36 protein-coding genes are annotated in these 43,531 nt (G+C 74.0%); 14 read left to right on the top strand and 22 right to left on the bottom strand.

Features of this window, described 5'->3' with window-relative positions; translation table 11 throughout:
• Positions 1-126 precede the first annotated feature (126 nt).
• Genes ACFW6A_RS35330 through ACFW6A_RS35340 form a run of 3 tightly spaced genes read right to left on the bottom strand, consistent with a single transcriptional unit; the run spans position 127 to position 3,363 of the window.
• Positions 127-1,041 carry an ADP-ribosylglycohydrolase family protein gene (locus ACFW6A_RS35330; protein WP_351849271.1) on the bottom strand — a complete coding sequence of 305 codons (915 nt, stop codon included), beginning with the start codon at positions 1,039-1,041 and terminating at the stop codon, positions 127-129.
• Positions 1,042-1,053: 12 nt separating this feature from the next.
• On the bottom strand, positions 1,054-1,713 hold the full coding sequence (locus ACFW6A_RS35335) for a histidine phosphatase family protein (RefSeq protein ID WP_351849268.1): 660 nt from the start codon (positions 1,711-1,713) through the stop codon (positions 1,054-1,056).
• A gap of 33 nt (positions 1,714-1,746) precedes the next feature.
• Entirely contained in the window at positions 1,747-3,363 is a 1,617-nt protein-coding gene (locus ACFW6A_RS35340) for an ABC-F family ATP-binding cassette domain-containing protein (RefSeq protein ID WP_386645693.1), read from the bottom strand.
• A 53-nt stretch (positions 3,364-3,416) separates the two neighbouring features.
• Here ACFW6A_RS35340 and ACFW6A_RS35345 point away from each other — a divergent pair, with 53 nt between their 5' ends.
• Complete coding sequence (locus tag ACFW6A_RS35345) at positions 3,417-4,151, top strand: TetR/AcrR family transcriptional regulator C-terminal ligand-binding domain-containing protein (RefSeq protein ID WP_386645696.1); 735 nt, start codon at positions 3,417-3,419, stop codon at positions 4,149-4,151.
• Positions 4,152-4,155: 4 nt separating this feature from the next.
• Here the strand turns inward: ACFW6A_RS35345 and ACFW6A_RS35350 are convergent, their stop codons facing one another.
• Positions 4,156-4,761 (bottom strand): YdbC family protein, encoded by a 606-nt coding sequence (locus ACFW6A_RS35350; RefSeq protein ID WP_351849260.1) that lies wholly within the window; start codon positions 4,759-4,761, stop codon positions 4,156-4,158.
• 241 nt (positions 4,762-5,002) lie between these two features.
• Between ACFW6A_RS35350 and ACFW6A_RS35355 the strand changes: the two genes are divergently transcribed.
• A complete protein-coding gene (locus ACFW6A_RS35355; protein ID WP_351849257.1) occupies positions 5,003-5,533 on the top strand; it encodes a TerD family protein in 531 nt (176 codons plus the stop codon).
• 111 nt (positions 5,534-5,644) lie between these two features.
• Here the strand turns inward: ACFW6A_RS35355 and ACFW6A_RS35360 are convergent, their stop codons facing one another.
• A complete protein-coding gene (locus tag ACFW6A_RS35360) occupies positions 5,645-8,542 on the bottom strand; it encodes a vitamin B12-dependent ribonucleotide reductase (RefSeq protein WP_386645698.1) in 2,898 nt (965 codons plus the stop codon).
• A gap of 173 nt (positions 8,543-8,715) precedes the next feature.
• Positions 8,716-9,222 carry a transcriptional regulator NrdR gene (gene nrdR / locus ACFW6A_RS35365; RefSeq protein WP_351848740.1) on the bottom strand — a complete coding sequence of 169 codons (507 nt, stop codon included), beginning with the start codon at positions 9,220-9,222 and terminating at the stop codon, positions 8,716-8,718.
• Between the two features lie 447 nt (positions 9,223-9,669).
• Between nrdR and lexA the strand changes: the two genes are divergently transcribed.
• Positions 9,670-10,458 carry a transcriptional repressor LexA gene (gene lexA, locus ACFW6A_RS35370; RefSeq protein ID WP_351848738.1) on the top strand — a complete coding sequence of 263 codons (789 nt, stop codon included), beginning with the start codon at positions 9,670-9,672 and terminating at the stop codon, positions 10,456-10,458.
• Between the two features lie 133 nt (positions 10,459-10,591).
• Here the strand turns inward: lexA and ACFW6A_RS35375 are convergent, their stop codons facing one another.
• The 5 genes from ACFW6A_RS35375 to ACFW6A_RS35395 all read right to left on the bottom strand — a co-directional run bounded on the left by ACFW6A_RS35375 (position 10,592) and on the right by ACFW6A_RS35395 (position 18,906).
• On the bottom strand, positions 10,592-12,565 hold the full coding sequence (locus ACFW6A_RS35375) for an ATP-dependent DNA helicase (protein ID WP_351848735.1): 1,974 nt from the start codon (positions 12,563-12,565) through the stop codon (positions 10,592-10,594).
• Between the two features lie 50 nt (positions 12,566-12,615).
• Positions 12,616-14,433, bottom strand: a complete 1,818-nt coding sequence (locus ACFW6A_RS35380) for an IucA/IucC family siderophore biosynthesis protein (protein WP_351848734.1) — start codon at positions 14,431-14,433, stop codon at positions 12,616-12,618.
• A gap of 60 nt (positions 14,434-14,493) precedes the next feature.
• The gene (locus ACFW6A_RS35385; protein ID WP_386645704.1) at positions 14,494-15,330 is read right to left on the bottom strand and encodes a GNAT family N-acetyltransferase; all 837 of its coding nucleotides are present in this window, start codon (positions 15,328-15,330) and stop codon (positions 14,494-14,496) included.
• Between the two features lie 157 nt (positions 15,331-15,487).
• Positions 15,488-17,365, bottom strand: coding sequence for an IucA/IucC family protein (locus ACFW6A_RS35390; RefSeq protein ID WP_386483332.1), 1,878 nt, complete (start codon positions 17,363-17,365; stop codon positions 15,488-15,490).
• Positions 17,366-17,403: 38 nt separating this feature from the next.
• The gene (locus tag ACFW6A_RS35395) at positions 17,404-18,906 is read right to left on the bottom strand and encodes a diaminobutyrate--2-oxoglutarate transaminase family protein (protein ID WP_386645707.1); all 1,503 of its coding nucleotides are present in this window, start codon (positions 18,904-18,906) and stop codon (positions 17,404-17,406) included.
• 328 nt (positions 18,907-19,234) lie between these two features.
• Between ACFW6A_RS35395 and ACFW6A_RS35400 the strand changes: the two genes are divergently transcribed.
• Positions 19,235-20,410, top strand: a complete 1,176-nt coding sequence (locus ACFW6A_RS35400; RefSeq protein WP_386645710.1) for a trypsin-like serine peptidase — start codon at positions 19,235-19,237, stop codon at positions 20,408-20,410.
• 214 nt (positions 20,411-20,624) lie between these two features.
• On the opposite strand, the gene hflX is transcribed toward ACFW6A_RS35400, so the two are convergent.
• From hflX to miaA, 6 genes are all read right to left on the bottom strand, one after another.
• Positions 20,625-22,118 carry a GTPase HflX gene (hflX, locus tag ACFW6A_RS35405; RefSeq protein WP_351848722.1) on the bottom strand — a complete coding sequence of 498 codons (1,494 nt, stop codon included), beginning with the start codon at positions 22,116-22,118 and terminating at the stop codon, positions 20,625-20,627.
• Positions 22,119-22,260: 142 nt separating this feature from the next.
• On the bottom strand, positions 22,261-23,826 hold the full coding sequence (locus ACFW6A_RS35410) for a M1 family metallopeptidase (protein WP_351848719.1): 1,566 nt from the start codon (positions 23,824-23,826) through the stop codon (positions 22,261-22,263).
• A 122-nt stretch (positions 23,827-23,948) separates the two neighbouring features.
• A complete protein-coding gene (locus ACFW6A_RS35415; RefSeq protein ID WP_351848717.1) occupies positions 23,949-26,093 on the bottom strand; it encodes an HD domain-containing protein in 2,145 nt (714 codons plus the stop codon).
• 222 nt (positions 26,094-26,315) lie between these two features.
• Positions 26,316-27,191, bottom strand: coding sequence for a diaminopimelate epimerase (gene dapF, locus ACFW6A_RS35420; RefSeq protein ID WP_351848714.1), 876 nt, complete (start codon positions 27,189-27,191; stop codon positions 26,316-26,318).
• A gap of 100 nt (positions 27,192-27,291) precedes the next feature.
• Entirely contained in the window at positions 27,292-27,741 is a 450-nt protein-coding gene (locus ACFW6A_RS35425; RefSeq protein WP_386645734.1) for a hypothetical protein, read from the bottom strand.
• 108 nt (positions 27,742-27,849) lie between these two features.
• Entirely contained in the window at positions 27,850-28,788 is a 939-nt protein-coding gene (miaA, locus tag ACFW6A_RS35430; protein ID WP_351848709.1) for a tRNA (adenosine(37)-N6)-dimethylallyltransferase MiaA, read from the bottom strand.
• A gap of 249 nt (positions 28,789-29,037) precedes the next feature.
• On the opposite strand from miaA, the gene ACFW6A_RS35435 reads away from it, so the two are divergent.
• Both ACFW6A_RS35435 and ACFW6A_RS35440 read left to right on the top strand, forming a co-directional pair.
• Positions 29,038-29,310 carry a hypothetical protein gene (locus ACFW6A_RS35435; protein WP_351848707.1) on the top strand — a complete coding sequence of 91 codons (273 nt, stop codon included), beginning with the start codon at positions 29,038-29,040 and terminating at the stop codon, positions 29,308-29,310.
• Positions 29,311-29,338: 28 nt separating this feature from the next.
• Positions 29,339-29,644 (top strand): antitoxin, encoded by a 306-nt coding sequence (locus ACFW6A_RS35440; RefSeq protein WP_351848704.1) that lies wholly within the window; start codon positions 29,339-29,341, stop codon positions 29,642-29,644.
• A gap of 120 nt (positions 29,645-29,764) precedes the next feature.
• Here the strand turns inward: ACFW6A_RS35440 and ACFW6A_RS35445 are convergent, their stop codons facing one another.
• On the bottom strand, positions 29,765-30,472 hold the full coding sequence (locus ACFW6A_RS35445) for a class III extradiol dioxygenase subunit B-like domain-containing protein (protein ID WP_351848700.1): 708 nt from the start codon (positions 30,470-30,472) through the stop codon (positions 29,765-29,767).
• Between the two features lie 90 nt (positions 30,473-30,562).
• Complete coding sequence (gene miaB, locus ACFW6A_RS35450; protein ID WP_386645717.1) at positions 30,563-32,092, bottom strand: tRNA (N6-isopentenyl adenosine(37)-C2)-methylthiotransferase MiaB; 1,530 nt, start codon at positions 32,090-32,092, stop codon at positions 30,563-30,565.
• 121 nt (positions 32,093-32,213) lie between these two features.
• Here miaB and ACFW6A_RS35455 point away from each other — a divergent pair, with 121 nt between their 5' ends.
• The 5 genes from ACFW6A_RS35455 to ACFW6A_RS35475 all read left to right on the top strand — a co-directional run bounded on the left by ACFW6A_RS35455 (position 32,214) and on the right by ACFW6A_RS35475 (position 36,575).
• The gene (locus ACFW6A_RS35455; RefSeq protein ID WP_386485055.1) at positions 32,214-33,242 is read left to right on the top strand and encodes a GlxA family transcriptional regulator; all 1,029 of its coding nucleotides are present in this window, start codon (positions 32,214-32,216) and stop codon (positions 33,240-33,242) included.
• A 94-nt stretch (positions 33,243-33,336) separates the two neighbouring features.
• Positions 33,337-33,957, top strand: a complete 621-nt coding sequence (locus ACFW6A_RS35460) for a cysteine hydrolase family protein (RefSeq protein ID WP_351848691.1) — start codon at positions 33,337-33,339, stop codon at positions 33,955-33,957.
• A gap of 134 nt (positions 33,958-34,091) precedes the next feature.
• Positions 34,092-34,766: a DedA family protein gene (locus ACFW6A_RS35465; protein ID WP_351848688.1), complete on the top strand. Its 675-nt coding sequence runs from the start codon at positions 34,092-34,094 to the stop codon at positions 34,764-34,766.
• A gap of 1 nt (position 34,767) precedes the next feature.
• A complete protein-coding gene (locus ACFW6A_RS35470; protein WP_386645722.1) occupies positions 34,768-35,940 on the top strand; it encodes a sensor histidine kinase in 1,173 nt (390 codons plus the stop codon).
• Positions 35,931-36,575, top strand: a complete 645-nt coding sequence (locus ACFW6A_RS35475; protein WP_386645725.1) for a response regulator — start codon at positions 35,931-35,933, stop codon at positions 36,573-36,575. The genes ACFW6A_RS35470 and ACFW6A_RS35475 overlap by 10 nt, the downstream gene beginning before the upstream one ends.
• Positions 36,576-36,580: 5 nt before the next feature.
• Here the strand turns inward: ACFW6A_RS35475 and ACFW6A_RS35480 are convergent, their stop codons facing one another.
• On the bottom strand, positions 36,581-37,750 hold the full coding sequence (locus ACFW6A_RS35480) for a four-carbon acid sugar kinase family protein (RefSeq protein WP_386645728.1): 1,170 nt from the start codon (positions 37,748-37,750) through the stop codon (positions 36,581-36,583).
• A gap of 574 nt (positions 37,751-38,324) precedes the next feature.
• Here ACFW6A_RS35480 and ACFW6A_RS35485 point away from each other — a divergent pair.
• Positions 38,325-39,323 carry a TAXI family TRAP transporter solute-binding subunit gene (locus ACFW6A_RS35485; protein ID WP_351848676.1) on the top strand — a complete coding sequence of 333 codons (999 nt, stop codon included), beginning with the start codon at positions 38,325-38,327 and terminating at the stop codon, positions 39,321-39,323.
• A gap of 18 nt (positions 39,324-39,341) precedes the next feature.
• On the opposite strand, the gene ACFW6A_RS35490 is transcribed toward ACFW6A_RS35485, so the two are convergent.
• On the bottom strand, positions 39,342-40,739 hold the full coding sequence (locus ACFW6A_RS35490; protein ID WP_351848673.1) for a HAMP domain-containing sensor histidine kinase: 1,398 nt from the start codon (positions 40,737-40,739) through the stop codon (positions 39,342-39,344).
• A gap of 18 nt (positions 40,740-40,757) precedes the next feature.
• Positions 40,758-41,480 (bottom strand): response regulator transcription factor, encoded by a 723-nt coding sequence (locus ACFW6A_RS35495; RefSeq protein WP_386645731.1) that lies wholly within the window; start codon positions 41,478-41,480, stop codon positions 40,758-40,760.
• 260 nt (positions 41,481-41,740) lie between these two features.
• Between ACFW6A_RS35495 and ACFW6A_RS35500 the strand changes: the two genes are divergently transcribed.
• Both ACFW6A_RS35500 and ACFW6A_RS35505 read left to right on the top strand, forming a co-directional pair.
• Positions 41,741-42,526 (top strand): amino acid ABC transporter ATP-binding protein, encoded by a 786-nt coding sequence (locus tag ACFW6A_RS35500; RefSeq protein WP_351848667.1) that lies wholly within the window; start codon positions 41,741-41,743, stop codon positions 42,524-42,526.
• Positions 42,527-42,580: 54 nt separating this feature from the next.
• A complete protein-coding gene (locus tag ACFW6A_RS35505; protein ID WP_351848665.1) occupies positions 42,581-43,402 on the top strand; it encodes a glutamate ABC transporter substrate-binding protein in 822 nt (273 codons plus the stop codon).
• Positions 43,403-43,531: the final 129 nt, after the last annotated feature.

Genomic DNA, 43,531 nt, shown 5'->3' on the forward strand with positions numbered 1-43,531 from the left:
CCCTGGTGAGCGGGGCCCGCGGGCCCCCCCGGGCGCCCCCCCGCGGCGGGGCGGGGGCCGGGGCCCCGGGGGCCCGCCGCCCGCCGGGGCGCCCGGGCCCCCGGGGGGGCGGGCAACCCACGGCGTTCAGCTCCGGGCGGGGGTCTGCGGCACCCAGCCGGGGAGCGCCTCGGTGCGGTCCAGCCATGCGGCGGGGGGCGCGCCCTCGGCCGCGGAGGCCACCACGCCGCCGGCGATGGCGCAGGTCGTGTCGACGTCCCCGCCCACCTGCGCCGTCGTCCAGAACGTCGACTCGAAGTCGCCGAGGCCGCGGGCGGCCGACCAGAGGGCGAAGGGCACCGTGTCGTGTGCGGTGGTGCGCCGGCCGCTGCCGAGCACGGCCGCGACGGTCCCGGCGTCGCCGTAGTCCAGCATGTCGCGGGCCCGGCGCAGCCCCGCGCCGACCGCGCTGCGCGGGACCAGGGCGATGACGCCGTCGAGCAGCGCCTCGGGCGTGGGCGGACCGGCGGGGTCGGCCGCGAGGGCGGCCGCGGCGGCGACGGCCATCGAACCGACCACGGCCTCCCGGTGCTGGTGGGTGGGGTAGGCGGAGATCTCGGCCTGGTGGGTGGCCTGCTCGGGGTCGTCGGCGTACCAGGCGCCGAGCGGGGCGATGCGCATCGCGGCGCCGTTGCCCCAGGATCCCTGTCCGTTGAAGAGGGCGGCGGACAGCTCGCGCCAGTCGCCGCCCTCCCGGATCAGCCGGAGCATCCGGTTGACGGCGGGGCCGTAGCCCCGGTCGAAGTCGTGGTGGTCGGCGAAGGAGGCGGCCAGGGCGTCCTGGTCGATGCGCTCGTGTCGGGCGAGGACGGCCAGGACGGAGCAGGCCATCTCCGTGTCGTCGGTCCACTGCCAGGGGCCGGGCGGCAGCTCGCGCCGCTTCAGCAGGGGGTAGTGCGCGGGGACGAAGAACTGGGAGCCCAGTGCGTCCCCCACGGCCAGTCCGCGCAGACTGGCGAGGGCGCGGTCGAAGCGCCGGTCGAATGAGGAGTCAGCGGTCATCGGTGCGCCACTCTATCCGGTGGGGCCGTACGGTTCCGGGGTACACCAGCGTTCGAAGGGGCGGTCCAGCCGGTAGCGCCCGTCCTCCCCGAGCAGCAGGACGCGGGTTTCCGCGTTGCCCGGATTCGACAGCGATTCGAATTCGGCCACGCTCCAGTGGAACCACCGCATGCAGAAGAGCCGCATGGTCAGCCCGTGGGTGACGATCAGGACGTTCGGCGGGTGGTCGGGGGCCTCGAAGCTGCGGTAGAGGCTCTCCAGGAACGCTCCCACGCGGTCGTAGACGTCGGCCCCCGACTCCCCTTGCGCGAAGCGGTAGAAGAAGTGCCCGTACGCGTCCCGGTAGACCTTCTGGAGGCGTACGTCCTCCCGGTCCTGCCAGTTGCCCCAGTCCTGCTCCCGCAGCCGCGGCTCCTCACGGATCCGGAGCCGCCCGGGTGGCAGCCCGAAGGCGTGGAGGGTCTCGTGGGTCCGCCGGTAGGGCGAGACGTACACGCTGACCGCCTCGTCGCCGAAGAGCTCCCTCAGCCGCTCCCCCGTCTCCTCCGCCTGCCGCCGTCCGGTCGCGGTGAGCCGGAGGGCGTGGTCGGGCTCCCGTTCGTAGACGGTGTCGTCGACATTGCCTTCGGACTCTCCGTGCCGTACGAGAACGATGCGCCGCGGTCGTGCCATGCTCCGACCCTAGAGGGAGACGCCCCGTTCGGCTCAGTCGAGGAGGCGGCCGGAGTCCATCCGGCGTATCCGTCCGGTGAACGCGCGGCGCAGTCCGCGGTCGTGCGAGACCACCACGAGGGCGCCCGGCCACTCCTCCAGGGCCCGCTCCAGCTCCTCGACCAGGCCGAGGGCGAGGTGGTTGGCGGGCTCGTCGAGGAGCAGCAGGTCGGCGGGGCGGGCGAGCAGCCGTGCGAGCGCGAGCCGGCGCAGCTGTCCCGCGGAGAGGCTTCCCACCGGGACGGTGAGGTCGCCCGTACGGAACAGCCCGTACGACAGGAGCCGTTCGGCCAGGCCGTCCTCGTCGAGCCCGAGCCCCAGTCCGCGTCCGAAGGCGGTGAGCAGGGGCTCGGCGGGCCGCCGGACGGTCACCTCCTGGGACAGGAGGCCTGTCGCGCCCCGGCGCCGGACCTCTCCGCGGTCGGGCGTGAGCCGGCCCGCCATCACGCGCAGCAGGGTGGACTTGCCGGCCCCGTTCCCCCCGTGGACGAGGAGCCGCTCGCCGGCCCCGAGGGTGAGCGCGTCGACGGAGAGCCGCTCGCCGACCCGGACCCCGCGCAGGGCGAGCAGTTCGCCCTGGGCCGCTCCTGCCCGGGGGCGGGCGGCGAAGGCGAGGGGCGGTGCCGGTTCGGAGACCGGTTCCGCCTCGAGCCTGCGCAGCCGCTCCCGGGCGTTGCGCACGCGGCCGGAGACGGAGGCCTGGACACGGCCGCCGGCCCGGTCGTAGGCCATCTTGTTGTTGTCCTTCATGACGCGGCCGGCGGCGACGGCGTGGGCCGCGCCCTCCGCGTACGCCGCCAGGCGCTCGGTCTCGGCGCGCCATTCCTCGTACTCCTGCTGTCGCCGGCGGCGGGCGGCCTCCTGCGCGGCGCGGAATCCCGCGTACCCCTCGCCGTGCCGGACGAGGGCCTTCCGGTCGGTGTCCACCTCGACGAGGGCGGTGGCGACCCCCTCCAGGAAGACGCGGTCGTGGGAGACCGCGACGACGGTCCCCCGGTGACCGCGGAGGGAGTCCTCCAGCCAGTCGAGCGCCGCGGCGTCGAGGTGGTTGGTGGGCTCGTCGAGCAGGAGGACCTCGGGTGCGGCGGCGACGGCGCAGGCGATGCCGAGCCGGGCCTGCTCCCCTCCGGAGAGGCTGCCGAGCCGGCGGTCCCGGGCGATGTGGGCGATCCCGAGGGCGTGCAGCGCCTTGTCGACGCGGGCGTCGGCCTCGTACCCACCGCGGAGTTCGTAGGCGGTGAGCAGATCCCCGTACGCGGCGAGGTCGTCGGCGGACCCGCGGTCCAGGCGGGCCTCCAGGGCGCGCAGTCGCGTCTCCATGGCGCGGAAGTCGGCGAGCGCCGAGTCGACGGCGTCGGCCACCGTGCTCTCCGGCGGCAGCTCGGGGGTCTGGCGGACGAGCCGCAGCCCCCCGTCGGCCAGGACGGTGACCCGCCCCTCGTCCGGCGTGGCCGTGCCGGCGAGCAGGTGGAGGAGCGTGGACTTGCCCGCGCCGTTCTCCCCCACGATCCCGACCCGCTCGCCGGGGCGGACCGAGAGCGAGACGTGGTCGAGGAGCGTCCGCTCCCCGCGGGAGACGGTCACGTCATGGAGCGAGAGCTGTGCGGGCACGGCACCTCCGGGAGCGAACGGCAAACACAACCCTTGTTGCGTTAAGAGCGAGTATGGCACACTCGGAAGCACTAACGCAACAGGAGTCGCAATTGAACGAGACGAGTGAGGCCTCCAGCGCCTCCGGCGCCCCCGCGCCCGGCAGCCGGCGCCCCGGCGGACGCACCGCCCGCACCCGGGCCGCCGTCCGCGACGCCGTCCTGACCGGGCTGGCCGAGCACGGCTACCCCGCCCTGACAGTGGAGTACGTGGCGGAGCACTCAGGCGTGCACAAGACGACGCTCTACCGCCGCTGGGGCGGGGTGGAGGGCATGGTGGCCGACGCCCTCGACCTCGCCGGGGAGGACGACTGGACCCCGCCCGACACCGGCAGCCTCGCCGGCGACCTGCGCGCCCTCGCCCGGGAGGTCGTCGAGGGCTTCCGGGAGCCGGCGGGCGCCGCGGCCCCCACCGCCTTCGTCGGCGCCGCCTTCCAGTCGCCGCGCGCCGCCGAGGCCCTGCGCTCCTTCTACGCCGAGCGCTTCCGGCGCTGCGAGGAGGTGGTGACCAGGGCGGTGGGCCGGGGCGAGGCGCCCGCCGCCACGGACGCCGGGGCCGTGGTCCGGGCCGTCTCCGCCCCCCTCTTCCTCCGCCTCTTCGTCACCCGCGAACCCGTCGACGAGGAGCTGGCGGACCAGGCCGCGGACGCGGCGCTGACCGCCACGACGGCGGGCGTCTTCGCCGGACGGGCCGGGGCCCTGGCCCCGGCCCCGGCCGCGCCTCCCGCCGCGCCCGGGGCCGGAGGCTGAACCGTCAGACGGTCCAGGCCGGTTCGAGCCGCACCACGTCGCCGGTGAGCGCGGCCACGTCGGCCTCGGTCTGCGCCCGCAGACCGAGGCGCTCCACCCGCTCCTCGCGGTACTTGCCGTGCTCGGCGGCGGAGTTCCAGAGCGAGAGCACCAGGAACTCGTGGCCCGGCGACTCGCCGAAGAGCCCCCGCAGCATGCCCGGGGAGCCGGCCATCGCCGGGTTCCACACCTTCTCCTGCATGAGGGCGAAGTGCTCCACCCGCTCCTCGTGGACACGGCAGTGCGCCACCCGCGCCACGTCCGCGTCGGCGAACTTCGGCTCGAAGCCGGTCTTCACGTCGAAGCGGTGGTCAAAGAGCTTGATCTGCGCGTCCTTGTACGTGCCGGACTGCGCGGCGGCCAGCCGGTCGTGCGAGCGGGCCATGAAGGAGTCGTAGAAGGCCCGGCTCTCCCAGAAGGAGAAGATGTGCGCGATCTCGGGGCGGGCCCGGCTCCACCCGCCGCCCTGCCCCCGGAAGCCCGGCTCCCCGAGCAGCCCCGCCCACTTCCGCTGCCCCCGCTCGAACCCTCGACGGTCCACGACGGCGCAGCGAATCCACTTGACCAGCACCGCGCCATCGTACGGGGCGGAGGAGCACCCCGGCAGACCGTCACCACAGATGGGCGCCGCCGTGTGAGGCGACGTCAGCACCCCTCCGTTTCAGGCCAGTCGGGCGTCGACTTCCGGCACGACCCGTCGGAGAACGGCACTCGGACGCCTCGGCCGACCCAACTGTCGTACGCGCGTGCCACCATGAAGAAGGGCCCTGAGTGACGGGCCCCCGCAAGGGAACGGGGAAAGGGGAAGCATCGTGAGCGGACTCAACAAGGGCGTCGGCAAGGTCGAGGTGGCGCTCAAGTGGGACCCGGCGCCGGCGGGCGCGCCCGCACACGACCTCGACCTCGTCGCCGCCGTCTTCACCGCCGACGACCCCCACGGGACGCCCGCCCAGCTGGTCCACTTCGGCAGCCGCTCCCCCGACGGGACGATCACCCTCCACCGCGACAGCCGTACGGGACAGGGCTTCGGCTACGACGAGGCGATGACCCTGGAGCTCGACCGGCTCGCGCCGCGTTACGTCCGCGTCGTGGTGGGCGTCGCGATACAGCAGACCGGGGGCCGGATCGCCTTCGGCTCCATACCCGGGACCGCCGTGCGGGTCAGCGAGGGCTACACCGAGCTGCTCGACGACGACTTCTCGGCGGCCGCCGGCGCGACCGCGGCGACCGTCGTCGAGTTCACCCGGGACGGCACGGCGGGCTGGACCTTCCGGCGCCTGGCCGAGGGGTTCGACACCGACCCGCAGACCTTCGGCTCGCTCATGGGCTCCGCGCGCGCCTGACCCCTTCGCCCCGCCCCCGGAGCGGCCCGGACACGACGAAGGGCGGTGGAACCGGCATCCGGTTCCACCGCCCGCCCGCCGGGATCACTCCCGGCGGGTCATCGCCTCGGATCAGCTGCAGCCGCTGGTGGAGCCGCAGCCCTCGCAGATGTAGCAGGAGCCGGCGCGCTGCATCTTGGTGCCGCAGGAGAAGCAGAGCGGGGCGTCGGCGCTGATGCCGAGCTGCATCTCGACGAGCTCCGCCGAGGTGTGCGCCTGCTTCGGGGCCGGGACCGCGGCCTTGGCCACCGGGGCCGGGGCGGCGACGGCCTTCAGCTCCGTGGCGACCGGCGCGGACTGCGCCAGGCCCTCGACGTCGATGTCCTCCTCGGACTGCTCGTAGGAGCCGGTCTCCAGGTGGCGCTGACGCTCCTCGGCGGAGTGGATGCCGAGCGCGGAGCGGGTCTCGAAGGGCAGGAAGTCCAGCGCCAGGCGGCGGAAGATGTAGTCGACGATCGACTGCGCCATCCGCACGTCCGGGTCGTCGGTCATGCCGGCCGGCTCGAAGCGCATGTTGGTGAACTTCGAGACGTAGGTCTCCAGCGGGACGCCGTACTGCAGACCCACGGAGACGGCGATGGAGAAGGCGTCCATCATGCCCGCGAGGGTCGAACCCTGCTTCGACATCTTCAGGAAGACCTCGCCGAGACCGTCGTCCGGGTAGGAGTTGGCGGTCATGTAGCCCTCGGCGCCACCGACGGTGAAGGAGGTGGTGATCCCCGGGCGGCCCTTCGGGAGGCGCTTGCGGACCGGACGGTACTCGACGACCTTCTCGACGGCCTCGCGGATCGTCGCCTCGGACTTCGCGGTGACCTCGGCCTTCTCGTCCTCCTTCTTCTTGGCGGAGAGCGGCTGGCCGACCTTGCAGTTGTCGCGGTAGATCGCGAGCGCCTTGACGCCCATCTTCCACGCCTCGAAGTAGACCTCCTCGACGTCCTCGACCGTGGCCGTCTCCGGCAGGTTCACGGTCTTGGAGAGGGCGCCGGAGATCCAGGGCTGGATGGCGGCCATCATGCGGACGTGGCCCATCGCGGAGATGGAGCGCTCGCCCATGGCGCAGTCGAAGACCTCGTAGTGCTCGGTCTTGAGGCCCGGGGCGTCGATCACGTTGCCGTGCTCGGCGATGTGGGCGACGATCGCCTCGATCTGCTCCTCCTGGTAGCCCAGGCGGCGCAGGGCCTGCGGGACGGTGCCGTTGACGATCTGCATCGAGCCGCCGCCGACGAGCTTCTTGAACTTCACCAGGGCGAGGTCGGGCTCCAGGCCGGTGGTGTCGCAGGACATCGCAAGACCGATGGTGCCGGTCGGGGCGATGACGGACGCCTGGGCGTTGCGGAAGCCGTTCTTGGCGCCGAGGCGGAGCACGTCCTGCCAGGCCTCCGTGGCGGCGGCCCAGATCGGCGAGTCCAGGTCGTCCATGCGGACGGCCTCGTCGTTGGCGTCGGCGTGCTGCTTCATGACGCGCTGGTGCGGCTCGGCGTTGCGGGCGTAGCCGTCGTAGGCGCCGACGACCGCGGCGAGTTCGGCGGAGCGCTTGTACGACGTGCCGGTCATCAGGGAGGAGATGGCACCGGCGAGGGCGCGGCCGCCGTCGGAGTCGTACGCGTGGCCGGTCGCCATCAGCAGGGCGCCGAGGTTGGCGTAGCCGATGCCGAGCTGGCGGTAGGCGCGGGTGTTCTCGCCGATCTTCTGGGTCGGGAAGTCGGCGAAGCAGATGGAGATGTCCATCGCGGTGATGACGAGCTCGACGACCTTGGCGAAGCGCTCGACCTCGAAGGACTGGTTGCCCTTGCCGTCGTCCTTGAGGAACTTCATGAGGTTCAGCGAGGCGAGGTTGCAGGACGTGTTGTCCAGGTGCATGTACTCGCTGCACGGGTTCGAGCCGTTGATGCGGCCGGACTCGGGGCAGGTGTGCCAGTGGTTGATCGTGTCGTCGTACTGGATGCCCGGGTCGGCACAGGCCCACGCGGCCTCGGCCATCTTGCGGAAGAGCGCCTTGGCGTCGACCTTCTCGATGACCTCGCCGGTCATGCGGGCGCGCAGACCGAAGGTGCCGCCGGACTCCACGGCCTTCATGAACTCGTCGTTCACGCGCACGGAGTTGTTGGCGTTCTGGTACTGGACGGACGTGATGTCGTCGCCGCCCAGGTCCATGTCGAAGCCCGCGTCGCGCAGCGCGCGGATCTTCTCCTCCTCCTTCACCTTGGTCTCGATGAAGTTCTCGATGTCGGGGTGGTCGACGTCGAGGATGACCATCTTGGCGGCGCGGCGGGTGGCGCCACCGGACTTGATCGTTCCGGCGGAGGCGTCGGCGCCGCGCATGAAGGAGACCGGGCCGGAGGCGTTGCCGCCGGAGGAGAGCAGCTCCTTGGAGGAGCGGATGCGGGAGAGGTTCAGGCCGGCGCCGGAGCCGCCCTTGAAGATCATGCCCTCTTCCTTGTACCAGTCGAGGATCGACTCCATGGAGTCGTCGACGGACAGGATGAAGCAGGCGGAGACCTGCTGGGGCTGGGGCGTGCCGACGTTGAACCAGACCGGGGAGTTGAAGCTGAAGATCTGGTGGAGGAGGGCGTAGGTGAGCTCGTGCTCGAAGATCTCGGCGTCGGCGGGCGAGGCGAAGTAGCCGTAGTCCTCGCCGGCCTTCGTGTAGGTCTTCACGATGCGGTCGATGAGCTGCTTGAGACCGGTCTCGCGCTGCGGGGTGCCGACGGCCCCGCGGAAGTACTTGCTGGTGACGATGTTGACCGCGTTCACCGACCAGAAGTCGGGGAACTCGACGCCACGCTGCTCGAAGTTGATCGAGCCGTCGCGCCAGTTGGTCATGACGACGTCACGGCGCTCCCAGTTCACCTCGTCGTACGGATGCACGCCGGGGGTGGTGTGGATGCGCTCGATCCGCAGGCCCTTGCTCGCCGCCTTGGCTCCCTTGGTGCGGGAACCACGTGCCGGGCCGCTCGCCGTCTCTGTCATGCCGCCTCCCATATATGGGCAAAACACCCTTTGGCGCCCAGATAATCCCAGAGCACCGTCTTCTGTACTACGTTCTGTACTGCTTGACCCGCGGGCGCCACGCAGGCCGCCCGGGGCAGGTCTTCACGGCCGGGTCACGGCCGGTCGCCGGGCCGCGGGGGCCCGGCCCGCCGTCAGTCGGCGGCGCCGGCGGGAACGGGCACCTCGGAGGTGCCGGTCCCGCCCTGCTCGGTGGAAGGCCGCGCGCGGAGTTCCGCGATGGCGGCCTCGAAGTCTTCGAGGCCTTCGAAAGCCCGGTACACGGACGCGAAGCGCAGGTACGCGACGAGGTCGAGCTCCTGCAGCGGTCCGAGGATGGCCATGCCCACGTCGTGCGTGGTCAGCTCGGCGCTGCCGGTGGCGCGCACCGCCTCCTCGACCCGCTGGCCGAGCTTGGCGAGGGCGTCCTCGGTGACCGGCCGCCCCTGACACGCCTTGCGGACGCCGGAGATGACCTTGGTGCGGCTGAAGGGTTCGGTGACGCCGGAGCGCTTGACCACCATGAGCGAACAGGTCTCCACCGTGGTGAAGCGGCGGGCGCAGTCGGTGCACTGGCGGCGGCGTCGGATCGACGTGCCGTCATCGGTGGTCCGACTGTCGACGACCCGGCTGTCGGGGTGCCTGCAGAAGGGGCAGTGCATCGGTTACGACCCTCTTCCTCACGGCACGACTGAACAGCCTCGCCGGGCTTGGCGAGCCCCTCGAAGCGACCACCAGCATAGGCGATGGAGGCTGCCCCGGCGGACCGGGGACCACTATCCCTGGGTGGCCGGTGACATCCAACCACTAGATCTAGGGTTGGGGGCGGTGCGACACCCCCCGCGTGTCGCGGGGCCCCCAAAGCCGCGCGCAGGTGCCGCGAGTGGGAGACTGGGAGGGCGCGCCGGAGCCGGAGAACCCAGCCGCGAAGGCTACCGTAAGGACGGGACCGCCCCCCGAGGACCCCCGAGGCCGCACTCCCATACACCCCCACTCGTACACGCGTAAGGCAATCTGCGGATTTTCACTCGAACGTGTGTTTGGCGCAACCTTTCGAAAGCTACTACCGTTGTGCCAGCCAGGGAGACCAACCGAGAGGGGCCGACGACGTGACCACCACCGCAGACAGCGCCACCATCACCGCCCAGGACCGCTCCCAGGGCCGACTCGAGGCGGTGCACGCCATGAGCGACACAGCCATGAACGGCGAGGAGCCCGGGCGCCCCGCCCGAGCCCTCCCCGGAAGGCCTCCAGGCATCAGGGCCGACAGCTCCGGCCTCACCGACCGCCAGCGCCGGGTCATCGAAGTCATCCGCGACTCGGTCCAGCGACGGGGCTACCCGCCGTCGATGCGCGAGATCGGTCAGGCGGTGGGGCTCTCCAGCACGTCGTCGGTGGCCCACCAGCTGATGGCCCTGGAGCGCAAGGGCTTCCTCCGCCGCGACCCGCACCGCCCCCGGGCGTACGAGGTGCGCGGCTCGGACCAGCCCAGCACCCAGCCCACCGACACCACCGGCAAGCCCGCCGCGTCGTACGTGCCCCTGGTCGGCCGGATCGCGGCCGGCGGCCCCATCCTGGCCGAGGAGTCCGTCGAGGACGTGTTCCCGCTCCCCCGGCAGCTGGTCGGTGACGGAGAGCTGTTCGTCCTCAAGGTCGTCGGCGACTCCATGATCGAGGCCGCCATCTGCGACGGCGACTGGGTCACGGTCCGCCGCCAGCCCGTCGCGGAGAACGGCGACATCGTCGCCGCCATGCTGGACGGCGAGGCCACCGTGAAGCGCTTCAAGCGCGAGGACGGCCACGTCTGGCTGCTGCCGCACAACGCCGCGTACCAGCCCATCCCCGGCGACGAGGCCACGATCCTCGGCAAGGTGGTCGCCGTACTGCGACGGGTCTGACCACACCCGCCGGCTCGGACCGGGCCCCGGGACCCACTGCGCCGGGCCCGGGGCCCGCTGTACGTCCCGCTCTCCTGGCTCGCGTCCGGCCCCGGCTTCCCGCCGGGGCCGGACGCGTGTCCGGACTTCCCGCTCAGACGCCGTCCGCCTTCGCCTTCGCGTCGATCGCCGCCAGCGACCTGCGGACCTGGTTGCGGTCGGTCGTGTACCAGAAGTCGGGCATCGAAGCCTTCAGATAGCTGCCGTACCGCGCGGTGGCGAGCCGCTGGTCCAGGACGGCCACCACGCCCCGATCGCCGGTCGCCCGGACCAGGCGGCCCGCGCCCTGGGCCATCAGCAGGGCCGCGTGCGTCGCCGCCACGGCCATGAAGCCGTTCCCGCCGGCCTCCTCGACCGCCTTCTGGCGCGCGCTCATCAGCGGGTCGTCGGGACGGGGGAACGGGATCTTGTCCATGACGACCAGCTGGCAACTGGCCCCCGGCACGTCCACGCCCTGCCACAGCGACAGCGTGCCGAACAGGCAGGTCTGCGGGTCCGCGGAGAAGTTCTTGATCAGCTCGCCCAGGGTGTCCTCGCCCTGGAGCAGGATCGGGAACTCCGGGATGCGGCTCCGCAGCTCCTCCGCCGCCAGCTGCGCCGCCCGCATCGAGGAGAACAGCCCCAGGGTCCGTCCGCCGGCCGCCTGGATCAGCTCGGTGAGCTCGTCCAGCATGTCGCCCCGGTCGCTGTCCCGCTTCGGGGGCGCCAGGTGCTTGGCGACGTACATGATGCCCTGCTTGGGATAGTCGAACGGGGAGCCGACGTCGAGGCCCTTCCACACGGGCAGGTCGTCCCCGGCGGTGCCCTCGGGGGCCAGGCCCAGGGAGGCTCCCACCCCGTTGAAGTCGCCGCCCAGCTTGAGCGTGGCCGAGGCGAGGACGACGGAACGCTCGGTGAAGAGCTTCTCCCGCAGCAGCCCGGAGACCGAGAGCGGCGCGACCCGCAGCGAGGCGCCGAAGCGGTCGTGGCGCTCGTACCAGACGACGTCGTACTCGGAGCCCTGGGTGATCCGCTCGGCGACGCCGTGCACGGTCTCGACCGAGGCCATCGCCTGCTTGCGGACCGCGTCCTCGTCCTGCACCGAGCGGTCGCGGGTGTTCCCCAGCGCGGTGATCACCGCGCGGGCCGCGTCGCGCAGCGCCATCAGCGCGTACGCCAGGTCCTCCGGGATCTCCTCCAGGCGGCCCGGCAGGGCCAGCTCCATGACCCGCTCGAAGCCCTCGGCGGCGGTCTGGAGCTGGTCGGCGACCTTCTCGTCCACGAGCTTGGCGGACCGGCGGACCGCCCGGTTCACCTGGCCCGGGGTGAGCTCGCCGGTGGCCACGCCGGTGACCCGGGAGACCAGCTCGTGGGCCTCGTCGACGATCAGGACCTCGTGCTGCGGCAGCACGGGGGCGCCCTCGATCGCGTCGATGGCGAGCAGGGCGTGGTTGGTGACGACGACGTCGGCGAGCTTGGCGCGCTCGCGGGCCGCCTCCGCGAAGCACTCCGCGCCGTAGGCGCACTTGCTCGCGCCGAGGCACTCCCGGGAGGAGACCGAGACCTGGGCCCAGGCCCGGTCCGAGACGCCGGGCGTCAGGTCGTCCCGGTCGCCCGTCTCCGTCTCGTCCGACCAGTCGCGCAGCCGGAGCAGGTCCTGGCCGAGCTTGCTGGTGGGGGCTGCCGCCTCGAAGGGGTCGAACAGGCCGTCCTCCTCGTCCTGCGGGACCCCCTCGTGGAGCCGGTGCAGGCACAGGTAGTTCGACCGGCCCTTGAGCATGGCGAACTGGGGGCGGCGGCGCAGCTGCGGATGGAGCGCCTCGACCGTCCGCGGCAGGTCGCGCTCGACGAGCTGGCGCTGGAGCGCCAGGGTCGCCGTGGCCACCACCACCCGCTCCCCGTGCGCGAGCGCCGGCACGAGGTAGCCGAGCGACTTTCCGGTGCCGGTGCCCGCCTGGACGAGCAGGTGGGAGTTGTCGTCGATGGCCTCGGCCACGGCCTCGGCCATGGTGACCTGGCCGGGCCGCTCCGTGCCGCCGACGGCGGCGACGGCGGCGTGGAGGAGCTCGGGGAGGGATGGCTTCGTCATAGCGTTCCCAGCCTAAGGGGCCGCACCGACAGCGGAGGCACGCCTCCGGATCACGCGAGGGGGTTGGGGACGGTGCCGTGGACGGCGGCGTGCGGGCGGTCGGAGCGGTCCCGGTAGCCGTCCATGTGCAGCCGGTTGCGGTTGAGGCAGAGCCGTTCGATCCGGGGGGTGAGCAGGTCGAAGAGCTCGAACCGGTCCTTGAGCTCGGGGAAGCGTTCCTGGTGGCGGAGGATCTCGGCCCGGACGAGGGACCAGAAGTCCGCCTCGGGGACGTCGAGTTGCTCCTCGCACAGCGGGGCGAGGTAGCGGAAGACGCCGACGAAGAGCCCTGAATGGATGAACTGGGTGAGGAAGCCGGGTTCCTCGGTGAGGAGGACGGCCCGGACGTCGTCGGGCATGGTGGCGTGCTCGGGGAGCGGGTGGGCGCTGATGTTGACGTCGTCCACGAAGTCCTTGATCGCCAGGCGGACGGGTACGTCCTGTTCGTCGTAGACCACGATCGCGTTCTCGCCGTGCGGGGAGAAGACGGTGCCGTAGCGGTAGAGGAAGTGGAGCAGGGGCGGCAGCAGGGCGGCGAAGAGGCGCCGCAGCCAGACGGCGGGGGCCAGCCCGGAGCGCTCGACGAGTTCGGCGACGAAGGCGCGGCCCCCGGGGTCGGTGTGGAGCAGGGAGGCGAGGGTGCGGGCGCGTTCGCCGGGCGGGAGGCGGAGCGGTTCGCGCCAGATCGCGCCGAGCAGTTCCTTGTACTGGTACGGCACTTCGGGCAGCCGGTCGTACAGGGGGTGCTCGACGGTGACCGAGGCGACCTCGCCGAGGAGGATCACGCCGCACTCGTCGCGGAGGAAGGGGTCGGCGTCGCGCAGGCCGTGGACCCAGGCGGTGACGGCGGGGGCGGCGAGGGTGCGCTCGGTGGGGAGGCCGCGCCAGACGAGGGTGTTGAGCACCGAGAGCGGCAGTTTGACGGTGTGCCGGTCGGGCCGTGCGGTGTTGAGGAAGGTGCGGATGGACTGCTGCGGCAGGCGGAGGTCGCCGTCGGCGGGGAGCGGTACGACGGCGCCGGAGGCGATGGCGGGGGCGTAGAGCGGGAGCAGGACCTCGTCCCACTGCCAGGGGTGGACGGGCAGCAGGAGGTAGGTGTCGGGGTCGAGGCCGCGGGCGGTGAGCTCGGCGCGGAACGCGGCGAGGACGGACGGGTCGAGTTCGCGCGCGTAGAGCCTGTCGGGGGTGTCGAGTCCTTCGACGCCGCGGTAGGCGGCGATGCGGTCGCTGACCGCGATCCACGGGAGGCGGGTGGCGCGGCGGGCCTCGGGGGCCCAGCGGGCGGCGTCGCCGGCGGAGAAGCCGATGCGGCCCTTGTTGAGGACCAGCCAGGGGTGTCCGGTCTGGTGGCCTTCGAGTTCGGCGTAGGACAGGTCGGCGAGACGGTCGGCGGTGAGGGCGGTGTGGTCGAGGCGGGCCTCGGCGGCGAGGGTGGTGGAGAGCTCGCGGATGAGGTGGCCGAGGGTGGCGCCGTCGAGGCCGAGGAGACGGCGGGCGCGGACGAGCAGATCGAGGGGGTCGGTCAGCGGGCGGTCGTCGCAGGTGATCGTGGCGGGGTCGACGCGCCAGCCGCCGTAGGCGCCGCGGCGGGCGGTGAAGGCGAGGGTGGCGCCGTCGTCGAGGGCGAGGGAGTAGCGGCCGGGGGCGCCGGCGGGGAGGGGTTCGAGGATCTCCTCGTAGGCGAACTCGCCGAGGGCCTTGGCGAGGGTGCGGGCGGAGGCGCGGGCCCAGGCGGTGGGGTTGAGCTCGGGGGGCGCGAGCAGTTCGGGGGCGGGGGCGGCGGCCGCCGCGGGTCGTGCGGAGTCGTGGGGTGCTGGGGACGTCGTCACATGGACTCCTCGAAGGGGGAACCGCTGTGGGTCGAGCGGTGGCTCAAGGGCAGGGGGTGTTCACAGGACGTGGCGGAGGGCCCGGTCGCGGATCATGAGCGCGGCCCGTTTGTCGGGGAGGTCGATTTCCGCCGCGTAGCGGAAGCCGGCGCTGAGGAAGGCCGAGACGGAGGGGGTGTTGCGGATGTCCGGTTCGGCGACGACGCGGGTGCAGCGGGGCCGGTGGTCGAGGACGAGGTCGGCCACGGCGCGCAGGAGTGCGGTGCCGACGCCCCGGCCGCGGTCCGCGACGCCTCCGAGGAGGAGGTGGACGCCCGTGTCGTGCGGGCGGGCCGGGTAGGCGCGGGAGAGCGGGTCGAGGTCGGCGCGGTAGAGCTCGAAGTAGCTCATCGGGGTGGAGTCGAGCACGCCGAGGCAGGGGACGCTGCGGCCGTCGCCTTCGAGCTGGGCGCGGACGTGGTCGGCGGTGACGGCGTCGGGCCCGGCGAGTTCCCAGAAGGCGGCGACGGCGGGGTCGTTCATCCACCGGGCGAGCAGGAGCAGGTCGCGTGCCAGGCGGACGGGGACGAGGCGGAAGGCGCCGAAGCGGGTGTCCGCCGGCGCCCAGGAGGCGACGGAGTCGAGCAGGTCGCCGTCGAGTCGGCCGTCGGCGGAGTCGGTCGGGAGGCCGCTGGGGAGGTCGCTCGGGAAGCCGGTCGGGAAACCGCTCGGGAGGCCGCTCGCCGGGTCGTGCGCGGCCGGTGGTGTCGGCCGCTCGCCGGCGAGGAGGGCGACGAGGTCGTCGACCCGGAGGTCGAGGGTGTCGTCGCCCGTCGGGTCGGCCTGCGGCCGGTCGGCTGCGGCTGCGGCTGCGGTGCCTGCGTCGGCGTCGGATCTGTGGTCCGGATGTATGGACATGCGGCGGGTCTTCCGTGGGTCGTGGGTCGTGAGTCGTGGGGCTTGGGCGCGGGACGGGGGACGGGGGCGTCCCCGCGACGGGTGGGCGGGAACGCGCCGGTGGACGCGGGCCGATGGACGCGGGCCGGGGGCGGCGGTGGGCGGGCCGCCCGGCGGCTCAGGCGCGGAGCGGGTTGGTGATGGTGACGTAGACGGACTGGGTGTCGACGGGGCCGACGAGTTCGTCGAGGCCGTGGAGGCGGGTGAGGAGGTTGGCCTTGCTGCGGAGGGTGGCGGCTTCGAGGAGGCGGTGCGGGAGGGGCGAGCCGAGGCCGGTGGCCGAGGTGAGGAAGGAGCGGAAGGCGGCGAGCAGGATCCGCTCGTCGGCGAGGTGCTGGGCGCCGAAGGCGCCGATCAGGCCGAGGACGTTGTTGATGCCGAGGTAGTAGGCGAAGCGCTCGTCGGTGACCTGGTCGGAGACGAAGGTGTCGCTGTCGGCGCCGATGCCGGGGAGGCGGCTCTCCAGCTCGGCCCGGTGGGACTCGCGGAAGTAGTAGCCCTGGTTGTCGCGGTAGCGGCCGCCGGCGGGCCAGCCTTCGGCGTCCAGGAGGACCAGGGTGTTCTGCTGGTGGGCTTCCAGGGCGATGCCGGCGTGGCCGTCGAGCCAGAGGACGGGGCGGACGACCTGGTCGAGGTAGCGGAGGAACCACTCGGCGGAGACGGCGGCGACGGGGCGGCCGGTGCGGGCGGAGAGACGGTGGACGAGGTCGGCGAGCCGGGAGCTCATGCCGGGGGCCCCGGGCCGGGGGCGGGGGGAGGTGAGGGCCGCGAGGCAGACGGCGTCGTCGCCGGGGCCGAAGGGGTTGTGCCGGATCATCAGGTCGAGTCCGGGGACGGGGGTGCCGTCGGGGGCGTCGACGGCGAGCCAGGCGGGGTCGCGGACGATGTCGAAGCCCGGGTGGGCGGCCTGCCACTCGTCGACGAGGCCGGTGCGCAGGAGGCGGTGGACCTCGACGCCGCGGTGGAGTTCCTTGCGGAGGTTCTCGCGGCGGGAGTTGGTGATGCGCAGGCCGAGGGAGAGCTTGAGCATGGCGCGGGCGCCGGGGCGGTGGACGGTGCGGACGGAGGAGGTGGGGTGCCAGTGGCTGCCGTGGGGGCCCAGGTCGTGGAGGAGGCCCCGGTCGAGGAGGGCCCGGACGTCGGGGCGGTGGAGGAGTTCGCGGGCCTGCCAGGGGTGCAGGGGCAGGGGGGTGGTGCCGGCGGGGTGCGCGAGTCCTTCGGCGAGGCCGGTCGCGAGCTGTTCGGCGGTGACGGGGCGGCCCTGCTCGGTCCAGGCGGAGTCGGAGACGAGGAGCGAGGGGTCGACGGCGAACCAGTGGAGGGGGAAGGAGCCGTGGAGTTCGGGCGAGTAGAGGCGGGACTCGGCCTCGGAGAGTCCTTCGCGGCTCTTGGGGGTGGGGTGGAGCGGGTGGCCGAGGAGGAGGGACTGCTCGGCGGCGAGGAAGGGGTCGGCGCCGGGGTGGGGCCGGGGGTCGCGGCGGCGGGCGGCGAGGAAGTCGGCGGTGCGGCGGGCCGAGTCGGCGACCCGGCCGACGAGTTCGGTGGCCTCGGTGCGGCCGGTCTCGCGGCTGAGGAGGGCGGCGAGGGTGACGGCGTCGACGGCGGGGGCCGAGGAGGGGAGGCCTTCCAGGACGGGGGTGCCGAAGCGGTGCCAGCCGGTGGGCGACCAGTAGGGCACGGGGACGAGGAGGGCGGTGCCGCTGGCGTCGAGGGGGATGCGGAGGGTGGCGGTGTCGGGGGCGGGGAGGTTCTTCTCCCGGACCCAGCAGCGGAGGAGGTTCTCGACGGCGGCGGTGTCGGCGGCCCGCTGGGGGTCGGGGTCGTCGAGCGGGTCGGTGGCGGGGGTGCCGGGCCGGTGCGGGTCGGTGGCCGGGGCGGATCCGGGGCGGGACGTCCTGGGGAGGCCGGGGCCGGTGTGCTGGCGCGGGACCGTGGGCTCCTCCGCGTCGGGGTGGGGGTCGGTCTCGGGCAGCTGGGAGGTGGGGGTGGCGTTCACGCGGGTTTCCTTGGAGAGGGGGCCGTGGGCGGTCCGGTTCAGTGGGACGGTCCGGGGGCGGGCCGGTGGGGGGCGGGCGGCCGGGGGACGTGGGCCCGTTCGGCGGCGGCGAGGGCGTCGGCGAAGCGGTCCAGGACGGCGGTGGCCTGCTCGTCGGTGAGGGTGAGCGGGGGGAGGAGGCGCACGACGGCGGAGTGACGGCCGCCGAGTTCGACGATGAGGCCGCGGGCGAGGCACTCCTGCCGGACGGCCCGGGCGAGGGCCGGGGCGGCGGGCGGGGCGGCGTCGTCGGGTCCCGCGGCCTCGGGGTCGACGAGTTCGACGCCGATCATGAGGCCGCGGCCCCGGACGTCGCCGACGCAGGGGTGGGCGGCCCGGAGGCCCTGGAGCCGGCCGAGCATCCGGGCGCCGAGGCCGGCGGCCCGGTCGGCGAGCCGGTTCTCGCGGACGTACGCGAGGGTGGCGGCGCCGGCGGCCATGGCGAGCTGGTTGCCGCGGAAGGTGCCGGCGTGGGCGCCGGGTTCCCAGGCGTCGAGCCCGGAGCGGTAGACGACGACGGCGAGCGGGAGGGAGCCTCCGATGGCCTTGGAGAGGACCATCACGTCGGGGACGACGCCGCTGTGCTCGACGGCCCAGAAGGCGCCGGTGCGGCCGACGCCGGTCTGGACCTCGTCGACGACGAGGGGGACGGAGTGCCGGGCGGTGATGCTCCGCATGCGGCGCATCCAGGCGTCGGGGGCGGGCAGGACGCCGCCCTCGCCCTGGACGGCCTCGACGATCATCCCGGCGGGGGTGGTGACGCCGCTCTCGGGGTCGTCGAGCAGGCTCTCGGTCCAGCGGGCGGAGAGTTCGGCCCCGCGCTCGCCGCCGACGCCGTAGGGGCAGCGGTACGACTGGGGGTACGGGAGCCGGGTGACGCGGACGTCCTCGGCGCCGCCGGAGACGGCGAGGGCCCCGGCGGTCATGCCGTGGCAGGCGCCCGTGAAGGCGAACAGGCCGCGCCGGCCGGTGGCGGTGCGGACCAGTTTCAGGGCGGCCTCGACGGCGTCGGTGCCGGCGGGGCCGCAGAACCGGATCCGGGCGTCGGCGGCGAGCTCCGGGGGGAGGGTGGCGAACAGTTCGGAGGTGAAGGCGTCCTTGACGGGGGTGGCGAGGTCGAGGACGTGGAGGGGGGCTCCGGAGTCGAGGACCTTGCGGATGGCTTCGAGGACGACCGGGTGGTTGTGGCCGAGCGCGAGGGTGCCGGCTCCGGAGAGGCAGTCGAGGTAGCGGCGGCCGTCGGCGCCCTCGATGGTCAGGCCGCGGGCCCGGACCGGGACGATCGGCAGCGAGCGGGCGTAGGTGCGGGCGGCGGACTCCCGCTGGGTCTGGCGCCGCAGGATGGCCTCGTACCCGCCGCCGGCCGCCGTCCCGTATCCCCGTCGGGTGGACGCGGCGGGCCCGGCCGCCGGGCCGGCCGGGGGACCTTCACCGGCGGCCGGGGCAGCGCCGGGGGCCGGGGGCCGGGTGGCGGCGGCTGGGGCTGATTCGGTCACGGCCACGACTCGGTGTCCTCCCGCGATAACGGTTGCGTTGCACATCGACGGGCCGCCCGGCCCTGCCCAAGGACCGCTCCGAGCGCCACCGTTGTGTCCCCCGTACGTACCAACGACGGGAGCTGCCGGGGAACACGGGCCGGAGGCAAGATCCTTGGCGTGTCCCGGATCACGGCATGACAACGGCCGTACCGCCTTCGGAACCGGCGGCGGGGCGCGTACCGTCCCCTCCGGCACCGGCATAGTGGGGCCGTCGTTCCCGTGTCCGTCCGGACACGGGTGCGACCGAAGCTCAGACATGCACCAGTTGATGTAGTCCCAGGGGGATCACGAGATGCGATCGATTCGTCCGCTGCTGATGGCGGCGTCCGCCGTCGCGGCGCTGACGCTCACCGCGACGGCCTGTGGCCCGACCGAGGAGAACGCAGGAGACAAGCCCAGTGCGCCGGTGAGCGAGAACCCGGTCGACAAGATCAAGATTCCGGAGGACCTGAAGAAGCGGCTGCAGGACCACGGGATCGATCTCGACAAGTGGCGCGACGGCGAGTGGCGGAACTGGGACAAGGACAAGTGGCTTCGTGAGGCGAAGGACTTCGTCAACCCGATCATCGAGGACCTCTGGGACCCGGACCGGATGCGGGACGCCGAGCGGCCCGAGCGGCCGGTCGAGGAGGAGGACATCTCGGGTGACGAGGGCGTCACCGACCCGACGCCGGACCCGGTGAAGGCGAAGGCGGTGCCGGCGAAGTACCACGCGAACTCGCCCGCCTCCGGCAAGGTCTTCTTCGACGGTCCCGACGGCTCGATGGTCTGCTCGGCCACCGCGGTGAAGGACCCGGCCCACCCCGGCAAGTCCAACCTGGTGTGGACCGCCGGCCACTGCGTCCACAAGGGCAAGGAGGGCGGCTGGTACCGGAACATCGCCTTCGTCCCCTCGTACAACGACGCCGCGCTGCCCACCTCCGAGCTGGAGAAGGCGACGCGCGAGCAGATCGCGCCGTACGGCGTGTGGTGGGCGGACTGGGTGAAGACCTCCGACCAGTGGATCGCGCAGGGCGCGTCCACCGGCGGCGCGGGCGCCCCGTACGACTTCGCGGTCATCCAGGTGACCCCGGAGAAGGGCTCGTCCGGCAAGTCGCTGGAGGAGACGGTCGGCACGGCCCTGCCGGTCGAGTTCAACGCCCCGGCGGTGCCGAAGATCGCGAGCATGACGGCGACGGGCTACCCGGCGGCGCCGCCGTTCGACGGCCAGAAGATGTTCCGGTGCGCGGACAAGCCGGGCCGTCTGTCGCTCAAGGCGGAGCAGCCGACGATGTACCGCATCGGCTGCACGATGACGGCCGGTTCCTCCGGCGGCGGCTGGGTCGCCCAGGGCCGGGACGGTCGGCCGGCGCTGGTGTCGAACACCTCGATCGGCCCGTCGACGGCCGGCTGGCTGGCGGGTCCGCGCTTCGGCCCCGAGGCCAAGGCCATCTTCGACGAGGTCAGCAAGAAGTACGCCGGCCGGTAGCCCGGCGGCGGTGCGCGTCCGGGGGAGGCGGGACCCAACGGTCCCGCCTCCCTCCGCGCCGCTCGGGACGCCTTCCGGGGAGGGAGACCACCCCGGGTGTTCCGTACGGCACGGCTGGTTGGGGGGGGCCGCCCGCCGGCCGCTCCGCGCAGAACGGCTCCGGCCCCCTCCCGGTCGGGAGGGGGCCGGAGCCTTCGTGCGGGCCGGTCCGTGCTCAGTGCGCGGCGGGGACGTACGGCGCGAGCGCCGCCGCCAGTTCCTCGTGCACCCGGGCCTTGACCAGGGTGCCCTCCGGGGTGTGCTCCTCGGAGAGCATCTCGCCCTCGGCGTGGACGCGGGAGACGAGGCCGCCCTGCGTGTACGGCAGCAGGACCTCGATCTCCACCTCCGGGCGCGGCAGCTCGCGGTCGATCAGGGCGAGCAGCTCCTCGATGCCCTCGCCCGAGCGGGCGGAGACGGCCATGGAGTGCTTCTCGACGCGGAGCAGGCGCTGGAGGACCAGCGGGTCGGCCGCGTCGGCCTTGTTGATGATCACGATCTCCGGCACGTTCACCGCGCCGACGTCGCGGAAGACCTCGCGCACGGCGGCCAGCTGCTCCTCCGGGACGGGGTGCGAGCCGTCCACCACGTGCAGGATGAGGTCGGCGTCGGCGACCTCCTCCATGGTGGAGCGGAACGCCTCGACCAGGTGGTGCGGCAGGTGCCGGACGAAGCCGACGGTGTCGGCCAGGGTGTAGACCCGGCCGGACGGGGTCTCGGCCCGGCGGACGGTCGGGTCGAGGGTGGCGAACAGCGCGTTCTCCACCAGGACGCCGGCGCCCGTGAGGCGGTTGAGCAGCGAGGACTTGCCGGCGTTGGTGTACCCGGCGATGGCGACCGAGGGCACCTTGTTGCGGCGCCGTTCCTGCCGCTTGATGTCGCGGCCGGTCTTCATCTCCGCGATCTCCCGGCGCATCTTCGCCATCTTCTCGCGGATGCGGCGCCGGTCGGTCTCGATCTTGGTCTCACCGGGACCGCGGGTGGCCATGCCGCCACCACCGCCGCCGCCCATCTGGCGGGAGAGCGACTGGCCCCAGCCGCGCAGCCGCGGCAGCATGTACTGCATCTGCGCGAGGGCGACCTGGGCCTTGCCCTCACGGGACTTGGCGTGCTGGGCGAAGATGTCGAGGATCAGGGCGGTCCGGTCGACCACCTTGACCTTGACGACGTCTTCGAGGGCGATGAGCTGGCCGGGGCTGAGCTCGCCGTCGCAGACGACGGTGTCGGCGCCGGTCTCGACGACGATGTCCCGCAGCTCCTGGGCCTTGCCGGAACCGATGAAGGTGGCCGGGTCGGGCTTGTCGCGGCGCTGGATCACGCCGTCGAGGACGAGGGCGCCCGCCGTCTCGGCCAGGGCCGCGAGCTCCGCGAGGGAGTTCTCGGCGTCCTGTACGGTCCCCGAGGTCCAGACGCCGACGAGCACGACGCGCTCCAGGCGCAGCTGTCGGTACTCGACCTCGGTGACGTCCTCGAGCTCGGTGGAGAGGCCCGCGACGCGGCGCAGGGCCGCGCGCTCGGAGCGGTCGAACTGCTCGCCGTCCCGCTCTCCGTCGATCTCGTGGCTCCAGGCGACGTCCTCTTCCATCAGGGCATCGGCCCGAAGGCTCTCGGTGCGGCGCGACTGCGCGAAGCTCTGCTCGTCCTGGGAAGGGGAAGAAGAGGAGGTCATTGGATCCTTACGTCGATTGAAACGATGGTGTCGGGTACAACGTGCGGGCGCTCCGGAAGATTCCCCGCGGGGCTCCCGGCCGGCCGCGCCGCCGACCCGAAAATGGTGACACGTCCGCCCCGCGCCCGTCACGCGGGTTTCCTCAGCGGTCCGCGGCCCCGGGCGGGAGGCTGCGCCAGTCCGGGTGGCCGGGCATCGGCGGGGTCTTCTCGCCGTGGAGCCAGCCGGCGAAGAAGGCGCCGAGGTCGCGGCCGGAGACCTGTTCCGCCAGGGCGGTGAAGTCGGCGGTCGAGGCGGTGCCGTCCCGGTGCGCGGCGACCCAGCGGCGTTCCAGCCGGTCGAAGGCGGCGGTGCCGATGGTCTCCCGGAGGGCGTAGAGGACGAGGGCGCTGCCGTCGTAGACGACGGGCCGGAAGAGGCTGATCTTCTGCCCGGGCGCGGGCGGGCGGGGCGCCGCGGGCGGTCCGCCGTCCGCGCGCCAGCCGTCGGAGGAGGCGTACGCGGCCTTCATCCGCCTCTCCAGGGACTTGCCGGCCGTCTCGTCGGCGTACAGCGCCTCGTACCAGCTGGCGTGCCCCTCGTTGAGCCACAGGTCGGACCAGGTGCGGGGGGAGACGCTGTCCCCGAACCACTGGTGGGCCAGCTCGTGGACCATGACCGAGTCGACGTACCACTCGGGGAAGCGGGTGTCGGTGAAGAGCCGCCGCTCGAAGAGGGACAGGGTCTGGGTCTCCAGCTCGAAGCCGGTGGTGGCGTCGGAGATCAGCACGCCGTACGTCTCGAAGGGGTACGGGCCGACCTTGCCCTCCATCCACTCCAGGTGGCCGGGGGTCCTGCGCAGCCAGGGCTCCATCGCCTCCCGGTCCCGGGTGCGGACCACGTCCCGGACGGGGAGGCCGCGCGGGCCGGTGCGGTGCAGGACGGTGGAGCGGCCGATGGAGACCTGGGCGAGTTCGGTGGCCATGGGGTGGCGGGTGCGGTAGGTCCAGGTGGTGGTGGCGCCGTGGTCGGCACGGCCCGCGGGCAGCCCGTTGGCGACGGCGGTCAGGTCGCTCGGGGCGGTGATCCGGAAGGTGAAGGCGGCCTTGTCGGAGGGGTGGTCGTTGGAGGGGAAGACCCGGTGGGCGGCGTCGGCCTGGTTGGCCATGGCGAGGCCGTCGGAGGTGCGGACCCAGCCGCCGTTGGAGGCGGGGCCGCGCGGGTCGCTGGTGTGGCGGACGGTGACGGTGACGGGTTCGCCCGCGTCGATCGGTGCGGCGGGCGTGACGACGAGGTCCTCGCCGCTGGTCTCGTGGGCGGCGGGCACGCCGTCGACGGTGACGCCGGAGACCGTGCCGTGGGTGAAGTCGAGGTGGAGCCGGTCGAGGTCGGCGGTGGCGAGGACGTGGAGGCGGGTGACGGCGGCGAGCGGTTCGGTGTTCACGCCGGAGTAGGTGAGGTCGATGTCGTAGGCGAGGACGTCGTAGCCGGGGTTGCCGAGGTGCGGGAAGAGCGGGTCGCCGATGCCGAGCGGGGCCGGGGCGGGCAGCGCGGCGGCGATCAGTCCCGCGGTGGCGGCGACGAGGGCGGCGGACCGGAGCCGGGTGCCGCGGGCCCGCCGCGCGGGGCCGTCCTCGGGCGGGGCGGCGGAGGCGGGGGCCGGGGGGCGGGGCGGCGGCACCGCGCCGGCGGGGGAGGACGGCGCGGGCGACCGGGAAGTGAGCGGCATGGGCCAGGGCTACCAGGGCCCTGCCCCCGCCCCGCGCCGACGCGCGCGCCCGCCACCCGAAGGGGTCACGCGCGCGGGGCGCCGTCCTCGCGTGGGCTCCGCCCCGGAGCGGGCGGCGGGGGTCAGAGGCGGTGGGTGCGGCCGACGTCGTAGACGCCGGGGACCTCGCGCATGGCGCGCATGAGGTTCGGGAGTTCGGCGGCGTCGGTGAGCTGGAGGGTGTACGTGTGGCGGACCCGTTGCTCGTTCGGCGGCTCGACGGTGGCGGAGACGACCTCGACGCCCGCGGCCGCGATGGCCTCGGTGAGGTCGGCGAGCAGACCTGGCCGGCCGAACGATTCGGCGACCAGGGTGACCCGGCAGTGGGCGGCGTCGCCCCACCGCACGGGGACGACGTCCCGGCCGAGCCGGAGCATGACGTCGACGGCCGGACAGCCGGTGCGGTGGGCCGTGACGGCGCCCCCCCGGACCCGGAAGCCGGTGATGGTGTCGGGGGGCACGGGGGTGCAGCAGCCGGCCGGCCGGACCGGGGCGGGCGGGGCGCCGTCGAGGTCGGCGTGGAGTTCGGCGCCGGAGCTGCGGTCGGCGGCGACGCTGAGCGGCGGGCGGGGGGCGGCGGCCGGCTGGTGGGCGGCCTCGGGGTGCGCCTGGAGCCAGCGGGTGATGGCGATCCGGGCGGCGGGGGTGCGGGCGTGGTCCAGCCATTCCGGGGAGGGCCCCGAGTGGCTGTCCTGGGCGAGGAGCAGCTGCACGGTGTCGCCGTCGGAGAGGACGGTGCTCAGCGGGGCGAGCCGGCCGTTGACGCGCGCGCCGAGGCAGGTGTGGGCGGCCTCGCCGTGCTGGGCGTAGGCGGCATCGACGCAGGTGGATCCGGCGGGCAGCCCGAGGGTGCCCGCGTCGGCGCGGAAGACGGTGATCTCGTGGTCCTCGGCGAGGTCGGCGCGGAGCGAGCTCCAGAAGGTGTCGGGGTCGGGGGCAGACTGCTGCCAGTCGAGGAGGCGGGCGAGCCAGCCGGGCCGGGTCGGGTCGGTGCGCTCGCCGTCCTCGGCGGCCTCGGGGCCGTCGGGGAGGTCGGCCTGGTCGGGGGCGGTGCCGTACGGGCTGCCGAGGGCGACGACGCCCGCCTCGGCGACCTTGTGCATGCGGTGGGTGCGGATGAGGACTTCGGCGACGGCCCCGTCGGGGGCGGCGATCGCGGTGTGCAGCGACTGGTACAGGTTGAACTTGGGGGCGGCGATGAAGTCCTTGAACTCCGAGATCAGCGGGGTGAAGCAGGTGTGCAGCTCGCCGAGGACCGCGTAGCAGTCGGCGTCCTCGGCGACGAGGACGAGGAGCCGTCCGAAGTCGCAGCCGCGCAGCTCGCCGCGCTTGAGGCGGACGCGGTGGACGGAGACGAAGTGGCGGGGGCGGACGAGGACTTCGGCGGCGATGTCCGCCTCGCGCAGCACGGTGCCGACGTGTTCGGCGACGGCGGCGAGCGCGTCCGGGGAGCCGGAGCCGGTGGCCTCCGCGATGAGCGCGCGGGTGGCCTCGTACTCCTCGGGGTGGAGGATGGCGAAGACCAGGTCCTCCAGTTCGGTCTTGAGCGCCTGGACGCCGAGCCGTTCGGCGAGGGGGATGAGGACGTCCCGGGTGACCTTGGCGATGCGGGCCTGCTTCTCGGGCCGCATCACGCCGAGCGTGCGCATGTTGTGGAGCCGGTCGGCGAGTTTGATCGACATGACCCGGACGTCGTCGCCGGTGGCGACGAGCATCTTGCGGAAGGTCTCGGGCTCGGCGGCGGCACCGTAGTCGATCTTCTCCACCTTGGTGACGCCGTCGACGAGGTACGCCACCTCGTCGCCGAACTCCCGGCGCACCTGATCGAGCGTCACCTCGGTGTCCTCGACCGTGTCGTGGAGGAGGGCCGCGGTGAGGGTGACGGTCTCGGCGCCCAGCTCGGCGAGGATGAGCGTGACGGCGAGGGGATGGGTGATGTACGGCTCGCCGCTCTTGCGGAACTGTCCCCGGTGCGAGGACTCGGCCAGGACGTAGGCCCGGCGCAGCACCGACAGGTCGGCCTCGGGATGGTGGGCCCGGTGCGCCTCGGCGACGTGGCTGATGGCGTCGGGCAGCCGGTCGCGCGGGGCGGGGCCCGCGGTGGCGCCGAGCAGGGCGGCGCGGCCGATCCTCCGCAGCTCCAGCCGGGCGCGTCCGCGTCTGCGGACGCCCGTGTCGGTGACCGCGGCCTCGGCCGCGCTCACGGGGTTCGTGGCCTCTGCGCTCATGGGGCACCTCCGGCGACGTCGACCGGCGGTGGACGGGCGGGGGGAGCCCGGGGGGCCGGTGCTTGATGCTACCGACCCCACCACGTGGCGCAGTCCCGCTCTCGCCCAGCGTGAATCGGATCACCCATTCGAGCGATGCGGGAGTCGTTGACTGTTTCGATTACGCCGCCCGGCGCTCAGCCGGTACGCCGCCCGGGGCTCAGCCGGTACGCCGCCCGGGGCTCAGCCGGCGGCGAGCCAGGAGGGCTCCAGGGCGCCTTCCGCGACGATCACGGCCGGGCCGGTCATCTCGATCTCCCCGTCGGGGTGCTCGGTGATGACCAGGGTGCCGCCGAGGACGTCCACCGTGTACGTGACGGGGGCGCCGGTCGCGGCCGGGTCCGTGCCGTCGCGGCGGGCGGTGGCGACGGCCACGGCGCAGGCGCCGGTGCCGCAGGAGCGGGTCTCGGAGGCGCCCCGCTCGTGGACGCGCATGGCGACGTGGCGGGGGCCCCGGTCCACGACGAACTCGATGTTGACCCCGTCCGGGTAGACCGAGGCGGGCTCGTAGGGCGGCTCGTCGTACAGGGTGCCCGCGTGGGCGAGGTCCTCGACGAAGGCGACCGCGTGCGGATTGCCCATGTTCACGTTGCGCGCGGGCCAGCTGCGCCCGTCGACGGCGACCGTGACGCCGTCCTCGGGGAGGACGGCGCGGCCCATGGAGACGGTGACGGAGCCGTCCTTGTCGAGGTGGACGCGCTTGACGCCGCCGCGGGTGGCGACGGCGACCTCGCCGGCGGTGACGTGGCCGGCGTGCTCCAGGTAGCGGGCGAAGACCCGGACCCCGTTCCCGCACATCTCGGCGACCGTGCCGTCGGCGTTGCGGTAGTCCATGAACCATTCGGCCTCGTCGGCCATGGCGCGGGCCTCGGGGTGGGCGGCGCTGCGCACGACGTGCAGCACGCCGTCGCCGCCGAGTCCGGCCCGGCGGTCGCAGAGCCGGGCGACGAGCGCGGGGGGCAGGTCGATCTCGTTCTCCGCGTCGGGGACGATCACGAAGTCGTTCTCGGTGCCGTGGCCCTTGAGGTAACGGAGCGGGGTGGTCTGCGTGCTGGTCACGCGATCAACTGTACGGTGCCGCCCGGACACCCGTTCCGGTCGTCCACGGGGCGGGCCCGCCCGCTGTCCGCGGGCCCGGGTCCGCGAGGGCCCCGCCGGGTCAGCGGAGGCGGGCGACGCGCCAGACCGCGAGGGCGACGAGGGCCGCGATGGTGGTCGCGTAGAGGGCGAGGACCCGCCAGTCCGGCCGCTCGCCGGAGCCGCGCTGCGGCAGCCCCGGCCAGGTGTAGCCGACCTTGCGGGCGGCCATCACGCCCCAGCCGGCGGCGCAGAAGCTGATGAGCAGTCCGAGCATGGCGACGACCGCGCCGCCGTCCCCCGAGCCGAAGGCCAGGGGGAAGGCGAACATCAGGGAGCCGACGGCGGCGAGCCCCACGATCGGGGCGAGCTGCCAGATCCTCAGCAGGCGCCGCGGGCGCAGCTCGACCTCGACCTCGTCGGCGATCTCGACCGCGGTGCCCTCGGCGTCGTCGGGACCGTCGGGGGTCAGCCCCGGGGCGTCCCCGGAAACCGACTCGTGCTGTTCTCTGTCGCGAGGGCCGGCCTCCATCGCCACGCGCCCTCCCCACTCGGACTCCACTTGGTCGATCGATGCTCGATGATGGCACGCTCCCGGCCGCCGAAATGACGGGCAGGGCGTCCCGATGCCATCACGTGATCAGGCTGTAACCGCTCGTTCGACCAACGACAGCGCCTCCCGCGGGAGTTCCCCGCGGTGATCGGCGGCCCCGCTGAGCCAGTGGACGCGCGGGTCGCGGCGGAACCACGAGTCCTGGCGGCGGGCGAAGCGCTTGGTGGCGCGGACGGTCTCGGCGCGGGCCTCGTCCTCGGTGCACTCCCCCGCGAGCGCCGCGAGCACCTGCTGGTAGCCGAGGGCGCGGGAGGCCGTGCGCCCCTCGCGCAGTCCGATCGCCTCCAGGGCGCGGACCTCGTCGACGAGGCCCGCCTCCCACATGCGGTCCACGCGGGTGGCGATCCGCTCGTCCAGCTCGGGGCGGGCGACGTCGACGCCGATCTGGACCGTGTCGTAGACGGACTCGTGGCCGGGGAGGTTGGCGGTGAAGGGCTTGCCGGTGATCTCGATGACCTCCAGGGCGCGGACGATCCGGCGTCCGTTGCCGGGGAGGATCGCCCGGGCCGCCTCGGGGTCGGCGACGGCGAGCCTGGCGTGCAGGACGCCGGAGCCGCGCTCCTCCAGTTCCGCCTCCAGACGGGCCCGGACCTCGGGGTCCGTGCCGGGGAACTCCAGGGCGTCCACGGCGCCGCGCACGTACAGGCCGGAGCCGCCGACGAGGACGGGGGTGCGGCCCTCGGCGAGCAGCCGGTCGATCTCGGCGCGGGCGAGGCGCTGGTACTCGGCGACGCTGGCGGCCTCGGTGACGTCCCAGACGTCGAGGAGGTGGTGCGGGACGCCGCCGCGTTCCTCGGGCGTCAGTTTGGCGGTCCCGATGTCCATCCCCCGGTAGAGCTGCATCGAGTCGGCGTTGACGACCTCGCCGCCGAGCTGCTGGGCCAGGAAGACACCCAGATCGGACTTTCCGGCCGCCGTGGGGCCGACGACGGCGATGACCCGCGGTGCGGGAGCTGCACTTCTCACCGCCCCAGTCTCGCAAACCCGGGAGGGCGTCCCCGAACGAGCGACGTGACAGGGGGGTGGGGGGCTCGTTGCCCGTTGCGTGGTTCCGGCCGTGCCGCGCGGTGTTCCGGCCGCGCCGCCGGCCGTCGTTCTCCGGCGCGGCACCCCCCGACGAGTAGGCTTGGAGTGGATATGGGCTTTTTCGCAATGTTTCGCCGGAAGAGGAGGGGCGAGGCGGAGGGTACGGCGCCCGCGGCCGGGACGACCGGGGTGACCGAAGCGACCGGGGACGGGAGCGGGACCGACGTCACGGAGGGCGGCGGCGCGACCCGGGTGGCGGTCGCGGGACTGACCGCCCCGCCGGCACCGGCCCCGGAAGGACCGGTCCCGGCGGGATCCGCTTCGGAGGCTCCTTCCGGGGAAGGCGTTCCGGAGGCGGAGCCCGAGGAGGCGGTCGCCGAGGTCGTGGAGATCCCGCGGCAGCAGTCGGCCGGCACCGCGGCCGACACGGACAGCGAAACGGGCGAGCCCGCCCGCAGGTAGGCAGGACACGGACACGGAGAGGTGCCCCATGGGTCTCCTGGATTCACTGAAGGCCAAGCTGGGCCCGGCCAAGGACAAGGTCTCGGACCTCGCGCAGCAGCACGGGGACAAGATCGACCAGGGTCTGGACAAGGCCGCGCGGATGGTCGACGAGAAGACCAAGGGAAAGTACAGCGACAAGATCCAGTCCGGCACCGGCAAGGCCAAGGAGGCCATCGACCGGATCGGGCACAAGGACGACGGCACGCCGGGCACGCCGGGCCCCGACGGCACGCCCGGTACCGGTGGCACGCCGGGCCCCGGCGGCACGCCCCCGCCGCCGCCCGCCGCCTAGGGACCGGCCCGCGGGACGAAGGACGGCGGACGGCCGCGGAGTGCGTGCTCCGCGGCCGTCCGCCGTCCTTCGCGCTTTCGTGGTCGCCGCTTCGCGCCGCGGCCCGCGGAGGGCCGTCGCTCAGGACCAGACGGCGACCAGATACTCGACGCCGTACGGCGCGTCCTCGTGGAGGAGGCGGCCGGCCAGGTCCGCGCCCTCGGCGGCGCCCGCGAGGACCTGCCAGGGGGCGCGTCCGGCCGCCTTCAGCTCGCGCGCGAGGCCGGCGTCGAGCGCGAGGACGCCGGCCGTGTCGGCGGAGCCCAGGGCCCGGGCGGCCTCGGCGTCGAAGCCGACGGCGCGCTCGTCGAGGTAGCCGGGGGCCTTCACGGTCCGGCAGGCGCTGCCGTCGCCCAGGACGAGCAGGGCGACCCGCTCGGCCGAGGCGGCGAGCCGGCGTCCGGTCGCGGCGCACTCCTCGGCCGTGGCCCGCTCGTCCACCCCCAGCCCCTCGACGGGGACGCCGGACCGGTCGGTACGGGAGAGCAGCCAGGCGCCCACGGCGAGCGGGGCCGGCAGCGGGCGGCCGCCCCCGGGGCCTTCGCCGAGGCGCACGGAGAGGTCGGCGCCGAAACCGGCGAAGGAGCCGGTGGAACCGGCGGGGAAGACGCCCAGGGCGCCCTCGGGCGCCGGCCCGAGGACGTACAGCCGGTCGGGCCGGGCAGCGGCGAGCACCCCGAGGGCGTCCGCGCAGCGCGCCCGCGCGTCCTCCAGCTCGGGGGCGGCACCGCTCGCGACCTCGGGCACGAGGAGCGGCGGGCAGGGGCACACGGCTGCGGCGACAAGCATGATCCGCAGCCTACTGCCCCGCGGTCCTGGTCAGCGGCCGGTCGGCGGCTTCCGCGACGGCCGTCCGGCGACCGCCGCGGAAGCCGTCGCTCAGTGGCCGGCGCCGCAGGCCGGGGCCTCGGCCGCGGGGAGCGGCTCGGGGACGCCGATCCTGGGCAGGCCGAGCAGGACGCCGGCCGGCTTGGCGGCGGCCGCGGCGGTGCGCTTCTCCCAGGCGTCGCCCGCGCGGGTGCGGCGGACGGCCGTGGTCGGGCCCTCGGCGAGCAGGTGGTGGGGGGCGGCGTAGGTGATCTCGACGGTCACCACGTCACCGGGGCGGACGTCCTGGTCCGGCTTGGTGAAGTGGACCAGCCGGTTGTCGGGGGCGCGGCCGGACAGGCGGTGGGTGGCGCCGTCCTTGCGGCCCTCGCCCTCGGCGACCATGACCTCCAGGGTGCGGCCGACCTGCTTCTTGTTCTCGTCCCAGGAGATCTCCTCCTGGAGGGCGACCAGGCGCTCGTAGCGGGCCTGCACGACCTCCTTGGGGACCTGGCCCTCCATCTCGGCGGCCGGGGTCCCGGGGCGCTTGGAGTACTGGAAGGTGAAGGCGTTGGCGAAGCGGGCCTCGCGGACCACGTGCATGGTCTGCTCGAAGTCCTCCTCGGTCTCGCCGGGGAAGCCGACGATGATGTCGGTGGAGATGGCGGCGTGCGGGATCGCGGCGCGGACCTTCTCGATGATGCCGAGGAAGCGCTCCTGGCGGTAGGAGCGGCGCATGGCCTTGAGGACCGTGTCCGAGCCGGACTGGAGCGGCATGTGCAGCTGGGGCATCACGTTGGGCGTCTCGGCCATGGCGGCGATGACGTCGTCGGTGAAGTCGCGCGGGTGCGGCGAGGTGAAGCGGACGCGCTCCAGGCCCTCGATGGAGCCGCAGGCGCGGAGCAGCTTGCTGAAGGCCTCGCGGTCGCCGAGGTCGGAGCCGTACGCGTTGACGTTCTGGCCGAGCAGGGTGATCTCGGAGACGCCCTCGGCGACGAGCGCCTCGATCTCGGCGAGGATGTCGCCGGGCCGGCGGTCCTCCTCCTTGCCGCGCAGGGCGGGGACGATGCAGAAGGTGCAGGTGTTGTTGCAGCCGACCGAGATCGAGACCCAGGCCGCGTACGCCGACTCGCGGCGGGTCGGCAGGGTGGAGGGGAAGGCCTCCAGGGACTCGGCGATCTCGACCTGCGCCTCCTGCTGGACGCGGGCGCGCTCCAGCAGGACCGGCAGCTTGCCGATGTTGTGGGTGCCGAAGACCACGTCGACCCAGGGGGCCCGCCGGACGATGGTGTCGCGGTCCTTCTGGGCGAGGCAGCCGCCGACGGCGATCTGCATGCCGGGGCGGGCGGTCTTCATCGGGGCGAGGTGGCCGAGGTTGCCGTACAGCTTGTTGTCGGCGTTCTCGCGGACGGCGCAGGTGTTGAAGACGACGACGTCGGCGCCGTCGGCCTCCTTGGGGGCGCGGACGTAGCCCGCCTCTTCCAGCAGACCGGAGAGCCGCTCGGAGTCGTGGATGTTCATCTGGCACCCGTAGGTGCGAATGTCGTAGGTCTTCGGTCCTTCGATGCCCACTGTGAGACTCCGGTCGCTGCTGCTGGTCATGACATCCAAGAGTAGGCGGTCGCCGGAGGGGGCCCGGCCGGGCGCGGGGGCGGGGCCGGTGTCCGGATGTGACAGGAAATCGTCATTGCCGTCACGGGGCGGGGCGGGCGAGGGTGGGGGCATGTCCGAGACGCCCTCCACCCCGGCCCCCGCCGCCCGGCCCGTCCACCGGGTCGTCGTCGCGGTCTTCCCCGACGTGGACCTCCTCGACGTCACCGGGCCGGCCGAGGTCTTCGCGCTGGCCAACCGGGAGACGGGCACCGCCCGCTACCGGGTGCGGCTGGCCGCACCCGGCGGCGCCGGGGAGGTGCGGACCTCGGCGGGGGTGCGGCTGGTCGCGGACCTCGGCTTCGACGAGGTCGGTGCCGACGTGGACACGCTGCTCGTCCCGGGGGCGGTGGACCCGGCCCCGGACGGCGGGGTCGTCGCCCGGCTCGACCCGGAGGTCGTGCGCTGGGTGCGGGAGACCGCGCCGCACGCCCGGCGGGTGGCGTCGGTCTGCGTCGGGGCGCACGTCCTGGCGGCGGCCGGCCTCCTCGACGGGAAGTCCGCGACGACCCACTGGTCGACGGCCGCGCAGCTGGCGGCCGACCACCCGGAGGTCGCCGTCGACCCCGATCCGATCTTCGTACGGACCGACCGGGGCCGGTTGTGGACCGGGGCCGGGATCAGCGCCTGCCTCGACCTCTCCCTCGCCCTGGTGGCGGAGGACCTGGGCGAGGAGACCGCGCTGGCGGTGGCCCGGCAGCTCGTCATGTACCTGAAGCGGCAGGGCGGCCAGAGCCAGTTCTCGGTGCCGCTGAGCCGTCCGGCGGCCGGCCGGCGGGACATCGACGAGCTGCGGCTCTGGATCGCGGACCACCTCGACGAGGACCTGTCCGCGGAGCGGCTGGCCGGCCGGATGTGCCTGAGTGAGCGGCACTTCGCCCGGGTCTTCGCGCAGGAGACGGGTGCGAGCCCCGCCGCCTACGTGGAGGCGGCCCGGATCGAGGTGGCCCGGCGCCATCTGGAGACCTCGGACGCGCCGCTCGCCGAGGTGGCGGCGCGGGCGGGGCTCGGCTCGGTGGAGACCCTGCACCGGGCGTTCCGCCGACGGCTCGCGACCACCCCGGCGGCCTACCGCCGCCGGTTCCGCACCGGGACCGGCTGACCCCGGTACCACTCCCCCGACCCTTCCCTTCCACTCTGGGCGGGCGGCTTCGCCCTGCCCTCACGCAGTCCGTTTTCTTGTGAAAGGTTCCGACATGAGCGTCACTCCCTCCACCCCCCTGCGTTCCCTCTCCGGCCTGTCGGACGAGCCGGCCCGGCTCTCCGAGGCGGTCCTGGTCCTCATCGACATCCAGAACACCTACCGCTCCGGGGTGATGGCGCTGGAGGGCGCCGAGGAGGCCGTCGCCGAGGCCGCGCGGCTCCTCGCCCGGGCACGGGCGGCCGGCACCCCGGTCGTCCACGTCCAGCACGACAGCGGCGAGGGCTCCCCGTACGACCTCACCGCCCGCGTCGGCGCGATCAGCGACGAGGTGGCCCCGGCCGAGGGCGAGCCGGTCGTGGTGAAGAACTTCCCGAACTCCTTCCACGCCACCGACCTGGAGAAGGTCCTGACGGACCTCGGCTTCCCGGCGGGCGGCGGCAAGGACCTGGTCCTCGCCGGGTTCATGACCCACATGTGCGTCAACTACACGGCCCAGGCCGCCTTCAACCTGGGCTACCGGCCGACCGTGGTCGCCGAGGCCACCGCGACCCGGGCGCTCACCGCGCCGGACGGCACGGTCGTGCCCGCCGCCGAGCTCAAGCGGGCCGCGCTGACCGGGCTGACCGACGTGTTCGCGGTCGTGGTGCCGACGGCCGCGGACCTGCCGGCCTGAGCCGGCGGCCCCCGCGGTTTTCCGCAGGGGCGCCGGACGGGAACGCGCATACCGGCTCCGGGCCGCGGTTCCTAGCGTGGGGAGGGTCGCCCGGCGGGTCCGCCGGGGACCTTCCCCACAGCCATGGAGGGCTCATGACGCCGTTCCCGACCGTTCTCGCCCAGGAGCCCGCCGGCGGCGTCGCCGGCTGGGCGGCCGGCCTCGTCGACACGCTCGGCGGGCCGGGCGCCGGGGCCGCCATCGCGCTGGAGAACCTCTTCCCGCCGCTGCCGAGCGAGGTGATCCTGCCGCTGACCGGCTTCGCCGCCGGACAGGGCGTGCTGAGCCTCTCCTCGGCCCTGTTCTGGACGACGCTCGGCTCGGTGGTGGGCGCGCTGGCCCTGTACGGGATCGGCGCGCTCTTCGGCCGGGAGCGGATGTACGCGCTGTGGGCGCGGCTGCCGCTGGTGAAGGTCGCGGACCTGGAGCGGACCGAGGCGTGGTTCGGGCGGCACGGCACCAAGGCGGTCCTGCTGGGCCGGATGGTGCCGATCTTCCGCAGCCTGATCTCGGTGCCCGCCGGCGTGGAGCGGATGCCGGTCCCGCTCTTCCTCCTCCTCACCACCGCGGGCAGCCTCGTCTGGAACAGCGTCCTGGTCCTCGCCGGCTACGCCCTCGGCGACCGCTGGGAGCTGGTCGAGTCGTACGTGGGCGTGGCCTCGAAGGCCGTCGTCGTCCTGGTCCTCGCGGCCGCCGCGACCTGGCTGGTCGTACGGCTCCGGGGGCGCGGGGCGGAGCCGCGTCACCGGCGCGCGAAAGACCCGGCCTAGGGTGGACGGCGTGGAACGGGACGGTGGCGGGGGGCGGTTCGGGGTTCGCCGGGCGGCGGGGGTGGTGGCCGGGTGCCTGACGGCGCCGGCCGGGCTGCTGTACCTCCTGGTGGCCGGCGTCGCGCTCGGCGGCTTCCTGCTGTGGCCGCGGACGCGGGCGTACGCCCTGGAGGTCCTCGGCTCCGGCGCCCGGCGGCTCGTGGAGCTGGAGCGGCGGCGGCGGACCCGCTTCTTCGGCGACCGGTTCCCCGAGGCGTACCAGGGGCCGGGCGGGGGCGGCGCCGTCCGCTACCTGGCCGCCCGGTCCTGGGCCGGGATCGTCTGCGCGGTCGTGCTGGCGCTGCTCGCCTTCGGCCTCGTGCTCGCGGTGCTGCTGGCCGGCGGTGTGGCGCGCGGGGCCTTCGGTGCCGCGGAGCTGCTGGCACAGCTCGTCCTCGGGGGCGTCCTGCTCTTCCTCGGCCTCCAGGGGCTGTTCGCGCTGACCGCGCTCGACGCCCGGCTGGCCCGGGAGCACTTCGGGCCCTCGGAGCGGGAGCTGCTGCGGCGCCGGATCGACGAACTGTCGGTCAGCCGGGCGGCCGTCGTGGGGGCCGTGGACGCGGAGCGGCGACGGATCGAGCGGGACCTGCACGACGGGGTGCAGCAGCGGCTCGTGGCGCTCGCCATGCTGATCGGGCGGGCCCGCCGGGGCGGCGCGCGGGATCCGGAGCGGGCGGCGGAGCTGCTGGGGCAGGCGCACCGGGAGGCCCAGGAGGTGCTGGCCGAACTGCGCGAGGTGGCCTGGCGGGCGTACCCGTCGGCGCTGGACAGCCTCGGTCTGGAGGAGGCGCTCGGCGGGGTGGCGCAGCGGTGCGCGCTGCCGCTGCGGATCGCCTACGAGGTGGCGGGGCCGCTCCCCCGCCCGGTGGAGACGGCCGCGTACTTCGTCGTCTCCGAGGCCGTCACCAACGCGGCCAAGCACGCGGACGCCACGGCCGTCTCGGTACGGGTCGCGGGGGCGCCCGGCGGCCCGCTCACCGTGCGGATCGAGGACGACGGCCGGGGCGGCGCGGATCCGGCGGGCGGCGGCCTGACCGGGCTGCGCGGGCGGGTCGCCGCGCTCGACGGCGTCCTGCGGATCGACAGCCCCCTCGGGGGACCCACCACCATCGTCGCGGAGCTGCCGTGCGTGTGATCCTGGCCGAGGACTCGACCCTGCTGCGGGAGGGGCTCGCCCGTCTGCTCGTGGAGGAGGGGCACGAGGTCGCCGGCGCGTTCGGCGACGCGGAGACGCTGGTCGCCGAGGCGGAGGCGCTCCGCCCCGACGTGGTCGTGGTGGACATCCGGATGCCGCCGACGCACACCGACGAGGGCCTGCGGGCCGCCGTCGAGATCCGCGAGCGGCTGCCCGGGACGGGCGTCCTGGTGCTGTCGCAGCACGTCGAGCGCCGTTACGCGGCCCGGCTCCTCGCGGGCGGCGCCGAGCGGGTCGGCTATCTGCTGAAGGACCGGGTGGCGCAGGTCGAGGAGTTCCTGGACGCGCTGGAGCGGATCCACGCGGGCGGGGCGGCGATCGACCCGGAGGTCGTCCGGCAGCTGGTGGTCCGCAGCGCGCACGCCGATCCGCTGGCCCGGCTGACCCCGCGCGAGCGGGAGGTGCTCCAGGTGCTGGCGGAGGGGTACACGAACGCGGCGATCGCCCGCCGGCTGCACCTGTCGCTGAGCGCGGTGGAGAAGCACCTCAACGCGGTCTTCGACAAGCTGGAGCTGCGCGGGACCGAGGGCCACAGCCCCCGGATCCTCGCGGTCCTGCGGTATCTGGAGGCGTAGCCCCCTCAGGCCCTGGCGCCGGTGAGGAGGGCGTGCAGGCGCAGCAGGGTGCGGTCGTCGCCGAAGCCGCCCGCCTTGATGACGACGGGGACTGGGGAGAGGCCGGCGGGTCCCGCGAGGGTGCCGCGGGCGATGCCGGGCTCGGGTTCGTCGTGGAGGTCGATGCCGTGGGCGCCGAGCGCGCGCAGCACGGCCTCGGCGGTCTCGCCGCCGGTGAGCACCAGCCCGTCGAAGGGGGCGCGGTCGGCGAGGGCGGCCACCGATGCGGCGAGCCGACGGGTCAACTCGGCGGGGTCCGAAAGGCGTTCGTGGGGCGTGTGGAGGATGCGCACGGGGGTGTCGGCGGCCCGCAGCCGGTCGGCGGCGTCGGCGCTGACCGCGCCGGGCGCGGCGGCGAGCAGGTCGAGCTGGCGGCGGGTGGCCGGGTTGGCGCTGCCGACGGCCACCAAGGGGCGTTTCGCGGGCGGGAGTTCACCGGCTTCGGCGGCGGGGCCCGGGCGGGCGTGGTGGCGGGCGAGGGCGGCGGCCAGGCCCGGCGAGCCGACCCACAGGACGGCCCGGTGGTCGGGGGCGGCGGCGACGATCCGGTCCAGGTCGGCGTCGGTGACGGCGGAGCATACGAACACCCCTCCCCCGGAGAGGAGTTCGGGCAGGAGAGCGGTCCGGCCGGGGTCGACGGGGACGGCGTCCGGGAGGATCCGGGCGAGGTCGGCGGTCCGGACGGGGTGGGCGGGGTCGCGGGCGAACTCGCTCTCGTCGACCCGTACGCCGCGCACGTACTGGACGCCCGCGAGCGTGGTGCGGCCCTCGGCGGGGAAGGCCGGGGCGACCACCACCGACGGGCGGCCGGAGCCCTCCCGCGCGGCCTGGATCTCGGCGGCGACGTGCCCGCGCAGGGTCGAGTCGACGGTCTTGAGGAGCAGCCCCGCCCCGGCCAGGGCGCGGGCCGCCTCCCGGGTGCGGTCCCCGGCCGCGCCCTCGTCCAGGAGCCGGCTGCCGAGGTCCACGGCGAGGACCCCGTCCTCCTGCCCGTGGCCGGCGAGCGGGCTGCCGGAGAGCAGGACCCGGGCCCGGTGCCCGGCCCGGCGGAACGGCGCCGCGCCGTCCCCGGCGCTGGTCAGGTCGTCGGCGAGGACGGCGACGCGGGGCGGGGCGACGGGCGGGGCGGAGTGCATCGGCGGCTCCCTCGGGTCGTACGGGTGCGGACGGGACGGGCGGCGCGCGGTCCCGGCCCCCACCCTCACGTGCCCGGGCCCGCCCGGTCCAGCGGGAACGGGCCACGGGCACGGCCGATGCTCCCGTGGGACGCGGGGCGCGGGCCGGCGGCTCGGCAGGGGCCAGGGGCGGGCAGAGGGGACTGCCCTCAAGATCACCGAGCCGTGCCCGACGCTAACCGGGCGGACCCCGGCGCCCCGGCAGGACACACGGCACGACCCCCCTCCCGGCACCCGCTCACCGCTTCGGCGGAGCGCACACGGGCCGCCCGGGCCGGCTGGGGGCAGGTCGGCCGGGGGGATAACTGGGGGCCGGGGGGCGGGGGGGTCGAGGGGCGGCCGGGTCGGCCAGGGGAGAGTCAGCCGGGGGCCGGGTGGCCGGCGCCCGGTCGTGGCTGCCGGTGGTCCCGTCGGTACGGGGAGCCACGGGAAGGTGCGGGAGGGCGCGGGAAGCCGCGGCGCGGCAGGGGACGTCACATGCGGCCCGCCGGTTCTCCCTGGCCAGCGGCGGCGGCCACCTGGCAGGATCGACGGCATGTTCGCCTCGCTCACCCGCGCCGCCCGCCGCCGCGTCCTCGCGCTCGCGGCCGCGCTGCTGGCGGTCTGCGGGGTGCTGCTGTGGTGGCTGGCGCCGTTCGGGGCCTCGACGCCCAGCGGCTCCGTCACGTTCAGCACCGGCGTCCCCAGCGGCGTCTACCAGCACTACGGCGAGCTGCTGAAGCAGGCGATGGCCAAGGACCTCCCCGACGTCTCGATCACCCTCAAGGACAGCGAGGGCTCCCAGCAGAACCTGGCGAGGGTCGCCTCCGGCGAGGCCGACTTCACGGTGGCGACCGCCGACGCCGTGGCGCAGTACATCCGTGACCGCCGGCCCGGCTTCGAGCGGCTGCGCGGCTGCGCACGGCTCTACGACGACTACGTCCAGCTCGTCGTGCGCAAGGGCGCGGCCGTCCAGAACGTCTCCGACCTGCGCGGACTGCGGGTCGGCGTCGGCCAGGACGGCTCGGGCGTCCGGCTGATAGCGGACCGGGTCCTCGCGGCGGCCGGGCTCACCCCGACCCGGGACGTGACCGCGGTGCCGGTCGGCATCGACTCGATGCCGGCGATGCTGGAGAACGGCACCCTGGACGCCTTCTTCTGGTCCGGCGGGCTGCCGACCCTGACCGTGCAGAAGCTGTCGGAGCGGACCTCGGTCCGCCTGGTCCCGATGGACGACGCGCTGGTGGAGGCGCTGCGGGACGTGGGCGAGTCGACCCGGCACTACCGCTCGGCCGTGATCCCGGCCGACGCGTACGCGGCCGCGCAGGACGGGCAGCCGGTGAAGACACTGGCGGTGGCGAACCTGATGGTGACGACCGCCGAGGCCGATCCGGACCTGGTGGAGGGCTTCACCCGGTCGGTGATCGACAGCCGGGACGGCATCGGCAGCCGGGTGCACCCGGCACAGCTGGTGGACCTGCGGACGGCCGTCTACACGGAGCCGCTCACCCTCCACGACGGCGCCCGCCGCTACTACCGCTCGGTCAAGCCCTGAGGCGTACGGGCTCCGCCCTCACCGGTCGGCCGGCTCGTACCGCGGCACGGTGACCGTCACCCGCAGCCCGTGCGGGTCGTTCGGGGCGAAGGCGATCCCGCCGCCGGTGGCGGTCAGCAGGACGCGGGCGATGGAGAGGCCGAGGCCCGAGCCCTTGACGTTCTGGTGGCGTCCGGAGCGCCAGAAGCGGTCGCCGACCCGGGCCAGCTCCTCCTCGGTGAGGCCGGGACCGAGGTCGGCGACGACGACCTCCACGGAGTCCTTCCCCGGCAGGACCCGGACCGTGACCCGCTCCCCCGCCGGCGTGAACTTCAGCGCGTTGTCGACGACCGCGTCGAGCGCGCTGGACAGCGCCACCGGGTCGGCCCAGCCCGTGGCCGCCCCGCACTCCCCGACCAGCAGGACGCCCTTGTCGTCGGCGACCGGGCGCCAGGAGGCGATCCGCTCGGCGGTGAGCGCGCCGACGTCGGTCAGCCGCAGGTCGGCCTCGGCGTGCTCGGCGAGGGCCAGGTCGAGGAGGTCGTCGAGGACCCGGGCGAGCCGCTTGCCCTCGGTGCGCACGGAGGCGATCTCCTCGTTGCCCTCGGGGAGTTCGAGGGCGAGCAGCTCGATGCGGAGCAGCAGCGCGGCGAGCGGATTGCGCAGCTGGTGCGAGGCGTCGGCGACGAACGCCCGCTGCTGCTCCAGGGATTCCTCGACGTGGTCGGCCATCTCGTTGAACGAGCGGGCCAGTCGACGCAGTTCGGGCGGTCCGCCGGCCTCGGCGACCCGGGAGTTCATCCGCCCGGTGGCGATGTCGTGGGTGACGCCGTCGAGGACCCGTACCGGCCTCAGCACCCAGCCGGTGAGGCGGACGGCGGCGCCGACGGCGAGGAGCATGGCGGCGGCCTCGCCGGCGAAGATCACCAGCCAGCCACGCAGGATGCGGGCCCGGAGCGGGCCGGTGGGCGAGTCGGTGACGACGACGGCGACGACGTCTCCGTCGCGGACCACCGGGGAGGCGATGGTGAGGCGGGCGTGCGGCTGCCAGGGCCAAACCTGCGGCGGGTCGTGGCTGCGGCGGCCGAGCAGGGCCTCGTTGAAGGCGCGGCGGCTCTCGCCCTCGTACGGGACGACCCAGTCCTCGGGGGCTGCGGCCATGGCGCGGTTGTCACGGAAGAAGATGCCGGCCCGGATGCCGTACACGTCGTGGTAGCTGGCGAGCTCGCCGCCGAGGGTGGTGCGGCGCTCGTCGCTGCCGGTGGCGAGGTCGCCGGCGAACTGGGCGAGGGCGGCGAAGCGGGCGCCGTCGTCGAGGCGGTCGACGACGACCCGCTGCTGCTGGGCGGCGGCGAGGCTCGCGGCGAGCGGGAAGCCGAGGGCGAGGAGGACCCCGGCCATCAGGACGATGAGCAGGGGGAGGAGTCGGGTGCGCACGGGCGGGGCGGCCGGGGGTTACGCGGCCGGGGCGACCAGGCGGTAGCCGACGCCCCGCACGGTCTCGATCAGGGCGGGCATGCGCAGCTTGGAGCGGAGCGAGGCGACGTGCACCTCCAGGGTGCGGCCGGTCCCCTCCCAGCTGGTCTGCCAGACCTCGGAGATGATCTGTTCGCGGCGGAAGACGACTCCGGGGCGCTGGGCGAGGAGGGCGAGCAGGTCGAACTCCTTGCGGGTGAGGGCGACGGGCTCGCCGTCGACGCTGACGCGCCGGGTGGGCAGCTCGACGGCGACGGAGCCGAGGCGAAGCACGGCGGCCTCGGCGGCGGAGCCCGTACCGCTGGCGGTGTCGTCGGGGCCGGGGCCCGTGGTGCGCCGGGAGACGGCGTGGATGCGGGCGAGCAGTTCGCCGGTGTCGTAGGGCTTGACGACGTAGTCGTCGGCGCCGAGGTTGAGGCCGTGGATGCGGGAGCGCACGTCGGCACGGGCGGTCACCATGATCACCGGGGTGCTGGTGAGCTTCCGGATGCGGGCGCAGACCTGGTAGCCGTCCTGGTCGGGGAGGCCGAGGTCGAGCAGGATCACGCCGTACGAGGGCCGGTCGCCCTGCGCGGTGGGGAGGACGGCCTGGAGGGCCTCCTCGCCGTTGCGGGCGTGGGTGACGGCGAAGCCGTGCTTGGCGAGGATCGCGGAGAGGGCCGCGGCGACGTGGTCGTCGTCCTCGACGAGCAGCAGTCGCATGGTCTTCTCCTCTCGTTCGCCGGGGCGCCCCGGACCGGGGCACGAACGCCCATGAACGCCGATCACCGACGTCACAGTCAAGTGTCCCCTGCGGACCGTCCGCTTCCGTTATCCACCCGGTACGGCCCCGCGGGGTGCCTTCACCCACCGTGTCCGGCTGTGGCCTTATCGTTATCCTCAATTTCCGCTCAGATGTGATGACGGTCATCCGAGCGTGTCTCTAGTGTCCTCCCAACCGAGGAGGACGGAGCAAGAGGCCGATGAGCGGAGTGGCAGTGTCCAAGGAGCACGAGGGCTCCCCGCGGGCCCAGGAGGACCTGGTCGTCCTGTCCGGGGTCAACAAGCACTTCGGCGCACTGCACGTGCTGCAGGACATCGACCTCGTGATCGGCCGCGGTGAAGTCGTCGTCGTCATCGGCCCGTCGGGGTCCGGCAAGTCGACGCTGTGCCGCACGATCAACCGCCTGGAGACCATCGACGCGGGAACGATCACGATCGACGGCAAGCCGCTGCCCGCGGAGGGCAGGGAGCTGGCCCGGCTGCGGTCGGACGTCGGCATGGTCTTCCAGTCGTTCAATCTCTTCGCGCACAAGACCGTGCTCGAGAACGTGATGCTGGGTCAGATCAAGGTGCGCGGCACGGAGAAGAAGGCGGCGGAGGCCAAGGCCCGCACCCTGCTGGAGCGGGTGGGCGTGGCCGCGCAGGCCGAGAAGTTCCCGGCGCAGCTCTCCGGCGGCCAGCAGCAGCGCGTGGCGATCGCCCGCGCGCTCGCCATGGACCCCAAGGTCATGCTCTTCGACGAGCCGACCTCGGCCCTGGACCCCGAGATGATCAACGAGGTCCTGGAGGTCATGCAGCAGCTGGCCCGTGAGGGCATGACGATGGTGGTCGTGACGCACGAGATGGGCTTCGCCCGCTCCGCCGCGGACCGGGTCGTCTTCATGGCCGACGGCAGGATCGTCGAACAGGCCACCCCCGAGGAGTTCTTCAGCAACCCGCGCAGCGACCGGGCGAAGGACTTCCTCTCCAAAATCCTGCACCACTGAGCGAGTCGACGATCTAGTCTTCGCAACTCACCGCTACCCAAGGGACGTTCACCCATGAAGCTTCGCAACGCCTCCGCGGCCGCCGCGGCCGCCGTCGTCCTCGCCCTGACCGCCACCGCCTGCGGCACCGGCTCGGACTCGGGCAGCAACGGCGACAAGATCACCATCGGCATCAAGTTCGACCAGCCGGGTCTCGGCCTGAAGACCCCGGACGGCTCGTACGCGGGCTTCGACGTCGACGTCGCCAAGTACGTCGCCAAGGAGCTGGGTTACTCCGAGGACAAGATCGTCTGGAAGCAGGCCCCCTCGGCCGAGCGCGAGAACCTCATCAAGAACGGCGACGTGAAGTTCGTCGTCGCGAGCTACTCGATCAACGAGAAGCGCCTGAAGGAGGTCGACTTCGCGGGTCCGTACTTCCTGACCCACCAGGACCTGCTGGTCCGCGCCGACGACACCTCGATCACCAAGGTCGAGGACCTCAACTCCAAGAAGCTCTGCTCGGTCACCGGCTCGACCTCCGCGCAGAACGTCAAGGAGAAGCTGGCCCCGCAGGCCGACCTCCAGCAGCTCGGCGGCTACTCCGAGTGCCTCACCGGTCTGGAGAACAAGGCCGTCGACGCCCTCACCACGGATGCCTCCATCCTCGCGGGCTACGCCTCGCAGAAGGAGCACCAGGGCAAGTTCAAGCTCGTGGGCCTCTCCATGAGCGACGAGAACTACGGCATCGGCATCAAGAAGGGCGACTCCGAGCTCAAGGGCAAGATCAACAAGGCCCTGGAGAAGATGGTCTCGGACGGCACCTGGGACAAGCTCGTGAAGCAGAACTTCGGCCCCTCGGGCTACAAGAACGAGCCGGCCCCGAAGATCGCGGGCTGACCGAGCCCCCCGCCGGGGGGGGGGGCCCCCCCGGGGGGGGGGGGGCCCGGGCCCCCCCCCCCCCCCCCCCCCCCCCCCCCCCCCCCCCCCCCCCCCCCCCCGGGCGGGGGGGGGGGGGGGGGTGAGGGT

It is taken from the genome of Streptomyces sp. NPDC058758 (assembly GCF_042746075.1).
GTDB lineage: Bacteria > Actinomycetota > Actinomycetes > Streptomycetales > Streptomycetaceae > Streptomyces.

Bases quoted from the DNA above. Each gene is read 5' to 3' on its own strand.
- ACFW6A_RS35465 (WP_351848688.1), top strand. From the start codon at position 34,092: ATGACGCCGTTCCCGACCGTTCTCGCCCAGGAGCCCGCCGGCGGCGTC.
- ACFW6A_RS35345 (WP_386645696.1), top strand. From the start codon at position 3,417: ATGGCACACTCGGAAGCACTAACGCAACAGGAGTCGCAATTGAACGAG.
- ACFW6A_RS35455 (WP_386485055.1), top strand. From the start codon at position 32,214: ATGTCCGAGACGCCCTCCACCCCGGCCCCCGCCGCCCGGCCCGTCCAC.
- hflX (WP_351848722.1), bottom strand. From the start codon at position 22,118: ATGACCTCCTCTTCTTCCCCTTCCCAGGACGAGCAGAGCTTCGCGCAG.
- ACFW6A_RS35440 (WP_351848704.1), top strand. From the start codon at position 29,339: ATGGGTCTCCTGGATTCACTGAAGGCCAAGCTGGGCCCGGCCAAGGAC.
- ACFW6A_RS35335 (WP_351849268.1), bottom strand. From the start codon at position 1,713: ATGGCACGACCGCGGCGCATCGTTCTCGTACGGCACGGAGAGTCCGAA.
- ACFW6A_RS35415 (WP_351848717.1), bottom strand. From the start codon at position 26,093: ATGAGCGCAGAGGCCACGAACCCCGTGAGCGCGGCCGAGGCCGCGGTC.
- ACFW6A_RS35460 (WP_351848691.1), top strand. From the start codon at position 33,337: ATGAGCGTCACTCCCTCCACCCCCCTGCGTTCCCTCTCCGGCCTGTCG.
- ACFW6A_RS35480 (WP_386645728.1), bottom strand. From the start codon at position 37,750: ATGCACTCCGCCCCGCCCGTCGCCCCGCCCCGCGTCGCCGTCCTCGCC.
- ACFW6A_RS35375 (WP_351848735.1), bottom strand. From the start codon at position 12,565: ATGACGAAGCCATCCCTCCCCGAGCTCCTCCACGCCGCCGTCGCCGCC.
- ACFW6A_RS35445 (WP_351848700.1), bottom strand. From the start codon at position 30,472: ATGCTTGTCGCCGCAGCCGTGTGCCCCTGCCCGCCGCTCCTCGTGCCC.
- ACFW6A_RS35400 (WP_386645710.1), top strand. From the start codon at position 19,235: ATGCGATCGATTCGTCCGCTGCTGATGGCGGCGTCCGCCGTCGCGGCG.
- ACFW6A_RS35485 (WP_351848676.1), top strand. From the start codon at position 38,325: ATGTTCGCCTCGCTCACCCGCGCCGCCCGCCGCCGCGTCCTCGCGCTC.
- miaB (WP_386645717.1), bottom strand. From the start codon at position 32,092: ATGACCAGCAGCAGCGACCGGAGTCTCACAGTGGGCATCGAAGGACCG.
- ACFW6A_RS35360 (WP_386645698.1), bottom strand. From the start codon at position 8,542: ATGACAGAGACGGCGAGCGGCCCGGCACGTGGTTCCCGCACCAAGGGA.
- ACFW6A_RS35495 (WP_386645731.1), bottom strand. From the start codon at position 41,480: ATGCGACTGCTGCTCGTCGAGGACGACGACCACGTCGCCGCGGCCCTC.
- nrdR (WP_351848740.1), bottom strand. From the start codon at position 9,222: ATGCACTGCCCCTTCTGCAGGCACCCCGACAGCCGGGTCGTCGACAGT.
- ACFW6A_RS35505 (WP_351848665.1), top strand. From the start codon at position 42,581: ATGAAGCTTCGCAACGCCTCCGCGGCCGCCGCGGCCGCCGTCGTCCTC.
- ACFW6A_RS35425 (WP_386645734.1), bottom strand. From the start codon at position 27,741: ATGGAGGCCGGCCCTCGCGACAGAGAACAGCACGAGTCGGTTTCCGGG.
- ACFW6A_RS35330 (WP_351849271.1), bottom strand. From the start codon at position 1,041: ATGACCGCTGACTCCTCATTCGACCGGCGCTTCGACCGCGCCCTCGCC.
- ACFW6A_RS35385 (WP_386645704.1), bottom strand. From the start codon at position 15,330: ATGTCCATACATCCGGACCACAGATCCGACGCCGACGCAGGCACCGCA.
- ACFW6A_RS35410 (WP_351848719.1), bottom strand. From the start codon at position 23,826: ATGCCGCTCACTTCCCGGTCGCCCGCGCCGTCCTCCCCCGCCGGCGCG.
- ACFW6A_RS35500 (WP_351848667.1), top strand. From the start codon at position 41,741: ATGAGCGGAGTGGCAGTGTCCAAGGAGCACGAGGGCTCCCCGCGGGCC.